The organism is Xanthomonas sp. WCS2018Noco2-27, from assembly GCF_031843525.1.
GTDB lineage: Bacteria > Pseudomonadota > Gammaproteobacteria > Xanthomonadales > Xanthomonadaceae > Xanthomonas.
This window is the reverse complement of the sequence record NZ_JAVTIK010000018.1, coordinates 1-56302: the sequence shown is the minus strand read 5'-3', so window position 1 is coordinate 56302 and position 56302 is coordinate 1. Positions and strand designations below refer to the sequence as shown.

The 56302-nt window shown below is 64.8% G+C and carries 53 protein-coding genes, 2 tRNA genes and 3 other RNA genes (1 of these 58 cut by a window edge); 29 read left to right on the top strand and 29 right to left on the bottom strand.

Annotated features, from left to right (window positions below; genetic code table 11):
- The 3 genes in view from RQH86_RS20720 to RQH86_RS20710 are tightly spaced (each overlapping or abutting the next) and all read right to left on the bottom strand, a layout consistent with a single transcriptional unit that may run on beyond the window.
- Window positions 1–352, bottom strand: the beginning of a protein-coding gene (locus tag RQH86_RS20720) for a monovalent cation/H+ antiporter subunit D (RefSeq protein ID WP_311239018.1). The gene continues 1193 nt to the left of window position 1, outside the view; 352 of the gene's 1545 nt are visible here — the first part of the coding sequence; its start codon is at window positions 350–352; its stop codon lies off the left edge, out of view.
- Complete coding sequence (locus RQH86_RS20715) at window positions 349–723, bottom strand: Na+/H+ antiporter subunit C (RefSeq protein ID WP_055853268.1); 375 nt, start codon at window positions 721–723, stop codon at window positions 349–351. Before RQH86_RS20715 ends, RQH86_RS20720 begins: the two co-directional genes overlap by 4 nt.
- Window positions 723–3551, bottom strand: coding sequence for a monovalent cation/H+ antiporter subunit A (locus RQH86_RS20710; protein ID WP_311239017.1), 2829 nt, complete (start codon window positions 3549–3551; stop codon window positions 723–725). The genes RQH86_RS20715 and RQH86_RS20710 overlap by 1 nt, the downstream gene beginning before the upstream one ends.
- Before the next feature lie 167 nt (window positions 3552–3718).
- Here RQH86_RS20710 and RQH86_RS20705 point away from each other — a divergent pair, with 167 nt between their 5' ends.
- On the top strand, window positions 3719–4621 hold the full coding sequence (locus RQH86_RS20705; RefSeq protein WP_311239016.1) for an NAD-dependent epimerase/dehydratase family protein: 903 nt from the start codon (window positions 3719–3721) through the stop codon (window positions 4619–4621).
- A gap of 89 nt (window positions 4622–4710) precedes the next feature.
- Here RQH86_RS20705 and RQH86_RS20700 read toward each other — a convergent pair.
- The 8 genes from RQH86_RS20700 to RQH86_RS20665 all read right to left on the bottom strand — a co-directional run bounded on the left by RQH86_RS20700 (window position 4711) and on the right by RQH86_RS20665 (window position 12813).
- Window positions 4711–4786: non-coding RNA, sX9 sRNA (locus RQH86_RS20700), on the bottom strand.
- A 119-nt stretch (window positions 4787–4905) separates the two neighbouring features.
- Entirely contained in the window at window positions 4906–5391 is a 486-nt protein-coding gene (locus tag RQH86_RS20695) for an Mpo1-like protein (protein ID WP_311239015.1), read from the bottom strand.
- 109 nt (window positions 5392–5500) lie between these two features.
- A complete protein-coding gene (locus RQH86_RS20690; RefSeq protein WP_055853261.1) occupies window positions 5501–7096 on the bottom strand; it encodes a M4 family metallopeptidase in 1596 nt (531 codons plus the stop codon).
- A 449-nt stretch (window positions 7097–7545) separates the two neighbouring features.
- On the bottom strand, window positions 7546–9282 hold the full coding sequence (locus RQH86_RS20685) for a peptidoglycan-binding protein (protein WP_115552764.1): 1737 nt from the start codon (window positions 9280–9282) through the stop codon (window positions 7546–7548).
- Window positions 9283–9401: 119 nt separating this feature from the next.
- Window positions 9402–9797 (bottom strand): hypothetical protein, encoded by a 396-nt coding sequence (locus RQH86_RS20680; protein ID WP_311239014.1) that lies wholly within the window; start codon window positions 9795–9797, stop codon window positions 9402–9404.
- Between the two features lie 315 nt (window positions 9798–10112).
- Window positions 10113–10613: a hypothetical protein gene (locus RQH86_RS20675; protein WP_311239013.1), complete on the bottom strand. Its 501-nt coding sequence runs from the start codon at window positions 10611–10613 to the stop codon at window positions 10113–10115.
- A 414-nt stretch (window positions 10614–11027) separates the two neighbouring features.
- Complete coding sequence (locus tag RQH86_RS20670) at window positions 11028–11693, bottom strand: hypothetical protein (protein ID WP_115526888.1); 666 nt, start codon at window positions 11691–11693, stop codon at window positions 11028–11030.
- Between the two features lie 193 nt (window positions 11694–11886).
- Window positions 11887–12813: a phosphoribosylaminoimidazolesuccinocarboxamide synthase gene (locus RQH86_RS20665; protein ID WP_311239012.1), complete on the bottom strand. Its 927-nt coding sequence runs from the start codon at window positions 12811–12813 to the stop codon at window positions 11887–11889.
- A 207-nt stretch (window positions 12814–13020) separates the two neighbouring features.
- Here RQH86_RS20665 and RQH86_RS20660 point away from each other — a divergent pair, with 207 nt between their 5' ends.
- Window positions 13021–13350: a DnaJ domain-containing protein gene (locus RQH86_RS20660; protein ID WP_055853254.1), complete on the top strand. Its 330-nt coding sequence runs from the start codon at window positions 13021–13023 to the stop codon at window positions 13348–13350.
- A gap of 119 nt (window positions 13351–13469) precedes the next feature.
- Here the strand turns inward: RQH86_RS20660 and RQH86_RS20655 are convergent, their stop codons facing one another.
- Entirely contained in the window at window positions 13470–14309 is an 840-nt protein-coding gene (locus tag RQH86_RS20655; protein ID WP_311239011.1) for an outer membrane beta-barrel protein, read from the bottom strand.
- 129 nt (window positions 14310–14438) lie between these two features.
- Between RQH86_RS20655 and rpe the strand changes: the two genes are divergently transcribed.
- Window positions 14439–15110: a ribulose-phosphate 3-epimerase gene (rpe, locus tag RQH86_RS20650; RefSeq protein WP_104614356.1), complete on the top strand. Its 672-nt coding sequence runs from the start codon at window positions 14439–14441 to the stop codon at window positions 15108–15110.
- Complete coding sequence (locus tag RQH86_RS20645; protein ID WP_055853250.1) at window positions 15107–15598, top strand: GNAT family N-acetyltransferase; 492 nt, start codon at window positions 15107–15109, stop codon at window positions 15596–15598. The genes rpe and RQH86_RS20645 overlap by 4 nt, the downstream gene beginning before the upstream one ends.
- Before the next feature lie 4 nt (window positions 15599–15602).
- Here RQH86_RS20645 and RQH86_RS20640 read toward each other — a convergent pair.
- Window positions 15603–15675: non-coding RNA, sX9 sRNA (locus RQH86_RS20640), on the bottom strand.
- A 288-nt stretch (window positions 15676–15963) separates the two neighbouring features.
- Between RQH86_RS20640 and yegS the strand changes: the two genes are divergently transcribed.
- From yegS to RQH86_RS20595, 9 genes are all read left to right on the top strand, one after another.
- Window positions 15964–16893 (top strand): lipid kinase YegS, encoded by a 930-nt coding sequence (gene yegS, locus RQH86_RS20635; RefSeq protein ID WP_055853249.1) that lies wholly within the window; start codon window positions 15964–15966, stop codon window positions 16891–16893.
- A gap of 619 nt (window positions 16894–17512) precedes the next feature.
- Window positions 17513–18988, top strand: coding sequence for an anthranilate synthase component I (gene trpE, locus RQH86_RS20630; protein WP_055853247.1), 1476 nt, complete (start codon window positions 17513–17515; stop codon window positions 18986–18988).
- The gene (locus RQH86_RS20625) at window positions 18988–20073 is read left to right on the top strand and encodes an aminotransferase class I/II-fold pyridoxal phosphate-dependent enzyme (RefSeq protein WP_311239010.1); all 1086 of its coding nucleotides are present in this window, start codon (window positions 18988–18990) and stop codon (window positions 20071–20073) included. The genes trpE and RQH86_RS20625 overlap by 1 nt, the downstream gene beginning before the upstream one ends.
- Window positions 20074–20086: 13 nt before the next feature.
- Window positions 20087–20842: an SIMPL domain-containing protein gene (locus RQH86_RS20620; protein WP_311239037.1), complete on the top strand. Its 756-nt coding sequence runs from the start codon at window positions 20087–20089 to the stop codon at window positions 20840–20842.
- 10 nt (window positions 20843–20852) lie between these two features.
- On the top strand, window positions 20853–21431 hold the full coding sequence (locus RQH86_RS20615) for an aminodeoxychorismate/anthranilate synthase component II (RefSeq protein ID WP_311239009.1): 579 nt from the start codon (window positions 20853–20855) through the stop codon (window positions 21429–21431).
- Window positions 21432–21633: 202 nt separating this feature from the next.
- Window positions 21634–22266: a flavin reductase family protein gene (locus RQH86_RS20610; protein WP_311239008.1), complete on the top strand. Its 633-nt coding sequence runs from the start codon at window positions 21634–21636 to the stop codon at window positions 22264–22266.
- A gap of 125 nt (window positions 22267–22391) precedes the next feature.
- Complete coding sequence (gene trpD / locus RQH86_RS20605) at window positions 22392–23429, top strand: anthranilate phosphoribosyltransferase (protein ID WP_115552772.1); 1038 nt, start codon at window positions 22392–22394, stop codon at window positions 23427–23429.
- A gap of 141 nt (window positions 23430–23570) precedes the next feature.
- Window positions 23571–24368, top strand: coding sequence for an indole-3-glycerol phosphate synthase TrpC (gene trpC, locus RQH86_RS20600; protein WP_311239007.1), 798 nt, complete (start codon window positions 23571–23573; stop codon window positions 24366–24368).
- The gene (locus tag RQH86_RS20595) at window positions 24361–25077 is read left to right on the top strand and encodes a haloacid dehalogenase-like hydrolase (RefSeq protein WP_055853237.1); all 717 of its coding nucleotides are present in this window, start codon (window positions 24361–24363) and stop codon (window positions 25075–25077) included. The genes trpC and RQH86_RS20595 overlap by 8 nt, the downstream gene beginning before the upstream one ends.
- Window positions 25078–25392: 315 nt before the next feature.
- Here the strand turns inward: RQH86_RS20595 and crp are convergent, their stop codons facing one another.
- Window positions 25393–26085 (bottom strand): cAMP-activated global transcriptional regulator CRP, encoded by a 693-nt coding sequence (crp, locus tag RQH86_RS20590; protein WP_055853235.1) that lies wholly within the window; start codon window positions 26083–26085, stop codon window positions 25393–25395.
- A 137-nt stretch (window positions 26086–26222) separates the two neighbouring features.
- Between crp and speD the strand changes: the two genes are divergently transcribed.
- Both speD and RQH86_RS20580 read left to right on the top strand, forming a co-directional pair.
- Window positions 26223–27017, top strand: a complete 795-nt coding sequence (gene speD / locus RQH86_RS20585) for an adenosylmethionine decarboxylase (protein WP_005990692.1) — start codon at window positions 26223–26225, stop codon at window positions 27015–27017.
- Window positions 27018–27181: 164 nt separating this feature from the next.
- Window positions 27182–27496, top strand: coding sequence for a multidrug efflux SMR transporter (locus RQH86_RS20580; protein ID WP_055853233.1), 315 nt, complete (start codon window positions 27182–27184; stop codon window positions 27494–27496).
- A gap of 572 nt (window positions 27497–28068) precedes the next feature.
- Here the strand turns inward: RQH86_RS20580 and coq7 are convergent.
- A complete protein-coding gene (coq7, locus tag RQH86_RS20575) occupies window positions 28069–28722 on the bottom strand; it encodes a 2-polyprenyl-3-methyl-6-methoxy-1,4-benzoquinone monooxygenase (RefSeq protein ID WP_115552774.1) in 654 nt (217 codons plus the stop codon).
- 181 nt (window positions 28723–28903) lie between these two features.
- Between coq7 and rplM the strand changes: the two genes are divergently transcribed.
- Entirely contained in the window at window positions 28904–29332 is a 429-nt protein-coding gene (gene rplM / locus RQH86_RS20570) for a 50S ribosomal protein L13 (protein ID WP_006451009.1), read from the top strand.
- Between the two features lie 2 nt (window positions 29333–29334).
- Entirely contained in the window at window positions 29335–29727 is a 393-nt protein-coding gene (gene rpsI, locus RQH86_RS20565) for a 30S ribosomal protein S9 (RefSeq protein WP_055853228.1), read from the top strand.
- A 482-nt stretch (window positions 29728–30209) separates the two neighbouring features.
- Here rpsI and RQH86_RS20560 read toward each other — a convergent pair.
- A tRNA-Gln gene (locus RQH86_RS20560) sits at window positions 30210–30283 on the bottom strand.
- Window positions 30284–30335: 52 nt separating this feature from the next.
- Window positions 30336–30412: transfer RNA gene (locus tag RQH86_RS20555), tRNA-Met, on the bottom strand.
- Window positions 30413–30530: 118 nt separating this feature from the next.
- Here RQH86_RS20555 and RQH86_RS20550 point away from each other — a divergent pair.
- The 3 genes from RQH86_RS20550 (at window position 30531) to bfr (ending at window position 32178) form a co-directional block, all read left to right on the top strand.
- Complete coding sequence (locus RQH86_RS20550; protein ID WP_055853227.1) at window positions 30531–31148, top strand: RNA pyrophosphohydrolase; 618 nt, start codon at window positions 30531–30533, stop codon at window positions 31146–31148.
- A gap of 80 nt (window positions 31149–31228) precedes the next feature.
- Window positions 31229–31438 (top strand): (2Fe-2S)-binding protein, encoded by a 210-nt coding sequence (locus tag RQH86_RS20545; RefSeq protein ID WP_115526897.1) that lies wholly within the window; start codon window positions 31229–31231, stop codon window positions 31436–31438.
- A 269-nt stretch (window positions 31439–31707) separates the two neighbouring features.
- Window positions 31708–32178: a bacterioferritin gene (gene bfr, locus RQH86_RS20540; RefSeq protein ID WP_055853222.1), complete on the top strand. Its 471-nt coding sequence runs from the start codon at window positions 31708–31710 to the stop codon at window positions 32176–32178.
- 632 nt (window positions 32179–32810) lie between these two features.
- Here bfr and RQH86_RS20535 read toward each other — a convergent pair.
- From RQH86_RS20535 to RQH86_RS20525, 3 genes are read right to left on the bottom strand one after another with little or no spacing between them, the layout of a single operon-like run.
- Window positions 32811–35069, bottom strand: a complete 2259-nt coding sequence (locus RQH86_RS20535; RefSeq protein WP_311239006.1) for an ATP-binding protein — start codon at window positions 35067–35069, stop codon at window positions 32811–32813.
- A 39-nt stretch (window positions 35070–35108) separates the two neighbouring features.
- Window positions 35109–37079: an EAL domain-containing protein gene (locus RQH86_RS20530; protein ID WP_311239005.1), complete on the bottom strand. Its 1971-nt coding sequence runs from the start codon at window positions 37077–37079 to the stop codon at window positions 35109–35111.
- 38 nt (window positions 37080–37117) lie between these two features.
- Window positions 37118–37744: a DUF4126 domain-containing protein gene (locus tag RQH86_RS20525; protein WP_311239004.1), complete on the bottom strand. Its 627-nt coding sequence runs from the start codon at window positions 37742–37744 to the stop codon at window positions 37118–37120.
- 128 nt (window positions 37745–37872) lie between these two features.
- On the opposite strand from RQH86_RS20525, the gene RQH86_RS20520 reads away from it, so the two are divergent.
- From RQH86_RS20520 to ampE, 5 genes are all read left to right on the top strand, one after another.
- A complete protein-coding gene (locus RQH86_RS20520) occupies window positions 37873–38610 on the top strand; it encodes a DUF6776 family protein (RefSeq protein WP_055853215.1) in 738 nt (245 codons plus the stop codon).
- 3 nt (window positions 38611–38613) lie between these two features.
- Window positions 38614–39063, top strand: coding sequence for a polymer-forming cytoskeletal protein (locus RQH86_RS20515; RefSeq protein ID WP_055853213.1), 450 nt, complete (start codon window positions 38614–38616; stop codon window positions 39061–39063).
- 80 nt (window positions 39064–39143) lie between these two features.
- On the top strand, window positions 39144–39530 hold the full coding sequence (erpA, locus tag RQH86_RS20510) for an iron-sulfur cluster insertion protein ErpA (protein WP_055853212.1): 387 nt from the start codon (window positions 39144–39146) through the stop codon (window positions 39528–39530).
- Window positions 39531–39848: 318 nt separating this feature from the next.
- Complete coding sequence (nudC, locus tag RQH86_RS20505) at window positions 39849–40748, top strand: NAD(+) diphosphatase (RefSeq protein ID WP_311239003.1); 900 nt, start codon at window positions 39849–39851, stop codon at window positions 40746–40748.
- A 136-nt stretch (window positions 40749–40884) separates the two neighbouring features.
- On the top strand, window positions 40885–41778 hold the full coding sequence (ampE, locus tag RQH86_RS20500) for a regulatory signaling modulator protein AmpE (protein WP_055853208.1): 894 nt from the start codon (window positions 40885–40887) through the stop codon (window positions 41776–41778).
- A gap of 217 nt (window positions 41779–41995) precedes the next feature.
- On the opposite strand, the gene RQH86_RS20495 is transcribed toward ampE, so the two are convergent.
- The 5 genes from RQH86_RS20495 to RQH86_RS20475 form a co-directional block, all read right to left on the bottom strand.
- The gene (locus RQH86_RS20495; RefSeq protein ID WP_311239002.1) at window positions 41996–42454 is read right to left on the bottom strand and encodes a DUF4240 domain-containing protein; all 459 of its coding nucleotides are present in this window, start codon (window positions 42452–42454) and stop codon (window positions 41996–41998) included.
- 384 nt (window positions 42455–42838) lie between these two features.
- A complete protein-coding gene (locus tag RQH86_RS20490) occupies window positions 42839–43249 on the bottom strand; it encodes a DUF2752 domain-containing protein (RefSeq protein ID WP_055853205.1) in 411 nt (136 codons plus the stop codon).
- Window positions 43249–43593, bottom strand: a complete 345-nt coding sequence (locus RQH86_RS20485) for a CD225/dispanin family protein (protein WP_311239001.1) — start codon at window positions 43591–43593, stop codon at window positions 43249–43251. The genes RQH86_RS20490 and RQH86_RS20485 overlap by 1 nt, the downstream gene beginning before the upstream one ends.
- 308 nt (window positions 43594–43901) lie before the next feature.
- The gene (locus RQH86_RS20480; protein WP_115552781.1) at window positions 43902–45824 is read right to left on the bottom strand and encodes an MFS transporter; all 1923 of its coding nucleotides are present in this window, start codon (window positions 45822–45824) and stop codon (window positions 43902–43904) included.
- Between the two features lie 66 nt (window positions 45825–45890).
- Window positions 45891–46793 (bottom strand): LysR family transcriptional regulator, encoded by a 903-nt coding sequence (locus RQH86_RS20475; protein ID WP_311239000.1) that lies wholly within the window; start codon window positions 46791–46793, stop codon window positions 45891–45893.
- Window positions 46794–46890: 97 nt separating this feature from the next.
- Here RQH86_RS20475 and RQH86_RS20470 point away from each other — a divergent pair, with 97 nt between their 5' ends.
- Together RQH86_RS20470 and RQH86_RS20465 are read left to right on the top strand one after the other, a co-directional pair.
- Entirely contained in the window at window positions 46891–48081 is a 1191-nt protein-coding gene (locus tag RQH86_RS20470; RefSeq protein ID WP_311238999.1) for an MFS transporter, read from the top strand.
- 61 nt (window positions 48082–48142) lie between these two features.
- Window positions 48143–48219, top strand: a non-coding RNA gene (locus RQH86_RS20465) — sX9 sRNA.
- Between the two features lie 166 nt (window positions 48220–48385).
- Here the strand turns inward: RQH86_RS20465 and yccS are convergent.
- The 4 genes from yccS to purH form a co-directional block, all read right to left on the bottom strand.
- On the bottom strand, window positions 48386–50599 hold the full coding sequence (gene yccS / locus RQH86_RS20460; RefSeq protein WP_311238998.1) for a YccS family putative transporter: 2214 nt from the start codon (window positions 50597–50599) through the stop codon (window positions 48386–48388).
- 315 nt (window positions 50600–50914) lie between these two features.
- Entirely contained in the window at window positions 50915–52210 is a 1296-nt protein-coding gene (purD, locus tag RQH86_RS20455; RefSeq protein ID WP_311238997.1) for a phosphoribosylamine--glycine ligase, read from the bottom strand.
- 34 nt (window positions 52211–52244) lie between these two features.
- Window positions 52245–53096, bottom strand: a complete 852-nt coding sequence (locus tag RQH86_RS20450) for a hypothetical protein (protein ID WP_311238996.1) — start codon at window positions 53094–53096, stop codon at window positions 52245–52247.
- A gap of 22 nt (window positions 53097–53118) precedes the next feature.
- Complete coding sequence (purH, locus tag RQH86_RS20445; RefSeq protein WP_311238995.1) at window positions 53119–54702, bottom strand: bifunctional phosphoribosylaminoimidazolecarboxamide formyltransferase/IMP cyclohydrolase; 1584 nt, start codon at window positions 54700–54702, stop codon at window positions 53119–53121.
- A gap of 75 nt (window positions 54703–54777) precedes the next feature.
- Between purH and RQH86_RS20440 the strand changes: the two genes are divergently transcribed.
- On the top strand, window positions 54778–55392 hold the full coding sequence (locus RQH86_RS20440; protein ID WP_311238994.1) for a CDP-alcohol phosphatidyltransferase family protein: 615 nt from the start codon (window positions 54778–54780) through the stop codon (window positions 55390–55392).
- Window positions 55393–55477: 85 nt separating this feature from the next.
- The coding region (locus RQH86_RS20435) for an alpha/beta hydrolase (protein WP_311260736.1) at window positions 55478–56302 on the top strand (825 nt) is incomplete at its 3' end.

The following is a 56302-nucleotide window of genomic DNA, read 5'->3' as shown; positions in this document are numbered from 1 at the left end:
GCTGGAACTGGAACAAGGCATGGAAGTGCGGCGCGCGCCGGTCCCAGCCGGCGCAGGCATGCAGCAGGCACGCCGCGCCCAGGATCAATGTCGTCAACAGCATCCAGGCAGACAGCCGGTCGCCCATCAGCACAATGCCGAGCCGCGCCGGCCAGTCGCCGAGCAGATAGACCAGCACGCCGCCATCGGCGGCACGTGCAAACAACGCGATCACCGCAGCCGCCAGCAAAACCATGCTCACCCATGCCACGCTGCGCTGCACCCGCGGCCCATAGCGGCGGTGCTCGACGAACAGCGATGCGGATGCACCCAGCATCGGAATCAGGATCGGCAGGATCAGCAGATGATTCATCGCCGCGCCTGCCGCGTGTCCATGCCGGTGGCGGCATCTTCATGCGCATCCACATGGTCGCTGCCGTTATCGCTGCGGCTGCGGATCGCCAGCACCAGGCTCACGGCCGTCATCGCAAACGCGATCACGATCGCGGTCAGCACCAACGCTTGCGGCAACGGGTCGGTGTAGTGCTGCAGGTCCACCGGCACGCCGTCGCGCAAGACCGGCGGCTGGCCGCTGCGCAGCCTCCCACCGGCGAAGATCAGCAGATTGGTCGCATACGACAGGAAGGTCATCCCCAGGATCACATCGAAGCTGCGCGCGCGCAGCAGCAGATAGATCGCCAATGCGGTGAGGACGCCGATCGCGCTTGCCATTGCCAATTCCATCAATGCTGCTCCGCGGTGCGTGTCGAACGTTGGGTGGGGTCGATTTCGCCGCGCTGCGAACTGCGCGTACGCGACGGTTTGATCGTGCCCATCATCGACAGCATCAACATCGCCGCACCGAACACCACCAGATACACACCGATATCGAAGCCCAGCGCGCTGGCAAGTTCCAGCTCGCCCAACAGCGGCAAGGGGATGTTGACGTGCCCGCTGCTCAAAAACGGCAAGCCAAAGAGCAGCGACCCGGCACCGCTGAGCAATGCGCACAACAGGCCGATGCCGATCAGCCGGATGTAGTCGAAGCCGAAGCGCGACTCCACCGATGCGGCGCCCTGTATCACGTACTGCATCAGCAACGGCACCGCCAGCACCAACCCGGCGATAAAGCCGCCGCCGGGCGCGTTGTGCCCGCGCAGGAACAGAAACAGCGACACCGTCAAGGTCAGCGGGAACATGATCTGCGCCAGATCCGCCGGTACCGGCAAGCGGATCGCCGGCCCCGGCATATTGCGTTCCGGTGCCATGCGCGAGCGTCGCAACAGCGCATGCACCACCAACCCGGCAATCGCGAACACGGTGATCTCACCAAAGGTGTCGAAACCGCGGAAATCCACCAGGATCACGTTGACCACGTTGCGGCCATACGCCTCGGGCAGTGCGCGTTGCAACAGTTCGCCGGCAACCGTGTGGCTGGATTGCGTCATCAAGGTGTACGACAACGCGGCCAGACTGGCGCCGCCCACGATCGCGATGCAGACATCGCGAATCTTGCGCAGCCGCGCGCGCTCGGGCAGCGAGCGTTCGGGCAGGTAGTTCATCGCCAGCAGCATCAGCACCAGCGTCACCATCTCCACCAGCAACTGCGTCAGTGCCAGATCCGGTGCGGACAGGAATACGAAAGTCAGGCTGACGGCCAGCCCGGTCCCGCCGAGCACCAGCACCGCCAGCAGGCGCTGCTTGTACAGGAACAGGCTACCCAGCGCACAGGCGATCAACAACAGCCACACCGTCCAGCCCAGCAACGGCATCGGCGTGGGCGCCGGCCAGGCCGGCAGTGTGCCGCCCTGCAGGAACGGCACCAGCGCCACCACCACCGCGCTCAGTACCAGCAACATCAGCATGCGCTGCAGATTGCCGTTGGTGACCGCATCGGTCATGCGGGCGGTGGCGGCAAACAGCGCACGCAGGTTCCAGTGGAACACCGCCTTGCCTGGCGAGCGGTTCTGCACGGCATACAGATCCAGCATGCGGCGGATCGCCATGTACAGCAGCGTGCCGCCGATCATGCCAGCGACGCTCATGGCCAGCGGCCAGTTGAAGCCATGCCACAGCGCCAGACTGTAATCGGGCAATCGGTCGCCAAGAATCGCGCTGGCACCGACGCGCAGCACCGGCGCCACCGTCCACGCCGGCACGATGCCGACTGCCAGGCAGATCAGCACCAGCACTTCCACCGGGATCTTCATCCAGCGCGGCGGCTCGTGCGGCGCGGTCTCCAGCGCGCGTGGGCCGTCGCCGAAGAACGTGTCGTGCACGAACCGCAGGCTGTAGGCCACGCCGAGCAGGCCGGCCAGCAACGCCGCGATACTCGCCAGAATGCGCATCAGCTGCGGCGCTTGCGTGTCCAGCGCCACCGCAAAGAACATTTCCTTGGACAGGAAGCCGTTGAGCAGCGGAATGCCGGCCATCGCCAGCGATGCGATGATCGCCAACGCACTGGTGAAGGGCATCAAGCGGCGCAGATTGCCCAACCTGCGCATGTCGCGCGTACCGGTTTCATGGTCGATGATGCCCGCGGCCATGAACAACGACGCCTTGAAGACGGCGTGGTTGAGGATGTGGAACACGCCCGCCACCACCGCCATCGGTGTCGACAGTCCGAACAGCATCGTGATCAGACCAAGATGCGAGATGGTGGAATACGCCAGCACGCCTTTGAGGTCGTGCTGGAAAATCGCGTACCACGCACCCAGCAAGAGCGTGATCGCGCCGATGCTGGTAACGGTGTAAAAAAACAGATCGGTGCCGGCCAGCGCAGGGTGCAGGCGCGCCAGCAAGAACACACCGGCCTTCACCATCGTGGCCGAATGCAGATATGCCGACACCGGGGTGGGCGCGGCCATCGCATGCGGCAACCAGAAGTGGAACGGAAACTGCGCGCTCTTGGTAAAGATGCCCAGCAGTACCAATCCCAATGCATACGGATACAGCGGGCTGGCGCGGATCACGTCGCCTGCGGCCAGCACCGCATCCAGCTGAAAACTGCCGACGATGCGGCCGAGCATCAGTACACCGCCCAGCAGTGCGAGCCCACCGCCGGCGGTCAGCACGAACGCCATGCGCGCGCCTTCGCGCGCATCCTTGCGGTGCGACCAGAACCCGATCAGCAGGAACGAACTGATGCTGGTGAGTTCCCAGAACACCATCAGCAACAGCAGATTGCCCGACAGCACCATGCCGAGCATCGCGCCCATAAACAGCAATAGATAGGCGAAGAAGCGCGACGCGCTATCGCGTGCGCTCAGGTAGTAGTGCGCATACATCACTACCAGCGCGCCGATGCCCAGCACCAGCAGCGCGAACATCCAGGCCAGCCCATCGAGCCGCAGCGAGAACATCAACCCGATCTGCGGCAACCACGCATGCTCGCTACGGATCACCTCGCCGCGCAGCACTGCCGGGGTCAAGCTGGCAAGCACCAGCAGGCCGGCCAACGGCGCAGCCGCGGCTAACCACGCAGTGAGCGAACGTGGCGCGCGCGCGAACAGCGCAGCGGCGGCGGCCATCACAAAGGGCAGCGCCAGCAGAATTTCCAGCGGAAAAGGCATGCAGGGAACACAAGATTCGCGAGCAGGCCAGAGAGTTTAACAAAACGTTGACTGACGCCCGTGTCAACGCCGGTGCCGTGCATACGAGGACTTACCCGCCAAACGGCAGGCGCATCGGCGTGAGGGACTCGGTATGCTGCTGTCATTCATCTCCGCGTAGTTTTCCTGTGACCGCTGCCCATCCCGCTCCGTCCACCGCTGTGTCTGCGCCGCGCGCCCTGGTGTTCGGCGGCAGCGGGCAGATTGGCGAGCGCCTGTTGACCCGGCTGTTGAGCCGCGGCTGGCAGGTAACGGCATGGTCGCGGCAGCCGCGCGCGGCGCGCTCCGGGTTGATCTGGCGGCAAGGCGATCTGGCCGTGCCGGCCGCCGCGGGCGAGGCGTTCGAGGTGATCTTCAGCTGCGGACCGCTGGACCACTTCGCCCGCTGGTATGCCGAAAACCCGGTCGCCGCGCCGCGCATCGTGGCGTTCGGTTCGACCAGCGTGGAGGTCAAGGAGCATTCGATCGATGCGGCCGAGCGCGACGTGGCGCAACGGCTGGCGCATGCCGAACAGGCATTGTTTTCTGCGGCCATGGCGCGCGGCGCCACCGCCACCGTACTGCGCCCGACCCTGGTCTACGGTGCCGGACGCGACAAGACACTCACCCAGATTGCCGGCCTGGCGCAGCGCACCGGCGCCTTCGTGCTGCCCGCCAATGCCACCGGTTTGCGTCAGCCAGTGCATGTGGACGATCTGGCCAGCGCGGCGCTGGCGGTGATCGGACAAGCGGCGACCCAGCAACGCAGCTACGCGGTGGGCGGCGGCGAAGTGCTGGCCTACACGCAGATGGTGGAGCGGGTGCTGGAGGCGCTGCCACGGCCGGCGCGGCTCTATCAGGTGCCACCAAGCTTGTTCGGGTTGGCGCTGACTGCAGCGCAACGCCTGGGCCGCCTGCGTGGCATGAACGCGGCGGCGCTGCAACGCATGCGCGACGATCTGGTGTTCGACCTGGAGCCGGCACGTCGCGATTTCGGCTATGCCCCGCGCGCGTTCCGCCCGCTGGCGGAAGAACTCGGTATTGGCGAGTAAGCGATTGCGCGCGCGTCCGGTCGCGGTGTTGAGCAGCGCATAACCAGTTCGACGCGCCGACAGCGCAGTGCTCACACGTGACTAAAAGCGGCTAATAAACGTAGCGAACAGTCGTCAGGTGGGTGCGGACGGCGCACTCAGAATCGGAAGGTGCGCGTGGCACATGCTGCATCGAGCATCGAACACCGGCCGCACCCGCCTGGCGGGGAGCCCAGTCGTTTTGTTAGCCGATCCAAACGGGATGACAGCTGCGTGGCCTTGCATCTGCCGGGCCAGCGCCGGACTCAGTATCGCCAACCCAACTGCCGATACACCTTGGCCAGCACCCAGATCGGCCCGATCAGCAGATAGGTCAGATCGGTCAAAAAGCTCGGCTTGCGGCCTTCGATCTTGTGGCCGACAAATTGCGCAATCCACGCCAGCACGAACACCGACAGCGCGGTGGCGAACAATCCAGTCAGCCCAACCCGGCCTTCGATCAACCGGCACAGGCAGCCGAAGAAAAAGAAGATGCCCAGCATGCCCAACCCGAGCGGGCGCGACAGGCGGTTGTAGTACGACCACGCTGCAAACATCGACAACGCCGCCCACACGCCGCTGCTGAACCAGGTGCCGCCCACCGGAATGCACCACAGCAGCCCCACCACCGACCACAGGATTGCCGGCACGGCCACCACGTGGATCAGCTGATTGGTGTCGTTGCGGTGATCATCGGAATAGCTGGCGAAATAGCGCTCGATCGGTCGCGCGGTCGCGGTGCGTTCGGTCATGTTCCCTCCCAGGAATGACTCCAAGCATACGCGTGCGAACGGCCGCAGTGGCGCTCTGCCGGCAACCGGGCCCCACCACGCCCCAATGGCGTGGGAGGCCCGGACTGCATCAGTTGACCGACACCGCACTCCAGGCGGCTGCAACCGCGCGGTACTGCGTGGAGGTGCCGCCATACAGATCGGTGGCTGCGCTCAACGTCGCCCGACGGGCTGCCGCGTAATTGGTGGAGGACGTCATGTAGACGGTGAGTGCGCGATACCAGATACGGCTGGCCGCGGCCCGGCCGATCGCCGTCAATGCGGTATTACCGTTGCAGACCAGCCCGGCCGGGGTCACGTTGTAGCTGGTGCCCGCACCGAAACCACTCGGCACTACCGCGCCTTCGGCCAACAAGTAGTAGAAGTGGTTGGCCACACCGGAGCTGTAATGCACGTTGAGCGAGCCGATGCCGCTGCGGTAGCAGTCCGGCGAATCGCCATCCAGGCTCGGCTTGAACATGTAGCGCAACGCCAGCGTCCCGCTGCTGTTGCCGGGGATGATTTTTTCGCCGATCAGGTAATTCCCCGGCTCGGCCGGATTGTTGGCGTAGTACTCCACCATGCTGCCCATGATGTCGGAGGTGGCCTCGTTCAATCCGCCCGATTCGCCGGAATACACCAGCCGTGCCGAGCGGCTGGTCACGCCGTGCGTCATCTCGTGGCCTGCCACATCCACCGACACCAGCGGTGTCAGGCTGCTGCCGTCGCCATCGCCGAAAGTCATGCAGAAGCAGTCGTCCGACCAGAATGCATTGTTGTAGCGGCTTCCGTAATGCACGCGGCTGCGCGCGCCTTTGCCGTCGTTGGCGATCCCGGTACGCGCGTGGGTGTTCTTGAAGTAATCCCAGGTCAGCGCCACGCCGAAGTGCGCGTCGGCAGCCACCGTGACTGCATCGCTGGTGGCGCCGTTGCCCCAGGTATTGTCGGCATCGGTGATCAAGGTGCCGTTGCCGGAGGTGGCATTGCGCAGGTTGTAAGTGGCACCGCCACCGCGGCTCAGATCGGTCAGCTCATACCCGCTGCTGCATCGCGTGGTCGACAGCGCCACGCTGCCCGCATACAGCGAGCGCCCGGTGCCGGCCGCGCTGGTGCCGCCTGCGCATGCGGTATGCACCGTATCCCAGGATTCGAGGATGCGTTGATCGGCCGCATCGACGATGTAATGCATTTCGGTCGGCGTCTGATCGGGTTTGATACCGCTATAGATCACCTCATACACCAATCGCGGTGCGCCTTGGCGCGCGTACAGCGCAAGGCTGGCGCGTGGCGCGGCAGCCTGCGGCACATCGAACTGCGCGCCAGCCACGCGCAATGCGGTGGCTGCATCGATGCCCGGCAGCAGGCTGGGACGTAGGTTGGTGTCCATGGTTTGACTCAACTGCCGCATCACCCCGCGCCGCGAATGCACCACCACATCGCCGCCGATGACCGGCAAGCCCTGATAGGTACGATCGAAGCGCACATGCTCGGTGCCATCGGCATCGACGATGCTGTCGCGTGCGATAAAGGTATCGGCCGGCGCACGATTGGCCAGCGCTGCGGCGTTGTTCCCCAGCAGGGACTGCGCACGCGATACCGCCGCAGTGGTGGATAAATCAGCAGCCGTAGCGACAGCAGAAAACGATAGCGCGCAGCAGATTGCCGCGCCCAGTACATGGAATTGCATGACGACTCTCTCCAGAAAACGTGCAATGCAAAGACCGGCGGCACCCCCCGACAGCCGGTCGCCGATGGCACCTCGGGTGCCGGCAGCTACGCTTGCACAGTCCCGAACTGGACAGTAGTAAAAATTACGGATGTATCGCGTTCTGTGCGCCCGGCCACTTTGCGCTGCGGACCGCATCGCAGAGATGTGCCTGTCCCATTGCGCGCAGAGCTCCCGCAGCCTTGCGTCCGCGCAATCTCTCTATCGTACTCAGCAGATTCCGTGGATTGATGCGCCGACATGCGGGTCGTGCGGCAGACGATCACGGTGAATGACGCGGCTGCATGAAGTCAGCAGTAAAAGGCGTGAGATCTCACTTCTACCCGACTGCATGAACCGTTGTGCAGGTAAAAGGCAGATACAAAAAAGCCGGCCATACAGGCCGGCCGGCTTTTTCGTGCGCTGCGAACTCAGCGGCCGCCGATGGCGACCTTTTGCTGCTCTTCGTGCGCCTGTTGCTGCTGCGACTGGCCAGCCAGCAACTGTGCGCTGGTCTGCTCCAACGGCGGGGCAGGCTGGTTCAGATCCACCGCCGCACGGAAGCCCGGCGTGGTCCCCATCACGAACGCCTTGCCGTCCTGCACCGTCACGCTTTGCAGTTTGTCTGCGCTGTCGATGCCGTTCTGCTTGGCCTGCAAAGTGACGTTGGCCGCGGTCTCGTTGGAGATCATGCTTGGCAGCTTGGTGCGAATCGCGTTGTGCAACGCATGGTCCGGATGCGATGCATCGTTGAGCGACGGACCCTTCGGCGCCGCAACCGGGGCGTCTGCCGCTTTGGCCGCAATCTGCGCTGCAGGCGCCGACAACGCCGTCCGCGTATCGCGGCCGACGACACCGTCCTGCTGCAGCCCATGCTGCTTCTGGAACGCCATCACCGCCTCGCGCGTGTTGTCGCCAAAGCGCCCATCCTCGGCAAGCCGATTGCCCTGCGCATCGCGTACACCAAGGCGATTGAGGTCCTGCTGTAGCTTGCCGACATCGCCGCTCTGCTCGCCGTGACGCAGCGTGCCATTGCCGGCCGGTGTGGCTGGCTGGGATTGACGAGCGCCGGACTCCTGCTGATGGCCCTGATTCCAGAACGTCTCAGGACTGGTCAGCTTGCCGTTGGCATCGCGCAGTTGGTAATGCACATGCTGTGCGTACTGGCTCTTACCATCAGGGCCGCGTCCACCCATCGTGCCGATGGCATCGCCCGCGGACAGTGTCTGACCTTCTTTTACCTTGAGTGCGTCCAGGTGCAGGATCTCGTGCGAGTTACCCTGTGCATCGCGAATCTTGACGGTGCCGTAGTTGCCGCCTGCGAAGGTGACGGTCCCGGAGATCGGCGCATGCACGGTCGGATGCTGCAAATTGCGGCCTGTCTGACCACCCTGGTAGTTGAAGTCGGTGCCGCCGTGCGGCCCGTGGCTACCGCGGTGCTCTCCATAATGACCAGTGATATGCGGATCGGTACGGCCTTGACCAGGCAGCATGCGTTCCATCGTTTGCTGAAAATTGCTGCGAGCGTCATGGCTGGGTTCGGCCTGGTGCATCGCTGGTGCCGGTGCCGGCCGGTCCACGGTGTTGCCCTGGGTCTGGGCAAGACGCTGTTCGACAAACTGGGTGTAGTTGTCCAAATGAGGGGCAATCTCGCGCCGCGACAGCGCAAGGCCACCATAATCCTTGCTAGGGCCATCGTGGTGATATTTGTAGATGTAATCCTCGCCCTGGCCGCGGCTGCGCGCAAGGTCGCGGTTATCGACAAAATGTTGCACCAACGCCTGCGACTGCGTTTGCACGTCGAAGCGGTTGGACGCGTTGACCCCGTAGTGCGCGCCAGTGCGGTCAATGAACTGACCCAGGCCCGAGGCAGACGTCGTGCCCGCAGCGGCATCGGGATTGAAGCCTGATTCAACGCGGGCGATGGCAAGAACGTAAGCGGTCTCGCGCGCGGAAAGCCCGGCATCCCGCGAGGAATCGATCAGGCTGTCGATCACTCTGGATTGGGTCTGTGGACTGGCATCGCCCCAGCGCCGGGACTCGCCGTGCAGCCGGCCATCGGTGCTATCGATGGGCTCGCGATAATGGCTCCAGGCTTTGATTCTGTCGCTGCTGTATCCAGCGCCGCGGGGCTGGACCATGTCGGTGTAGATCGTATCGTCGGTCATGATGTGCGTTCCTTTCTATGAGACAGATTCTTCCGTGTCGGGGGTGTTGCTCCATGTACTGCGTACTTCATTCGCCATGCACCAAATCCGTGACGGTGCATGCGCATCTCTTGTTCCAGTCAAGACTGGAACGGCAATAGCTCGGGGTGCTTCAACCCCAGCTGTTCAAGCATGTGTTCGTAGTCGTCGTTGTTCGGGCTCTGTTGGCCGTCCTGCTCGAGAAGCGGCGGGGTCGCGTGATTGAGCAGTTTCCCTGTGGCGTCGTAGAGGAAGAACCACTCGCAGAATTCGCAACCATAGGGCAGCTCGCCATACTGGACGACAGCGTAGGCGGTCCCCTTGCCATCTTCCGCACAGCCAATCCCGACGGGCGTGTACTCCGCCATCTCGGCAGGTGCCGGCAAGGTCTGGCGTTGGCCCTCGCGCTCCATGTCCACCCGCGTCCTGGTGGAAGTTGCGTCTTGTGAAGGCAGTGCGGTCAATTGCAGACGCATGCCGCGGCATTCCTTGATCATGTCGTTTTGTCCTGGTCGGACCGCTTCCGCTGAAACAGCAGGTTGGGGAGTGGGCGCCGCCGCCGCCGGCGCGCTTGGGGCACTCGTTGCGGACATCGGTTTGTCGCCGCAGGCGGACAAGCACAGCGTCGCAGCGAGCACAGGTAACAGAAACGTGTCACGTCGCATTGGTTGGCCTCCTTGGAGGTCTCATCAAAGTATCTCGCCCCTATGCCCAATCCATCGGAACGCCTGCCGGCGGCTTACGTAGCGTCGAAAGTCGCGTCAACGCGTCCGTCTGTAACGTCCGCCGCGTGGGTTCTACCGGCTGCCGAGTTACAGCGACTGGTCGTCCACCTTGACCAACGTCCAACACGGACGCTGAGCGAAATGGTAGACCTGCTGGTCGCCGGTGTTCGGTGTGCGGACCAGTACCTGGCGACCGCCAGCGTCCTCGGAGACGGCGACTTCGCGGCCGCCGTTGCGGACAGCGTCCAGGTTGGGGATGACCGGCCACTCGACCTTGGCAAGCGGGACCTCGCGCGTCACCGGTGCCGGCTCGGGCTGCGCCTCCGGGTCTAGCTGGACCATGGTGAGCGGATCGGCGGTAGCCTTCTCCTGCACAGCGATCTCTGCACTGAAGCGCTTCAAGAACGCGGAGAAGTCGGTATCCGGGCAGCTCGCTGCCGGTGCCGGTGCCGGCGCGGTGGCTGCGACGGTGGTCGCGGGCGTGGCGGCTGTCGGCGAGCCTGAGGCTGCCGGCGGCGCCTGTGCGGAGCAGGCCGCAAGCGCCAAGCTCAATACCAGAGCGGTCAGGTTAGTACGGTAACTAGCCAATGGGATCCTCCTGATCGTGTCGGGGCAGCGTGCGCGCGACGGGAGTCTATCGGCGGCCCGGTTGTAGTGTGTGAAGATTCTGCAGTCGGAGCGTCGGCGCTAGTGAAGAGGCTGCGCAACGCCGCGAGCACGCAGCCGTGGTTTCGAGGGATGCGGCCGTTCCGATATGGCACACAGGCTCCGCTGATCGAATCAGTGTGTCACCGGGACATCTGTCGGCGCACATGCGCATTGCGCTCCTCTCAGCATCCCCGATGTGCCCAACGTAACTTAGAGCGGCTGAAAGAACTCCTGTGCTTATCGCCAGGCGAGCGTGGCCGGTGCTCAGTGCAGCGTGTACCACGCGCATATTCCGGTTTTGAGCGCGGCGTCCACACCCGCCTGACGACGACTCTCTACGTTTTATAAACCGCCCTAAATCCCGTTAGAAAAAACGTCCAGCGCATCTGCATCGACCCAGCCCTGTGCACAGTCGCCCACATAGCGGCCCTGCGCAGCGGCCTGCGCAGCGGGCCGACAGGCCGCGCCGCCAGTTGGCTTCAAACGTTTGATCGGCCTGTCGCCATACGTTTCACACAGCGTCGCGTTCTTGCACGCAGCGACACTGCTCGCCGGGATTGCGATCACGTAGTAATAGCGCGGATTCTGCCCGGTGCGGGCGATGCCCTGGACGCAGACGAGTTGACCTTGCGTCAGGCGGGCAGTGGTAGTTGCGGTGCTGCCTGTGGCTGGCACGGTATCAAGTATGTCTGCGCCCGTTGCACGTGCGACGCCTGCGAAGAATCCTGTGTCACCGCACTCCGGTAGCAGCTCCACATCGTAAAAATCGCCTGCATCGATATTGCCTGCCGTGCAGCCTGTGCCGGAGAGTGGATTGGCACACGTCACGCCACTGGCCTTGATCACCGCTGCGAATGGCTGACCGACAGCAGTAACCGCTGCAGGTGCTGCAGGAAAGACGCGTGCTGCGGCCTGCGTAGCAATCGGCTCGCCAGCGCTGCATGCCATCGCTGCGAACAACAGCGCAGGCAGCACGACTCGAGACAATGGCGCGAGGCGATTAGTTGAAGAACGCGACATCGTCAAAACCTGGCTGCTGGGTGTGAAAACTGCTGAAACAGTTCGCTGGGAGAAGTCTCGCACATCATCAAATGCGCGCATTGCCCTGTTTCAGGCGCGCATTATCGATCGACGCGTTACCGGCATCTCCAGTGCCGACACCGATGATCGGCGACCGCAAAAAAAAAAGCCCCGCACTCGGGGCTTCAAGCCATCAATCAACCGAAATATTGGCCAGCCGCTGCAGCGCTTCGGCGTATTTGGCGCGTGTGCGGTCGATGACGTCGGTCGGCAGGCTCGGGCCCGGTGCGGTCTTGCCCCAGTCCAGCGTCTCCAGATAATCGCGCACAAACTGCTTGTCGTAGCTTGGCGGGCTGGTGCCCACTTCGTACTGATCGGCCGGCCAGTAGCGCGAAGAATCCGGGGTCAGCATCTCGTCCATGATGTACAGGCGGCCATCGGCGTCGGTGCCGAATTCGAACTTGGTGTCGGCCAGCAAAATGCCGCGTTCGGCGGCAAAATCCGCGGCAAAGCGGTAGATGCGCAAGGTGGCATCGCGGACGCGTTCGGCCAGTTCGGCGCCGACGGTCTTGACCATCGCATCGAAGTCGATGTTTTCGTCATGGTCGCCCACGGCGGCCTTGGTCGACGGGGTAAAGATCGGCTCGGGCAGTTTCTCGGCCTGGCGCAGGCCGTCGGGCAATTCGATGCCGCTGACCTTGCCGGTGCGCTGATAGTCCTTCCAGCCGCTGCCGATCAGATAGCCGCGCGCGATCGCTTCCACCGGCACCGGCTTGAGCTTGCGTGTGACCACCGCACGTTTGGCGTACAGCGCCGGGTCCACGCCCTCGGGCAGCACCTGCTCCACCGCGATGTTGACCAGGTGGTTGGGCATCAGGTGTTCGGTCTTGTGGAACCAGAAATTGGAGACCTGGCACAGCATCTCGCCCTTGCCGGGAATCGGGTCCGGCAACACCACATCGAACGCGGACAGGCGGTCGGTGGCCACCATCAATAGATAGTCGCCGGGCGGCGCGTTGGCGGGCAGGCGGTCGCGGGGAATATCGAAGACATCGCGGACCTTGCCACGATGACGCAACGGCAGGCCGGGCAGATCGGATTGCAACAGCGTGGTCGACACAGGCACTCCTAAGGACGTCGCTATGACGCTGTCCCCGGGACCCGGCGGGCCCGCGGGTGGGCAGCGGGCCGCGTAGTGTACGGCGCTTCGGCGCGCCCCGCTGGATTTATTGGCGGCTGCCGTGCACCGGTTGTGGACGGCCCGTCAGCCAGGCCGGGCGGGCGTTCGGGTAAGATCGCCAGCCCGCCTTGCCACCCCCGATTGCTCATGTCCTGGTACGGAAAATTGCTCGGCGCATTGGCCGGCGCCTTGCTGTTCCGCGGCGCGCCATTCGTGGGGCTGATGATCGGCCTGGCCATCGGGCACGCGGTGGATGCCGGCTGGTTCAAGCGGCGCGCGGAAAACCCGTACGAAGCCCTGGGACTGGAGCCGGACGCGACCACGGCCGAGATCGATCTGGCCTATCGCCGGCTGATGTCGCGCTATCACCCGGACAAGGTGATCAACGCTGAGCCGGAGGCGCGCCGCCAGGCAGAGAAAAAAGCCAGTCAGATCAACGCCGCGTACGACCGGATCCAGCGGCTGCGCAAGCGCTGAGTGGCAGAGGTGAACGCATTGCGCGTTCAACAGGTCGTAGCAAGCAGGGCCGCTGCCCATCCCAAATAGAAACAGCGCCACCCAGGCCTAGCCCAGGTGGCGCTGCCTTCAGCCCTGTATCAGAAGCGATACGTTGCCGTCAGCCGCACTGCATTGGTCGAAAAGTCGGTGTCGGTGCGACGCAGGTCGGTACCGGCCGGATTGACCCGCAGGAACGGGTTGGTGGCAGGCGCGGTGCCTGGCCCGACGCGCACGCGGGTGTCTTCGTCCTGCAGGCGGGTGAACAGATATTCCACGCCCACCGAGACATGGTCGCTCAAACGACGCTGTAGGCCCACGCCAGCCTGATAGCCGTCCGCGCTGTCGCCGCCGCTGCCGGTGAAGCTGTTGGCGGTGTTGCTGCTGGCAAAGCTGTGGTCGAACTCGCCGCGCGCCACGCCGGCGGTGAAGTACGCCAGGTAATCGCCCTGCGCGCCGAATGCATAGCCGATCCGGCCGCGCAGCGCGGCGGTGCGGTTGAGCTGGCGGGTGAAGGTGTACAGCGCAGGCGTGGTGCTGAAGGCGCTGACGCTGTCGCGGATGTCGTTGCGGGTGTACTCGGCCACCACGCCGTAGACCCAGTTGGCGGCCTGCCAGTCGTAGCCCAGCCGCGCACCGTATTCGGCGCCGCCCTTGTCCTTGCTGCAGCCGCTGGCCGGCGTGCGCCCGGCCGCCGCGCCGCCGCAGAAGCCCGGCGAGAACGCATCGGCGCCGGTGGCGGTGCTGACCTGATCGCCGTCGCGGCCATCCAGGTTGGTATCGAAGCCGAAACGGCCGCCGGACACGCCGGCAGGATCGGCACCGCCCACATTGGCGCCAATGGAGAAGCCGGACCAGTCGGCCGGGCCGGTTTGCGCCCAGGCGGACGGAGCGAGGGCCAGCAACACGATGGCGGCGGAGGCGAGCGGGGTGGTTTTCATGGAGTCTCCTCAAATCGGGCGCATTGCGCCAGTCAAGTGCATACGCAGTTGGGCCCGCCACGGATGCACGCCTTTCCTCGTCGGGCAGGGGTTGCGACAATGGGGTTTCCGTCTTCCTACGAGCTGCCCATGCAATCGACGGCGATCGCCCCGTCCATCCTGTCCGCCGATTTCGCCCGTCTTGGCGAAGAAGTGAACAACGTCCTCAAGGCTGGCGCCGACTGGGTGCACTTCGACGTGATGGACAACCATTACGTGCCCAATCTGACCATCGGCCCGATGGTGTGCCAGGCGCTGCGCAAGCACGGCATCACCGCGCCGATCGACGTGCACCTGATGGTCGAGCCGGTGGATCGCATCGTGCCGGACTTCGCCGAGGCTGGCGCCACCACCATCAGCTTCCATCCCGAAGCCAGCCGCCACGTGCACCGCACCATCCAGCTGATCAAATCGCACGGCTGCCAGGCCGGGCTGGTGCTCAATCCGGCCACCCCGGTGGATATTCTCGACTGGGTGCTGCCGGAGCTGGACTTGGTGCTGGTGATGTCGGTCAACCCCGGCTTCGGCGGGCAGGCATTTATTCCGTCGGCACTGGATAAATTGCGTGCCATCCGCAGCAAGATCGACGCGCTGGGCAAGCCGATCCGCCTGGAAATCGATGGCGGGGTCAAGGCCGACAATATCGGCGCGATTGCCGCCGCCGGCGCCGATACCTTCGTGGCCGGCTCGGCGATCTTCAATGCGCCCGACTATGCCGATGTGATCGCGCAGATGCGCGCAGCGGTGGATGCGGTGCGATGAGTGCGACCACGCTGCAGATTCGCAGCGCCACGCCCGATGACGTGCCGCTGCTGCATGCGTTGATCACCGCACTGGCGGTGTACGAGCGCGAGCCCGATGCGGTCAAGGCCAGCCCCGACGATCTGCGTGCCAGCCTGTTCGCCGAGGGCGCCACCGCACATGCGCTGATCTGCGAGCACGATGGCCAGGCACTGGGATTTGCGGTGTATTTTTTCAATTACTCGACCTGGCTGGGCCGCAACGGCCTGTATCTGGAAGACCTGTTCGTGCGCCCGGAAGCGCGCGGCAAGGGCGCCGGTCTGGCGCTGCTGCGGCATCTGGCGCAGCTGGCGGTGCAGCGTGGCTGCGGGCGCTTCGAATGGTCGGTGCTGGACTGGAATCAACCGGCAATCGACTTCTACCAAGCCGTCGGCGCCCGCCCGATGGACGGCTGGACGGTATACCGGCTCGATGGCGAGCGCCTAGCCGCATTTGCCGCAGGCGGTTAAGAGCGGCTGACAGATCGTCGCGAGCAGTCGACAGCTGGATGTGGACGGCGCAGTCAGAGCCGGAGTGTGCGCTTGGTCGGTGCCGTTCCGCGCAATGCCACGTCCGCCTGACGCTGAGCGCAGTCGTCTTGCTTAGCCGCTCCAAGCCCGGCATCGCACACAAAAGGAAGGCCGCTCCACCCGGAGCGGCCTTCAAGAAAATTGGAGGCTGATCCTGCCTCCGCCCGTCGTCCCTGCTATGGACTTCTACTCTCCGGGTCATCGATGACATGCCAATGACAGCCCGGTGGCATTACGTATTCACGATCTACCCAGTGGCGCGCTGCTAGCCTGCGTGCACCACTCTCACAGCATCGGCAGCGCGCATGGCCCCGTCCCACTGGCGTCTGATCCTCAACGGCAAGTCCACCGATAATCTGGACCTGCGTGAGGCGGTTGGGGAGTTGCGCAAACGCGGCGTCCGGCTCGAGGTACGCGTTACCTGGGAAGAGGGCGACGCCGAGCGCTATGTCGCCGAAGCGGTCGCCGATGGCGTGCACACGGTGGTGGCGGCCGGCGGCGATGGCACCTTGAGCGAGGTGGCCGCCGCGCTCGCGCACCACGACGGCGATGCCGCCAGCCTGCCATCGCTGGGCTTGGTCCCGTTGGGTACCGCCAATGATTTCGCCACGGCCGCCAACATCCCGATCGAGCCGCTCGATGCGCTGAGCCTGATTGCCGAGCGCCCCGCCCAAGCGATCGATCTGCTGCGCCTGGACACCCCACACGGCCCCCACTGGTGCGCGAATGTCGCCAGCGGCGGCTTCGGCACCCAGGTCACCGTGGAAACCGACGACGGCCTCAAAAAAATGCTCGGTGGCCTGGCCTACCTGATCACCGGCATGTCGCGGCTGGGCCGGATCGACCCAATCAGTGCCCGCTTTTCAGGTCCGGATTTCAGCTGGGAAGGCGAGTTCATCGCACTCGGTCTGGGCAACGGCCGCCAGGCCGGCGGTGGCCAGGCGCTGTGCCCGGAAGCGGTGATCGACGATGGCCTGCTCGACGTCACCATCGTGCCCGCGCTCAATGGCGAGGTCGCCGCCACGCTCGGCACCCTGGTCACCAGCGGCAAGCAGGCGGCGTTGGAACGCGTCGCCGTCCGCGCGCGCCTGCCATGGCTGGAAATCGTCTCGCATCAACCGCTCACGTTGAACCTGGATGGCGAACCGGAAACCTCGCTGCATTTCCATATCGACTGCGTCCCGGCGCGGCTGCGGATGCATTTGCCGGTGGATTGCCCGTTGCTGAGCGCGTGAGCGCGGTGATTGGGGAGTCGGGATTGGGAAGTCGAACGCAGGATTTGGAAAACCTGATCCTGCAGTGCGCACCGCTCAAAGCCCCTCTCCCCCCGGGAGAGGGGTTGGGGTGAGGGTCCCTGCGCCGGCACCGATGCCGACACTAGAGGCACCTCGCCCTGCGACGGCTCAGGGCAGTGGCTGCCAACAGCGCAACAGGCGCGCAACGACCTGCAGTGCGCGCCGCTCAGAGCCCCTCTCCCCCCGGGAGAGGGGTTGGGGTGAGGGTCCCTGCGCCAACACCGATGCCGACACCAGAGGTACCTTGCCCTGCGACGGCTAAGGGCAGTGGCTGCCAACAGTGCAACAGGCGCGCAACGACAGGCTCGCGTTGCCCGGAACGAGATACCAGTCCGAGTTGACAGACTCTGCCCGATAACACCCAAACCAACACAAAGCGCCTTCGCAATTCGCACCGCATTCGCCCGCGCACCTGCTGCCCTGAAGCGGCACTTGCGCTACAGTAGCCACGTGTGCCGCCTGACGACCCCACGCTCCTTCTCTTCCGCTCGCCGCTGGTGGCGATGGTGGCCCGTTGCCGTCGTCCGCCCCGCCACAGAGTCCCGGAAGGAAAGTCGTCTTGATCACTGCAGAGCAGTTCCAGCGCCAAGCCGCTGAAGGTCACACCCGTATCCCCGTTGTCCGCGAAGTGCTGTCCGACCTGGACACGCCGCTCTCGGTCTATCTGAAGCTCGCCGACGGCGCCTACACCTATCTGTTCGAATCGGTCGAAGGCGGTGAGCGCTTCGGTCGCTATTCCATCATCGGCCTGCCGGCGCGGCGCGTGTACAGCTTCCGCGGCCACACGCTGGAAGTCAGCGAACACGGCGAAGTCATCGACACCCGCGACGTCGCCGACCCCTTGGCCGAAGTCGACGCGCTGCGTGCCGAGCATTCGGTGCCGCAACTCGATGGCCTGCCCGGCTTCACCGGCGGGCTGGTGGGTTGGTTCGGCTTCGAATGCATCCAGTACATCGAGCCGCGCCTGGGCAGCGGCGACAAGCCCGACGAACTGGGCACGCCCGACATTCTGCTGATGCTCTCCGAAGAGCTGGCGGTGTTCGACAATCTCAAGGGCCGGCTGTATCTGATCGTGCATGCCGACCCGCGTCAGCCACAGGCGTATGTGCGCGCAAACCGCCGCCTGGACGAGCTGGCGCATCGCCTGCGTCAGGGCGGCGCCGGGTATCCGCAGGCGCAGATCTCCGATGCCATCGACGAATCGGATTTCCATTCCTCGTTCACCCGCGAGGAGTACCACGCAGTGGTGCGCAAGGCGCAGGAATACGTGCGCGCCGGCGATATCTTCCAGGTGGTGCCATCGCAGCGGTTGCGTGTGCCGTTCCGTGCGCGCCCGGTGGATGTGTATCGCGCGCTGCGTGCGCTCAATCCCTCGCCGTACATGTATTTTCTGGATGTCGGCGGCACCCAAGTCGTCGGCTCGTCGCCAGAAATCCTGGCGCGGCTGCGCGATGGCGTGGTCACCGTGCGCCCGATCGCCGGCACCCGCCCGCGTGGCGCAACGCCGGAGCTGGACAAGGCGCTGGAAGAAGAATTGCTGGCCGACCCGAAAGAGCGCGCCGAGCACGTGATGCTGATCGACCTGGGTCGCAACGATGTCGGTCGCGTTGCCGAACCGGGCACGGTCAAGGTGGGCGAGCAGTTCGTCATCGAACGCTATAGCCACGTCATGCATATCGTCAGCGAGGTCACCGGCACGCTCAAGGCCGGCCTCAATTACAGCGACGTGCTGCGCGCCACGTTCCCCGCAGGTACCGTCAGCGGCGCGCCGAAAATTCGCGCGCTGGAAATCATTCGCGAGCTGGAGCCGGTCAAGCGCAACGTCTACTCCGGTGCAGTCGGCTACATCGGCTGGCACGGCGATGCCGATACCGCCATCGCCATCCGCACCGCGGTCATCCAGGACGGCTATTTGTATGTGCAGGCCGGCGGCGGCGTGGTCTACGACTCCGACCCCGACCTGGAATGGCAGGAGACGATGAACAAGGGGCGCGCGCTGTTTCGCGCCGTCGCCCAGGCCGCAAAGGGGCTGTGATGGACCGGCAGGGCAGTGCGCCGCGCATCAGTTTTCGCAACGATTACAGCGAGGGCGCGCATCCACGCGTCTTGCAGGCGTTGGCGCGGGCCAGTGCTGAGCAGAACGGCGGCTATGGCACCGATCGGCATAGCGAACGTGCTGCGGCATTGATTCGCAACGCCATCGCGCAACCGCAGGCCGCCGTGCAGTTGCTGGTAGGCGGCACGCAGACCAACCTGATTGCGATCAGTGCGTTCTTGCGCCCGCATCAGGCAGTGATTGCGGTCGAAGCGGGGCATATCGCCACGCACGAAACCGGCGCCATCGAAGCGACCGGGCATAAGGTGCTCACGGTGCCGGCGCTGCACGACAAGCTGACACCGGCATTGATCGCGCCAGTGCTGGAGGTGCACAGCAACGAGCACATGGTGCAGCCGCGGCTGGTCTACATTTCCAATAGCACCGAAAGCGGCACCATCTATACGCGCGCCGAACTCGATGCACTGTCGCGCTTTTGTCGCGCACACGATCTGTTGCTGTATCTCGACGGCGCGCGGCTAGGTGCGGCACTCACCGCCAACGGCAACGATCTGGATCTGCCGACGATTGCCGCGCTCACCGATGCGTTCTATATCGGCGGCACCAAGAACGGTGCGCTGCTCGGCGAAGCCTTGGTCGTGATCCATCCTGCCTTGCAGGCCGATCTGCGCTATCTGATCAAACAACGCGGCGCGTTACTTGCCAAGGGCATGGTGCTCGGCGCGCAGTTCGCCACCTTGTTCGAAGATGGCTTGTTCTTCGCACTCGCCGCGCATGCCAACGCGATGGCGCAGCGCCTGCGCGCCGGCCTGCTGGCAGCGGGTGCGGAATTCACCAGCGACTCGCCAACCAATCAGCAGTTCATCGCCGTCACCGCGCAGCAGGCCGAGCAGATCGCGCAGCGCTACGACTTCGAACGCTGGGAAACGCGCGACGATGGGCGGCTGGTCATTCGCTTCGTGACCTCATGGGCGACCACGACCGATGCAGTCGATCGGTTGTGTGCGGATGTTGCTGTGCTTCTGCCACTTCCGGTGCAGCTGCCTTACCACTCTCAAGGATGAAACGATGAGAACGATGAAGCGAGTGACTAGTTGGATTTTCGCAAGCCTTCTCGCCCTGCCGTTGGTGGCGGCCGCCCAGATCAATACGCTACCGTCGCAACCACACCTACTGGTGAAGGGAGAGGCCAAGCGCGAGGTGATGCCCGATCGGTTCTCGCTGAGCGTCAACCTGCGCGCGGTCGATTTGCAGCCGGAAGCTGCCAGAAAGCGTGTCCAGGCATCGGCAGAGCACATCTTGACCGCGCTGAAGAGGCATCACGTGCTTAAGGACAGCATCGAAGCCTCATCGCTGCAGATCCAGCCTACCTATAAATACTCGCAGCAAGGCGAGCGTGATTTCGAGGGAACTGAGGTCAAGCGCGGTATCGGTGGCAGCTTTCAGTCGCTGGAGGATGTTCGCCAATTCCTGAGCGAAATAAAAACCAGTAGCGAGATGGAACTGTCTGGTATCAAGACCTCTTACAGCAAGGAAGATCAGCTGCGAGCGCAACTCAAGCGCCAAGCTGCCGAACAATCGCGTGCCTCTGCCGCCGAACTCGCGAAGGCGTATGGAGTCAGTCTTCGTGGCCTTTATACGATTTCCGATGTCGCGCCGAAATTTTCCTATGGAGTCGAAGCTGGCGATTGGCCGGTCCAGGTATCGCTAGTGTCCGGGCCGCCGTTGCCTCCAGCACCAGCTGCCGACGCTGGAGCTACCGTTGATTCGCTGGAGGCGGGTTCGCTCACGATTTCCGAAAACATCTATGCGGTCTTCCTGATCGCGCAATGAGTCCCTTGCCATGCTGCTGATGCTCGACAACTACGACAGCTTCACCTACAACCTCGTGCAGTACCTGCAGGCACTGGGCGCCGAGGTCACGGTGGTGCGCAACGATGCGATGAGCGTCGATCAGATCGCCGCGCTCAAGCCCGAGCGCATCGTGATCTCACCCGGCCCGTGCACGCCCAACGAGGCCGGTATCTCGTTGCAATTGATTGAGCAGCTTGGCCAGACCACGCCCATCCTTGGTGTGTGCCTGGGTCACCAGAGCATCGGCCAGGTGTATGGCGGCGATGTGATCCGCGCCGGCAACATCATGCATGGCAAGACCTCGCCGATCCGCCACGAGGGCAGGGGTGTGTTCGCCGGCCTGCCAGACAGTTACCAGGCCACGCGCTATCACTCGCTGGTGGTGGACAAGACCACCCTGCCGGATGCGCTGGAAGTCACCGCCTGGACCGAGAATCCGGATGGCTCGGTGGAAGAGATCATGGGCCTGCGCCACCGTCATTTCCCGGTGGAAGGCGTGCAATTCCATCCCGAGTCGATCCTGACCCAGCACGGTCATGCCCTGCTGAAAAACTTTCTGGAGCGGTGATCGCGATGGGCGCTACACCTGTTGCCGCTGGCGGTGCAGCTTGTCCGGGCAGCGAGACATCCGCGTGGCACTCCCGCGCCGGCACGCTTGCCTACGGCGCACTACGCAGTGGGTTGCTGACGGCTTCGCTGCCGCACACAGATAGCGAAGCCGGCGCTGAGCAAGGCCTGCACGCTGCGCAATTCGCCAAGGTCGCTTCACGATGAGCACGTCCAACGACAGCATGCATTTCTACGAACCGGCGCACGGCCACGGGCTGCCACACGACCCGTTCAATGCCATCGTCGGCCCGCGTCCGATCGGCTGGATCGGCTCGCGCAGCGCCGAGGGCATCGCCAATCTGGCGCCGTATAGCTTCTTCAACGCCTTCAACTACACCCCGCCGATCGTCGGCTTTGCCAGCATCGGCCGCAAGGACAGCTTGCGCAATATCGAAGCGACCGGTCAGTTCACCTGGAATCTGGCCACGCGCCCGCTCGCCGAAGCAATGAACGCGAGCGCGGCGATGGTGCCGTCGGACGTCGACGAGTTCGCGCTTGCCGGCTTGCAAATGGCGCCGTCGCGTTTGATCGATGCGCCGCGTGTGGCGGCAAGCCCGGTCAGTTTCGAATGTCGGTTGAGTCAACTGGTGCAGCTGCAAAGTGCAAGCGGTCAGGCCGTAGAAACCTGGCTGGTGCTTGGCGAAGTGGTGGGCGTGCATCTTGCGCACGCCGCGCTCGATAACGGCGTCTACGACCCGGCCAAGGTGCAGACCATTTTGCGTGCCGGTGGCCCGGTCGATTATTTCGAAGTGCAGCCGCAGGCGCGCTTCCAGATGCGTCGGCCCGGCCAATGACCGACTGACCGCATCGATTCGGTCCTGCGCACCTGGCTGCCTGTAGCAGCCCTGCGCAGCGATTCCTGCGCGACACACTGCAGGCCCTGCTTGCAGCCGTTTTCCTTCTGTCTATGGCCGTTCCCATGCCCATCACGCCCCAAGAAGCCCTGCAGCGCACCATCGAACATCGCGAAATCTTCCATGACGAAATGGTCGAATTGATGCGGCAGATCATGCGCGGCGAAGTCTCCGACATGATGGTCGCCGCCATCCTCACCGGGCTGCGGGTCAAGAAGGAAACCATCGGCGAGATTGCCGGCGCCGCTACCGTCATGCGCGAGTTCTCGCGCCGCGTAGAGGTGAGCGATCGCCAGCACATGGTCGACATCGTCGGCACCGGCGGCGATGGGTCGCATACGTTCAACATCTCTACCTGCGCAATGTTCGTGGCCGCCGCCGGCGGTGCCAGGGTGGCCAAGCACGGCAACCGCAGCGTTTCATCCAAATCCGGCAGCGCCGATGCGTTGGAAGCGCTGGGTGCAGTGATCGAATTGCAGCCCGAGCAGGTCGCCGCATCGCTGGCGCAGACCGGCATCGGTTTCATGTATGCGCCGGTGCATCACCCGGCCATGAAGGTGGTGGCGCCGGTGCGTCGCGAAATGGGCGTGCGCACCATCTTCAATATCCTGGGCCCGCTGACCAATCCGGCCGGTTCGCCCAACATCCTGATGGGCGTGTTCCATCCGGATCTGGTCGGCATCCAGGCGCGCGTGTTGCAAGAGTTGGGCGCCGAACGCGCCTTGGTGGTGTGGGGGCGCGACGGCATGGACGAACTCTCGCTCGGTGCCGGCACCCTGGTTGGCGAACTGCGCGACGGCCAGGTGCGCGAATACGAAGTGCATCCGGAAGATTTCGGCATTGCCATGTCGGCCAGCCGCAACCTCAAGGTGGCCGATGCCGCCGAGTCGCGCGCGATGCTGCTGCAGGTGCTGGAGAACGTGCCCGGCCCGGCGCTGGATATCGTTGCGCTCAACGCTGGCGCTGCGCTGTACGTCGCCGGCGTTGCCGACAGCATCGCCGAAGGCATCGTGCGCGCCCGCGCCGTGCTGGCCGATGGCTCGGCGCGCGCCAAATTGGACGCGTATGTCGCCTTTACGCGCCAGGTCGGCGCATCGCACTGACCATGCCTGGCGCTGCAACGCTTCGGCAATCATGCGGCGGCATCTTCACCCTTCCGCAGGCATGCTGCACAGGTTGGCGTGCAGCCGCGGCCCATTGCGGCCGTCTTGACCGATAATGCCCGCCCGCCAGGACCCGATACGATGAGCGATATCCTCAACACCATCCTTGCCCGCAAGGCCGACGAAGTCGCCGAGCGCAGTGCGCGCGTGCCGCTGGCCGAGCTGATCGCGCGCAGCGCAGACCTGCCGCTCACGCGCGGTTTCGCCGCGGCCATGCAGGCCAGCATTGCTGCCGGCGACCCGGCCGTGATCGCCGAAGTGAAGAAGGCCAGCCCATCCAAGGGCGTGATTCGCCCCGATTTCCACCCCGCCGACATCGCGGTCAGCTATGAATTTGGCGGCGCCAGTTGCCTGTCGGTGCTGACCGACGTGGATTTCTTCCAGGGCGCCGATGCCTACCTGCGCCAGGCGCGCGACGCCTGCACGCTGCCGGTCTTGCGCAAGGATTTCACCGTCGACCCCTATCAGGTCTACGAAGCGCGCGTGTTGGGCGCCGACTGCATTCTGTTGATCGTCTCGGCGCTGGAAGACGCGCAGCTGGTCGATCTGTCCGGATTGGCGATGCAGCTGGGCCTGGACGTGCTGGTGGAAGTGCACGACATCGACGAGCTCGAGCGCGCGGTGCAGGTGCCGGTGCCGCTGATCGGCATCAACAATCGCAATCTGCGCACTTTCGAGGTGTCGCTGCAGACCACGCTGGACATGCGCGCCGCGGTGCCGCGCGACCGCATCCTGGTCACCGAAAGCGGCATCGTCACCCATGCCGATGTCCAGCTGATGCGCGGCCATGGTGTGAACGCGTTTCTGGTCGGCGAGACCTTCATGCGCGCGCCCGAACCCGGCGAGTCGCTGCGTCAGCTATTCTTCGCGCATGACTGAGTCGTTTCCCGCACCGCGCGACGATGCGCCGTTGGTGGTCTTCGACTTCGACCACACCTTGTACGACGGCGACTCCGGCAGCCATCTGTTTGCCTGGTTGATCAAGCGCAATCCGTTACGTCTGCTGGTCGCGGTATTGGCCTCGCCGATTCTCGGACCCATGGTGGCGATGCTGCCCACCCGCCGCCGCGGGGTGTCCGGCTACGTCTGGATCGCCACGTTCGGCCTGCACCGTACGCGCGAGTTCAATCGCTTCATCGATGCCTACGTGCTCAAGCATGAAGCGCAGATCCGGCAGCGTCTGCTTCCGCATGCATTGAAAGTCTTCACCGACCACCGTGCCGCCGGCGATCGCGTGGTGGTCGCCACCGGCGCGCCGCCCGAGCTTGCGCGCGCGATTCTCGGTTTCGTCGCCCATCAGGACGTGCCGGTCATCGGCAGCCTGGTCGGGCCGCGGCTGGGCGCGGTCACTGCGCGGCGTCACTGCCACAACGAAGAAAAGATGCGCATGCTGCGCGAACGCGGCTACGCAGACATCGCCATCGCGTATTCGGACAGCACCGCAGATTTGCCGTTGTTGAAGGCTGCACGCGCGCCGGTGGTGGTCAATCCCAAGGCCAATCGCGAAGACCTGTTCCGTCAGGTGCTGCCCGCCGGTACGCCGATCCTCAACTGGGGTTGCCGCGACCGTGGTGGCAAGGCGCTCTGAGACAGGCGCAAGCCTCTATGTGGCGGATTGTGTGCAACTGACAAAGACATCGCCCAGTCCGGCTACCGGCCGCCCGCTTCGCAAATGGGTAGGCGGCACGCGATGAGGTTGCTGCAATCAACGGATCGTCAGGACTGTGATGCAGTCGCGATGCAGACCGTGCGGTCTGATCTGTTGAAAATACTCGTATAAGAGGTATCGCGCAAAACTGCAGTGTTACGGCGCGCCAAGCGAGCCCAAGAACACAGCAACATTGCCTAAATTCTGCCGTCTCGGCATGCAGCCAGTGCGCTGGGCACTGGCTGCATCGTGCGCTTAGCGCGTGCCGTACAGCACGACAGTCTTGCCGCGTGCATGCAGCAGACCATCGGCCTGCAGCTTCTTGAGCACACGTCCTGCCATCTCGCGCGAGCAACCGACCAGGCGTGCCAGCTCCTGTCGCGAGACACGCAGCTGCGTGCCCTGCGGATGGCTCATCGCTTCCGGCTCCTTGGACAGATCGTGCAAGGTGCGCACGATGCGGTCGGTCACATCCAGGAACGCCAGGCGGCTGGCTTTCCTTGTGGTGTCGAGCAGTCGTTTTGAAAGCTGAACGCCCAGCGCGTAAAGGATGCGGGGGGCATCCGGCGACAAACTGGTCTGAAACAGCTGCTGCAGGCGCTCGTAGCTGATCTCCGCCAACTCGCACTGGGTGCGGGTGCGCAGGATCACCTCGCGCGTATCGGATTCGATGAACAACCCCATCTCGCCAACGAACTCGCCGTTACCGAAGTAGCCCAGCACCAACTCACGATCGTCATCTTCCTCGGCAATGATGCTTACCGAGCCGCTGATGACGTAGTAGAGGGTGCCGGCCGGGTCTCCTGGCCGGAACACATCGGTCCGGGTCGGATAGCGCCTGCGGTGGCTGTGCGCAAGAAAACGCTCAATGGTGCCTGCGTCCAGCGCCAGCGAAGGGGAAGCGTTACGTACCGTCGTAGTGACAACCGTCGTGTTTCCTGGGCTCATGGTAGTTCCGCGTGTAATTCCTGAAGCTTAACGGCATGAGTCATGCAAGGTAAACCATTCTTAACATCGGCATTTCGTTGCTGGGATCTTTGGCTCATAATTGTTTCCTTTCCCGCCTTCCATAAGGACAGACCGACGTGGTCAAGCCGTTGCCTCGCCTGAGGCTACAGGGGTTCAACAACCTCACCAAGGCGTTGAGCTTCAACATCTACGACGTCTGTTACGCGCGTACTGAAGAGGAGCGTCAGCGCTACATCGAGTACATCGATGAGCAGTACGACGCCGATCGTCTGACGCAGATCCTGACCGATGTGGCCGAGATCATTGGCGCCAACATCCTCAATATCGCACGTCAGGACTACGATCCGCAGGGCGCATCGGTAACGATCCTGATTTCCGAAGAGCCGGTGATCGACAAGAAGCAGGCCGGCAAGGAGCTCATCTCCGACGCTGTTGTTGCTCATATGGACAAGAGCCATATCACTGTGCACACATACCCGGAGACGCATCCGCAGGAAGGCATCGCCACGTTCCGCGCCGACATCGACGTTGCCACCTGTGGCGTCATCTCGCCGCTGAAGGCGCTGAACTACCTGATCGAGAGTCTGGAATCGGACATCGTGATCATGGACTACCGCGTGCGCGGCTTTACGCGTGACGTGAAGGGTAAAAAGCACTACATCGATCACAAGATCAACTCGATCCAGCACTTTCTTGCCAAGAATGTGAAGTCGCGTTACGAGATGTTCGACGTCAACGTCTATCAGGAAAATATCTTCCACACGAAGATGCACCTGAAGGATTTCGATCTCGATCAATACCTGTTCGAAGAGCGTGCCAAGAACCTGTCGTTCAAGGAGCGCATGAAGATCGAAACGCTGCTCAAGCGCGAGATCGAAGAGCTGTTCCACGGGCGCAACCTGAGCGAGTAATCGCAAAGAACGACCGCTTGCGCGCCTGTTCGCAGGTGCGACAAAGACTCAAGGCGGGACGGCCCGCCACGCGATGACCTCGCGTTCCACAGCCGACGGCGGCCCAGTGTGCAGACACTGGGTCGCTTTTTTTTTGTCCGTTTTTTCTGTTGAGGAGTACTGCAATGCCCTGGATTTATCTCGTACTGGCCGGCCTGTTCGAAATCGGCTTCGCTCTGGGCCTGAAATACAGCGACGGCTTTACGCGACTGTGGCCAACCGTGCTGACGATCAGCTTGGCCGGCATCAGCCTGTGGTTTTTGACCCAGGCACTGAAGACCATTCCGGTCGGCACCGGCTACGCGATCTGGACAGGTATCGGCGCATTGGGCGTAACCATCGCCGGCATCGCCTTGTTTGGCGACAGCGCATCGTGGTCGCGTCTGGCCTGCATCGGGCTGATCGTTGCCGGTGTGATCGGCTTGAAGTTGGTCGGTTAGTCAGCCCCGCTAAGCGGGCCTGCCCCCCCCAAGGTTTGCTTCGTAAATCTTGGGCCCCGACTTTGTGGCTACCTATCCCCGCGCCCTCGGCCGTGGTCATGCCCGCTTCGCGGACCTGACGCCCAAGGTTGCTTCGCAAATCTTTGGGCCCCGACTCCGTGGCTGCCTATCCCCGCGCTTATCAGCGCGCCCCCTTAACAAAGGGGGCTTTGCCCCAGTTGGGTGCTGCGGGGCGTGCTGCGATGTTTTAGCAGGCGACGAGTCGCGTGTTGCGCTTTATGGCCTGCTTGCGCTGCGATTGCTGCTAGGGATTTCGACTCCGTCGCTGCTTCTTGCTGCTGGTTGGGCGCAGCCATGTTGTGCTGAGTGGGCACTGCTTTCGAAGTGGTTGTGTTGACGGCAGGCTGCGTTTTCGCAATCACTTTCGGCCCGCGTTGCAGTGGCGTTTCTTACTTTGCGGTGTGTGCGTCATTGCAGGCCGGAACCTGCCTGCCAACTGCCAACTGCCAACTGCCAACTGCAACCGGAAACCGGAAACCGGAAATTCCCAATCTCAATCCTAGTCCCCACTCCTAGAAGCGGTAAGCGACGGTCTTCATCAGCTTGGAGGCCAAAGCCATGGCGGTGGGGATGGGGGGCGGGAGGATGCGGGCGCCGGCTTGTTCGGCCTGGTCGGCGTGGCGGGCTTCGTCGATCTTCATCACGCGCAGGATCGCGCGGCTGCGTTGGTCGATCTCCGGCAGGGTTTCGAGATGTTCGTCCAGGTGAGCTTCTACCTGGCGCTCGGTCTCGACCACGAAGCCCAGGCTCCAGTCGTCGCCGCGCAGCCCGGCCAGGGCGCCCAGCGCGTAGCTGCCGGCATACCAGACCGGGTTGAGCAGGCTGGGGCGGCTGTCCAGTTCGTGCAGGCGATCCGCGCACCAGGACAGATGGTCGGTTTCTTCCTGCGCGGCTTCCAGCAGATGGTGCTGGGTGTGCGCGTCGCGGGCGACCGCAGCCTGGCCGAAGTACAGGCCTTGCGCGCACACTTCGCCGACATGGTTGATGCGCATCAGCCCGGCGGCATGGCGACGCTGGTGTGGTTGCAGCGCGACATCGGGGGTGTCGGCAGCGGGGTTGGGGCGCTCGGCGGGCGGGTTGCCGAAGACGGTCTCCAGCGCGCGCTGGGCTTCGACCAGCAGCCGATCGAGCGGGCTGTGCAGTCGGTTGGGGGAGGTCTGGGTCATGCGTCGATTCTGGCGCCCGGCCGATCCGCTGCCAACCGCCTTGACCCTGACGGACGCGCGACTTGCGCCGCTGCGGACTGCCGCGTACAATCCCGCCTCTTCTGTTTCGCCTTCACAACGCGTGGCAAAGTTCCAGCGGTCATCGCCGCTGCAATCCGCCCGACTACTCAAGAGCTTCCTCATGACTACGTTCACCGCCAAGTCCGAGACCGTCCAGCGCGACTGGTATCTCGTTGACGCCGCCGGCAAGACGCTTGGCCGTCTCTGCACCGAACTGGCTAGCCGCCTGCGCGGTAAGCACAAGCCGATCTATACCCCTCACGTCGATACTGGCGATTACCTCGTGGTGATCAATGCCGAAAAGATCGTGGTCACGGGCAACAAGCTGAAAGACAAGAAGTATCACCGCTTCACCGGCTACATCGGTAACTTGAAGACCGAGAGCCTGGAGCAGGCGCTGCAGCGCCACCCGGAGCGCGTGATCGAAATCGCCGTCAAGGGCATGTTGCCGAAGGGCCCCCTGGGCCGCACCATGTACCGCAAGCTCAAGGTGTATTCGGGTGCCGAGCATCCGCACGCCGCCCAGCAGCCGCAAGTTCTGGATATCTAATCATGGCTATCACGCAAAACTACGGCACTGGCCGCCGCAAGTCCTCCACCGCTCGCGTGTTCCTGCGCAAGGGTACCGGCAAGATCACTGTCAACGACCGTCCGCTGGATGAGTTCTTCGGCCGTGAGACGGCGCGCATGATCGTGCGTCAGCCGCTCGAGCTGACCAAGAACACGGAAAGCTTCGACATCCTGGTCACCGCCTCCGGCGGCGGCACCACCGGTCAGGCCGGTGCGATCCGTCTGGGCATCTCCCGTGCGCTGGTCGAGTACGACGAAACCCTGAAGTCCGAGCTGCGTAAGGCTGGCTTCATGACCCGTGACGCCCGTGAAGTCGAGCGTAAGAAGGTCGGTCTGCACAAGGCCCGTCGCGCGACCCAGTTCTCCAAGCGCTGATCCATCGCGTTTGCTGCGTCCCGGCTTGCTGGGACGACCGCTTCAAAAGCCCGGCATTGCCGGGCTTTTGTCGTTTTGCAGTGGTGCTGGCCGGAGGAATCCTTGTTGGTGTGCGCGGTAAGGCGACGGCTCTGATGGCGGCTCCCGGCGCACCGAGGTCATTGGCTGGCGCGCGGATCGGTGTTTTGGTGTGGCAGGGTCGTGAGTTGGTAACGGTCACATGCTGTGTGTCCACGTCCGTGCGCGCATGGAAAACGGTCGGTGACATTCCTGCGTGACAAGGCGGCGCTCCGGCGCGCGGCAGTTGTCCTATTTCGCTGAGATGTCGAAGGTTTGGGAGTTGCGTAGTTCCGGGGTAGGCAGTGGCCGGATGCAGGGCGCTGCCTCCGCGGGTGGGTCAAATGCTGTGTAGAGATTCGGGTCATCTGCCTGAGGCGCAGGCAACAAAAAAGGCCCGATCTTTCGATCGAACCTTCTGTGTTTGGCTGCCCCGGATGGATTCGAACCACCGATGCCTGAGTCAGAGTCAGGTGCCTTACCGCTTGGCGACGGGGCAATAAAAACATGTTGTCCCAGAGTATCGCATGCCTGTGCAGGCTTGAATACCGTGGTGGCTATGGGTGGACTCGAACCACCGACCCCAGCATTATGAGTGCTGTGCTCTAACCGGCTGAGCTACATAGCCTAGGGAGCCGGCAATTCTCGCGATGCGCCTGGGTGTTGTCAAGTATTTCGTTTTCAGCTTGTGAGCCGGGCGTCGCCGTGGCAGAGTCGGTCACAGTAGATTTTCAGGAGTCCGCATCGTGATCGATCCGGACGGCTTCCGGCCAAACGTTGGCATCGTGCTGATGCGGAAGGACGGTCAGGTGTTCTGGGCACGACGTGTGCGCAGGGACGGCTGGCAGTTCCCGCAAGGTGGCATGAACACCGATGAGACGCCCGTTGAAGCCATGTACCGCGAGTTGCGCGAAGAAACCGGGTTGTTGCCCGAGCATGTGGAATTGCTCGGCGCCACGCCTGGCTGGCTACGCTATCGCCTGCCGAGCCGGGCGGTGCGCCGCAATGAGCGACAGGTGTGTATCGGCCAGAAGCAGGTGTGGTTCCTGCTGCAGTTCACTGGCGACGAATCCCATCTCAAGCTCGACCATACCGATACCCCCGAATTCGACCATTGGCGCTGGGTGGACTTCTGGTATCCGGTCGAGCACGTGGTGATCTTCAAGCGTGGCGTCTATGCGCGTGCGCTGCGGCATTTGGCGCCGCTCGCGCAGACTTTGGCAGGCCCTGCGGCGGTCGGTGTGATGCCCGAGCGTGCGCTGGAAGCCTGGTTGCCCGGTAGCAGCGCAGCCGGCCACGACAGTCCGCGCAAGCGCCCACGCAAGCGTGGCGGGCCTCGGCAGGTGCGGATTAATAATGATTAACGTTTGGAATTGACACCTATTCTCGTTTGCGGTGCAATCAGCACCGGTCCTCTCCGGATCGCCAGCACCCGACCGATACCGTGTACGTCTGCATCTGTAATGGGGTCACCGACCACCAGATCCGCGAAGCGGCCGAGAACGGCTGCGCCAGCCTTGCCGAGTTGACCATGCGCACTGGTTGCGGATCCAATTGCGGCTCGTGCCTGGACATGGCGGCCGACCTGTTGAGGCAGGCGCACGCAACCCGTGCGCTGCCGCTTCCGTTGCTGGGTCTGGCAAGCGCTGCCTGAGTGGTGTGGGGCACGCTTGGGCTGCTTCCAGCATGTGACGCGGATCTGGCTGGGTTGGCGCCTCGATCAGCGGTTGGTATGCAAATCCTGTCTCACGCGGTGTACGGTTAGTCGCCAGGCTCTCACTCGTCCCCCAGTTGCTTTCCATGCGGCATGCGTGGCGTGGTAGCCGCCCTGTCGGCATCACGCAACTGATCACGATTCGCGTTCCTTCATGCGCCGCGCCAACGCGTTAAAGTGCGGCCGGCTCACTGTCTCGGAGACATCGCATGAAGGGCGATACCAAAGTCATCGAGTACCTCAACAAGGTGCTCTACAACGAACTCACTGCGATCAACCAGTACTTTCTGCATGCCAAGATGCTGAAAAACTGGGGCCTGAAAGAACTGGCCGAGCATGAGTACAAAGAATCCATCGACGAGATGAAGCATGCGGACAAGTTGTCCGACCGCATTCTGTTTCTCGAAGGGCTGCCTAATTTTCAGGCACTGGGCAAGCTGCGCATCGGCGAAAACCCGACCGAGATGTTCCGCTGCGACCTGACGCTGGAGCGCGAAGCGGTCGCGGTGTTGCGCGAAGCGGTCGCATATGCGGAAACCGTCAACGACTACGTGAGCCGCCAGTTGCTGGTGGACATCCTGGAGTCGGAAGAAGAGCACATCGACTGGCTGGAAACCCAGCTGGATCTGGTAGCGCGGATCGGCGAGCCGAATTACCTGCTGACCAAGCTGGACGACTGAGCGCGCGCTCAGCGCAGTGCTGTTCGGCGCAGTGTTGAGAGCAGCGCAGATGGTGGTTAGTGAGCGCGTGCCATGCTGGGGAGCATGCAAGCGCTGCGGGCGATGCGTGTGTGTTGTGCTGTAGCTGCTTGGCTGCTTGGCTGCATGTGGCTTCGCGCGCACGCTCACTCCAACCCCGCTCCGCGCCCCAGCCCGCGTTTGCGACGCGGGCGCTCCAAGGCGCGCGACCCGTGCCTTCTCGCCCCGGCGGGAGGGTGGCTTTATTTGACTCCCTTGTGCATCGCGTGAGTGTGCGTCGGGCGAGGGTTTGCCGCTGCTGCGTTGTTAGTGGATCAGCGCCTCTGCGGAACTTGAGACTGTCCAGTGCTGCTCAGGTAATGCTCCAGCGCTGCTCAAGTACCGCTGCAGATGCAGCGCAACGTTCGACGCCGATGACTGGTCAGCCTTGCGGTTGAGATGCAGGTATTGCTGTGCCGCCATGGCACGCGATCGGGCGTCTTGGATCGAGTGCTCAGTACCGTCACCCCGACTCCTCTCGCGAGGGGAGAGGGGCTCGACCCTTCTTTCGCTGCGGGATTGCTTTGACTGCAGTGCCTGGCCGGTTCTTGTCACCGGCTCACGAGCTGCGCGGCTTAGCCGGCTGCGCGGGTTGCGGCTTGCAGGCGGGCGACCTGGCCTAGCAGGGCCAGGCGGGCGCGGGCGTATTCGGCGATCACCAGGGCGACCATCACCGAGGGGCGTTCGATGGTGCCGGTGCGGGCGGCCAGTTCGATGCGCCGTGCGGCGTTGGACACGGCCTGGGCGCCGACGTTGGCGCTGGACGATTTAAGCGTGTGGGCCAGGTCGCGCAGCTGCATGCTGTCGCGGTTGGCGGCCGCTGCTTCCAGCTGTTCGATGATGCCTGGTGCATCGTCCAGGAACAGCTGCAGGATGGTGATGGTGTCCGCGCCGGCTACTTCGTACAGCTCGTCGATCACGCTGCTGTCCAGGATCGGAAGCGCACGTGCCTGGGCGCCCGCGCTGGCGCTTTCCGGATCGGCCGGGGCTGCGCCGTTGGTCTGGCTGGGCAACACCGGTTGGCGCGGCAGCCAGCGCTGCAGGCAGGCATCGAGTTGTTCGCGGGCGACCGGTTTGGAGAGGTAATCGTCCATGCCGGCGGCCAGGCAGCGTTCGCGGTCGCCAGCCATGGCGTTGGCGGTCATCGCCACGATCGGGATCGGGCGGCCGCCGCTTTCGGTTTCCATCGCGCGCCAGCGGCGGGTGGCGGCGTAGCCGTCCAGCACCGGCATCTGGCAATCCATGAAGACCATGTCGTAGCGCGTGGATTCCATGCTGCTCAGCGCGGCCTCGCCGTCGGTGGCGGTATCGGCTTCGAAGCCCAGCACCCCCAGCAGCTTCTGCGCGACCAGCAGGTTCACCGGGTTGTCCTCGACCAGCAGGATGCGCACTTCGCGCGCGTTGGCCATCGGTGGCGGCAGCGGCTCGGGGATCATCGACGCGGCCAGCGCATGCACGGGCTTGGCGTCCTGCGGCAGCACCAGCGTCCGCAGGATCTCGTCCGGACTCTGACGCGGTACCAGGGTGGCGTTGTCCTGCAGTTCGACCGGCACCGGCTCGTCGCCATAGAGCCAGATCAGCTTCGAGCCGCTGATGTCTTCCGGGCGAGCCAGTGCGCGATGCACGGCGCGCGCGCTGTAGCGCAGCGTGTCGTGGTCGGCGATGACGCAGCGGAAGCCCTCTCCATCGCTGTGGCGGCGCACGCGTTCCAGCGCTTCCTGGGTGGTTTCCATCAGCACGTGCGACACGCCCCAGCCGTCGAGCAGGCGCTTGAGCCGTTGCGTCAGGCGTGCGTCGGAGCTGATCACCATGACGCGTGCCGCATCGGCGCCGGTGCTCTGCTGCAGGTCGCCGATCACCTTGAGCAGCGGGATCTCGAACCAGAACGTGGCACCACGGCCGGGTTCGGATTCCACGCCGATGCGCCCGCCCATCAGGTCGATGATGCGCTTGCAGATCGCCAGGCCCAGCCCGGTGCCGCCGTACAGGCGGGTGGTGGAGGCGTCGGCCTGGGCGAAGGAGCGGAACAGGCGGGCCTGCTGATCCGGTGCGATGCCGATGCCGGTGTCGCGCACCTGGAAACGCAGCAGGTGCTGGGCGCGAGTTTCGCCCAGGCGGCGCAGCTGGATATCGATGCTGCCACGCTCGGTGAACTTGATCGCATTGCCGATCAGGTTGCCCAGCACCTGACGCAGGCGGATCGGGTCGCCGCGCACCAGCAGGCGCACCGACGGTTCGATGTCCAGGCCCAGGCGCAGCTGGCGGCTTTCGGCGGTGCGTTGCAGCAGCTGCACCACACCGTCGAGCAACTCGCGCAGGTTGAAGGTGGTGATCTCCAGTTCGAGCTTGTTCGCTTCGAGCTTGGAGTAGTCGAGGATGTCGTCGACGATGCGCAGCAGCTGCAGCGAGCTGCCGGTGGCGGTCTGCAGCATGTCGCGCTGGTCCAGGCTGAGCTGGCCGCTGGAGATGAGCTCCAGCATCGGAATGATGCCGTTGAGCGGGGTACGGATCTCGTGGCTCATGGTGGCCAGAAATTCACCCTTGGCCAACGTCGCGGCTTCGGCCGCTTGTTTGGCGCGCAGCAGTTCTTGTTCGAGTTCGCCGTGGCGTTGCAGTTCCTGTTGCAGGCGCTCGCGGGCCAGCTCCGCCTCGTCCAGGCGCTGCGACAACCGCTGCTGAGCGCGGGCGCTGCGCTGGGCGGCGACCGCTGCGCATAGGGCAGACACCACGGCCAGCGCCGCAGCGATGGCGGTGAGCGCGCGCCACGGCCCCTGGATGTCGCTCCACTGCAGGCCTGCGCCCACCGCTGCGGTGAGTGCGGTAACCGTGGCCAAAGCGCTCCAGGCGCGAAGGCCTCCCACCTGCGCTGTCATTTAGAGCACCGCGTTCGTGAAGTCGAAATCCAGTTCCTTGCCGACGGTCTGCACCAGGTTGCCCTGAATGAAATCCACGCCGCTCATCCACATCGCGGCGGCCGCCTGCGGATCTTCGATGCGCTGGCCGATGATCAACAGGCCACGCTGATGGGCGATGTCGATCACGCCGCGCAGCTCGTCGCGCACTGCGGCATTGCCATGCGCATCGGCAAAGCGGTTGGCCATGCGCACGAAACTCAGCGGCAGCTGGCTCAGTAGCGCATTGGCTTCATCGCCGGGTTCGAACTGGCTCAGGCAGAACTGCACGCCGGCCGGCATGAGCTTGGCGCAGAACTGCTGCACGGTGACCGCGTGGATCAGGGCATCGTCCAGACGCAGGTCCACGATCAGCGATTGCCCGGCCACGCCGCGTTCGACCAATGCCTTGAGTAGCCAGTCGGCGAAGGCATCGCGTGCCAGCGTGCGCGGCGATTGCGAGACGAACAGGCGCAGCGGCGGGCTGGCGTGCTGATACAGATGCAGCAAGCCCAGCGCGTGATCCATGACCTGCTGGTCCAGATCGGCGATGCGTCCGGCCGCTTCGGCGGCTGGGATCACCTGGCCGGCCGACAGCAGCGTGCCGTCGGCCTGACGCAGCCGCAGCAGCACCTGGTACTGCGCGGTGTCGCCGCCAGCCACCGCCACGATCGGCTGATAGGCCAGTTCGAGTTGACCTTCGACCAGGCGCAGTTGCTCCTGCTGTTCGGCCTGGCTTGGTGCCAGATAGGCCTGTACACCGTCGCTGCGCAGGCGTGCCTGCAGTGCGGTGCGCTCGACCGCTTCCAGCGCGCTGCCGGTGTCGTCAAAGCCCAGGCCCAGCGGAGCCACGCCGATGGCGCAGCGCACATGCACCGATTCTTCTTCGCGCACCGGGAAGGCGTTGGCGGAAAGACGCTCGCGGATATCCAGCGCGCGTTGTTCCAGGCTGGCTTCGTCCATCTCCACGGCCAGCAGCAGGAAGCTGTTGTCGTTCAGGCGCGCCAGCGGATACGGCTGGGCGGCAGTGGCCAGGCGATGCCCAGCCTGGGTCATCAGGCGTTCGTAGGCGGCGTAGCCGTAGCGTTCGCGCAGGCCGAGTGCGCTGGCGATCTCGATGAAGAACAGCCCGCCGGGCTGCTTGCGCTCCAGTGCATTGGCGAGCAGCTCCATCACGTGGCCGCGCGTGGGCAGGCCGGTTTCCGGGTTGCTGCGCACGCTGACCTGCTCGCCGGCCAGCTGCAGCGCCTGTTGGCGCGCACGGCGGATGCGGTTGGACACCGCGGCGATCAGATGGCGCGGGCGGATCGGCTTGGTGAGGAAATCATCGGCGCCGCTGTCGAGCACTTCGAACTGACGTTCCGGGTCCGGGTCGCCGGTGAGGAACACGATCGGCAGCAGCTGCTGCCCCGGCTGTTGGCGGATCAAGGTGGTCAGGCGGATGCCGTCCAGCTCGGGCATGTGCAGATCCATCAGGATCAGATCCGGGTGATAGTCCTGGATGGCCTGCGGCACGCTGGCGGCGGTCATTTCGACTTGCGCGTGCATGCCGGCGCCATGCAGCACGCTCTGTGCGAACAACGCCTGCGAGCGGTCGTCTTCGACGATCAGAACGCGATACGGCGCATCGGCCGCGACGTTGTCGCCGCCATCGCCATCGCCATTGACTGCGGACACCGCGGAGGACGGCGGCAACGCTGGTGCAACGCGCGTTGCGCCGGCGTTGGACACGGCACGCGCCGGTGCAATGGGTGTCGCATGGCTGGGAACGTTGGCGGCGGCGGGCGCGGGAATGATGGCCGCACTCACCGGCGCGCTGTCGTCGGCCGCGCTGGCAGCCTCGTCGGCCCAGCGACGCCAATAGTCGGCCGGCGGCGTCTCGGCGCGCAGCGGGCGATTACGCGTGGCGGTGTCGTCACGGGTGGTGAAAGGAACCGGATCTCGGGCGGCCATCGATACTCCCTGCAGTCGCGATGATTATGCGATGAACTTCACGATAGCGGGGAGCGGCGTGCAGCCGGCGTGCTTGAAGCGCGCATCGGCGCGACCAGCCGTCGCATGCCACGCCACAACAATCGCCACACCCACCACACCATCAGCGCGACCAGCACGCTGGACCCCACTGCCAGACTCAATGCCAACCAGGGGTGCGCCAAGGCCAGCGCCAGTGCAGTGGTGGCGATGGTGTCTTCGGCCAGCGATGCGACCCAGTTGCTGGCCGGCTCCGGCGAAGTGTTGAGCAGTGCGCGGGTGCCGGCCTTGAGCGTGTGGCTGGTCAACGCCACGCCAGCGCCGGCCGCCAACGCGCCCGCGCCCAGGTCGCCATCCGGCGATAGCGTGGCGGCGGCCAGAAACGCGCCAGCCGGCACCCGCGCCAGGGTCTGCAGCAGATCCCAGCCCGAATCCACGCCGGGGATCTTGTCGGCGAAGAATTCGGCCACCGCCAGCGCGCCGGACGTGCCCAGCACCCACAGCGATTGCGCCGGATGCAAGGCCGGCGGCAGCTCGATCCAGCCGAGCAGGCCGGCCAGGCCGACGCCGAACACGGTGAGGTAGACGCGGATGCCAGCCAGCCAGGCCAGCAGGATGCCGATCACGAACAGATGGGCTTCGCTCATGGCGTTGCTTCCTGCGAACAATGCGGAACTATCGGATAACCGCCGGCCCAGCGCCAGCGCGACGGCCGTCGAGGCTCTGGCACACTACGCCGCCGCCCACACCGCCGGCCCGTCCGGACCCGATACCCATGAGACCAGCCGCACGCGTTCAGATCGTCCAACGTGACTCCGGTGGTGGCCCTTCCAGCGGCCGCTGGCTGTGGATCGTGGTCGTCCTGCTCTGGCTCGCATCGCTGGGTGGTGTGTGGTGGATGGCCAGCCGCACCGCCGCGCCGCGTCTGGTCGAGGCCGAGGCTGCGCTGCAGCAGGCCCAGCGCAGCCAGGCCCAGCAGCGCCGGCTGATCGAACAATTACAGCAGCGCCAGGTCAATCTGGCGATGTCCGACAAGATCAGCCGCGTCGCCAATACCGAAGTGCAGGCCTCGCTGGCCGAGCGCGACGAGCAGATCGCTGCGCTGCGCGCCGATGTGGCCTTCTACGAGCGCCTGGTGGGCTCCACCGCGCAGCGCAAGGGGCTCAATGCGCACTCGGTGCAGTTCACCGCCGAGGCCGGCGGGACCTGGAATTACAGCGTGGTGCTGACCCAGAACCTCAACCGTGGCGCGATCAGCCAGGGCCAGCTGCGCTTTGCGGTGGAAGGCGTGCGCGCCGGCAAGCTGGTGACGGTGAGTTGGAACGAGCTGCACCAGAAGCCCGATGCCGCCGCCCAGCCGTATTCGTTCCGCTATTTCCAGCAGTTGGACGGCAGCGTGATCCTGCCGAAGGATTTCACTCCGCAACGTGTCAAAATCTCCCTGAGCGGCGATGGGGCGCCGGTCAACCAGACATTCGATTGGAAAGTCGCCGGCAATGGCGCGGGGGAATAGCTCATGTTCGGAAACAAGTCCAACCGTGGTGCGCAGACCGTGGTCGATACCTTGATCGGGCCGCAGGTGGTGATCCGCGGCGACCTGACCTTCAGCGGTGGCCTGTATGTGGAAGGCCGCATCCTGGGCAAAGTGATTGCCGAAGACGGCGCCAGCGCCATCCTGACCGTGGCCGAGCAGGGCAGCATCGAGGGCGAAGTGCGTGCGCCGGTGGTGATCATCAATGGTCAGCTGACCGGCGACGTGCATGCGGCCGAGCGGGTCGAACTGGCCGCCAATGCCCGAGTGCAGGGCAACGTGCACTACCAGGTGGTGGAAATGAGCGCTGGCGCGCAGCTCACCGGACGGTTGATCCATGCCGCCACGGCGGGCGCGACCGCCGCGCTGCCGGCTCCGGAAGGCAGCCGCACCGAGCCGGTCAAGGCGCTGCAGGCCGAAACCGCCGAGGCCTGAGCGGGCACGCGGCTGAAGCGCGAGCCTGTCGCTGGCACAACCGGCTTGAAGTGGGGCCGTCTGGCCCCCATGCTGACGCCATGAGTACGCTCGTTTCGCTTCCTACTGCCGCCCCGGCCCCGGACTATCAGTCCATCGACCGGCCGCTGAATTTTTCCGGAGCTGCCGCCGCCAAGGTGCGCGAGCTGATCCAGGAAGAGGGTAACGCCGAGCTGGCGTTGCGCGTGTATATCCAGGGAGGCGGGTGTTCCGGCTTCCAGTACGGTTTCGAGTTCGACGAGAACCGTGCCGAAGACGATCTGGCCGTGGCCACCGATGGCGTGACGCTGTTGGTCGACCCGCTGAGCTTGCAATACCTGATGGGCGCCGAGGTGGATTACACCGAAAGCCTGACCGGTGCGCAGTTCGTGATCCGCAACCCCAATGCCAAGACCACCTGCGGGTGCGGTAGCAGCTTCAGCGTCTGAGGGTGTTGGGCGGGCTGCAGTCTGACGCTGTCGTGATCGTTTGACGGCGCTCGTCTGCGCCGCCAATGGCGCTGTCGCACTTGGCTGACGCGTCCTGATCGAGCGCAGCGGGCAAGCCCTGTTGCGACGATCGATGCAGATGGCGCAAAACGCGTTTCGGCAGGTCCGCGTTGCGGATGCATGGCGTCTGCAGCGACAAACCGGTTGTAATCATCAGCGAACTGTCATGAGTGCGCGCGCATTGCATGCGCCTACGCTGCGGCGATCGTCATGCACTGCCGGTTGCGGGTGTCGCCAATTATCGGCAGGCTTGCGCCGATGTCCGAGTCTACTTTTCCGTTGTCCGGTTTTGCCTTCACTCACGCGCCGCTCGATCGTGGCGATGCGTTGCGTGACGATCCCGCTGCGTTGGTGCAACTGTGGCCGCAAGGCCACGTGCTGCTGATCGATGCCAAGGGCACCGCGCTGGCCGATGCGCAGGGACAACCGTTGCTGCTGCAGGGCTCCGCGCTTGCCGATAGCCCGGAGGCGGCGATCTTCCTGGGCGTGCGCGATGGCCAAGGCTGGTTCTGCTTGTCGGCCGACCCGCTCGACGTCAAGGCGCCGCAGCGTGTGGACCTGCGCCAGGCGGCGGCCGAGTGGCCGGCGGAGATCGCCACCGCGGTGTCGTATGCGCGGGCCATGCTGCACTGGCAATCGCGCACGCGCTTTTGCGGCGTGTGCGGCGGGGCGATCGTGTTCCGCCGCGCCGGCTTCATCGCGCATTGCACGCAGTGCCAGACCGAGCACTATCCGCGCGTGGACCCGGCGATCATTGTCGCGGTCAGCGACGGGCAGCGGCTGCTGTTGGGCCGCCAGGCCAGCTGGGCGCCGCGGCGTTATTCGGTGATTGCCGGATTCGTGGAGCCGGGCGAGTCGCTGGAACAGACGGTGGCGCGTGAGGTGCACGAAGAGACCCGGGTGCGGATCCAGCACTGCAGCTATGTCGGCGCGCAACCGTGGCCGTTCCCGGGTGCGCTGATGCTGGGCTTTACTGCGCATGCGGCGGCGAGCGAAGTGCCGCAGGTGACCGGTGAGCTGGAAGACGCGCGTTGGGTAAGTCATGCCGAGGTCGGCGCTGCGCTGGCCGGGCAAGGCGGCGAGGACGGGATTGGGCTGCCGCCTGCCATTTCGATTGCGCGCGCGCTGATCGAGCAGTGGTATCGCACGCATGGCTGAGGGCATCGCTTGCGCATGCACGCGGCTTGCGGCGAGCGCATGCGCGCCCATGCCCGGTGCGCACGGTGCCGGCGCGCGAAACGCGTTACGGGGCGGTTGTGCCCGCTCGGCTAGACTCGGCTGAGGAGGGACACCCATGTTCACCACCCTGGTTGCCGTCGTCGTCGCACTCACGCTGGGCCATCTGGTGCCGGCGCAGGTGGCCAGGCTGCGGCGTTTTGAATGGTTTGGTCATTGGCTGCGGCGGCTGGACAGTTATGCCGCCGGACGTGGCGCCTGGCAGGGCCGCTACGGGGTGCTGCTGGCGCTGTTGCCGGCCCTGTTTGTAGTGCTCGTGCTGCAGTGGCTGCTGGACGATGTCTGGCACGGGTTCCTGTCGCTGCTGTTCGGCGTGGCGGTGCTGGCCTGGACCTGGGGGCCGCGCGATCTGGATCGCGATGTCGAGGCGGTGATCGATGCCGACGAACCCGGGGCGCGGCGCGATGCGATCTCGCAGTTGCAGGCCGCCGGCGGCAGCGTGCACGAGGATGCGCCGTCGCTGGTCGAAGCGGTGGTGGTCAATGGCCTGCGGCGCTGGTTTGCGGTGCTGTGGTGGTTTCTGTTGCTGGGGCCATTCGGCGCGGTGTTGTATCGCCTGACCGCGCTGGCGGTGGAAAGCCCGCTGGCGGTGCTGCTGCCGCCGCGCAATCTTGCCGGCGCGCGCTGGCTGCTGGCGGTGCTGGAATGGCCGGTAGCGCAGCTGATCACTGTGTCGATGGCATTGGTCGGCAACTTCGACACGGTGTTCCGCGCGTGGCGGCAAGCGCATGGCAACCGCTGGTCGCTGGAGCCGCATTTTCTCGGTGCCGTTGCGCGTGCCAGTGTCAGTGCCGAGCTGCGCGAAGAAGCGCACGACTACACCGATTCGGGCCTGGTGCCGGTCTGGCGCCGGCTGCCGGAAGTGCGCGATGCAATGAGCCTGGTCTGGCGTGTGCTGCTGCTGTGGATGGTGGTGCTGGCGTTGTTGGTGATTGCGGGTTGGGTGCGGTGATACTGCGCGCCACACTAAAGTAGTTACGAGCGCAGTACTGCTTCTCGTTCTGGCACCAGGTTTCAATTCTTTCAGCGTAAGTTTTTGAATGCGGGTCCGGCGGTACGCCTTCCGGCACACGTTGCTGACGCGTTGAACGGGCGCTCATCGGCTCGTCCGCTATGGTTCGAGGCCCGAAGTAAACCGACACGCGAGACGTGTCGGCTTTGATGGGATGTTATGCGCCGGCCTCAGTCCAAAGATCGGGGTTGCTGCCCGACTCATAGCTAACAGTTGCCTCAAATGGCCAGTCTGATGGGTCTCTGCCGCTACCTGCTGCCCAGGCGTTTGGAGCGACGTAAAGTAGCGACTCGCACCATTGGTCAGCCGAGCGTTGCATTTCAGCCGGAGTCCTCTTTACGCGGGAATAATATTCTTCACCACAAGCGACCACATAGCATCTGGCATAGAGAAAACCATCATCGGACTGCCCGGAGTCGCCGGCATTTTCTGCGTACTTCTCTCCGTCAATGGCGAAAAGATGCTGCGAGAGATGCTCATGGAAAGCTTCGATGCTTGTAATCTCCATGGCAGTTAAGGCCGATGTGAGAGAGGCCAGAGCGCGATCCTCGTCTCCGTCCTTCAATGCAACACGATCAATAAGTTTCATGAGTTGCCAGAATTGGCTGTTTTCCATAACTTGCTCCATTGAGCGTCTGATTGCTGGTGCAATAGCGACCCGCGTCGCGAAGTGGTGTTGCTGTGACTGGTTTGCCAGTCGAGATACAGAGATTCCGGCTCTTCTGATCGAATAGATGAGTTCTAAGGCATGGGCGTGCTGCAATGCTTTTCACCAAAGCTAGTCGTAACGATCAAGGCGTTTCTTTGCAAGCACCTTTATTGTCGGTGGCGCTCGTTTCGTAGTGCTTGAAGTCATTACGGCCTACCCACTGCCCTAGTTATACGCGTTCACTTTCAACGAGAGGGTGGATAAAATTTTTCTCTGCGGATGCATTACGTACGATGTCGCGTAAGAAGCTCATCATCGATGAAGCACTGCCTCGTAACGTCTTTATTCCATCTAACCCGGTGCCAGCAGCGTAAACGGATACCACGGCAGATTTCGCGCAATCCAGTACGTGGGGAGTGCCCATAACCAGAATTTCGGTTCGGACATCACGCTCACCACCGGTGCGAACCAGCGGGCGCGCCAGCCGGCTTTCCAGGCGATCAGGCCGGGCAGGGTGAACAGGCCGAGCACGGCGGCTGGGTTCATGGCGAAGGCGCCAGGAAGATCGAAATGCACCAGCGCATACAACGCGCGGGTCATGCCGCAACCGGGGCAGTAGCAGCCGGTGACGGTTCGAAAAATGCAGGGCGGGAACGGGCTGTTGCTCGCGTTCGGGTCGAAGCGATAGAGCAGCGATACGCCAAAGGCGGCCACGCTGGTGGCCGCCCCCAGTCCAAGCCAATGGCGTGGACGCAGTTCCACTACTGCATGTGCTGCAGCTGCTGCATGTAATCCGAGTACCCCTGCATGCCGCCGGTGGCGACCATGCCGATGTTGACCAGCAGGCCGATCGCGGCCAGCACGCTGGTCACGATGCACCAGGTCTTGGCGGTGTTGGAGGCGCGACGCGCGCCGTCGATATCGCCCTGGTTGAGCAGGCCGTTGACCTTGGTGGAGAACACGATCGCCACGATGCCGGTGATCAGGGACGGGCAGCACAGGCAGAAGCCGAGCACGGTGGAGACGATCGCCCAGATCAGGTGATTGGGCACCGGGCCGGGCGCTGCGCTGGACGAGGGGTGGATCGGCGGTGGGATGGCACTCATGGTGAAGCTCCTTGGGTGGTAAACGACAACAAACGGATCGGGTGCGTGGGGAGGGTGATGACGGCCGCAGCGCGACGGATGGCAGCTTGCGTCGTGCCCGCAGGGCCGCGGTGCAGCGCTGCAACCGCAGGTCGCCGACAGGCGCGACGGCTGCCGGTTGCGGCAGATGCCTCAGACACGATGTTGCGCACGACGACTTCCCCCGGTACGACCTGCCGCGTCCGCTTGGCGAACGCGGCGGTAAAGCGTGCAGTGGCGCACAGGCTACTCGCGGTGCGCGACGGACGCAAAGCCCGCGCCGGTGCGGCTCACGGTTGGTCCTGGCGCAGTGCCCGGACCTGCTGTTCGAGCAACGCGGCGCTGGCCTGGTCGCCGGCAACGGCGGGGCCTGCAGCCACTTCGATCTGCGCACGCATCCGGCGCGGCACGCGCATGCGGCCCAGGCGGGTATCGCGGCGGCTCCACATGCTCGACCACATGCCACGCAGCGCCATCGGAATCACCGGCACCTTGCGGCGCTCCAGGATCTTTTCGACACCGGACTTGAACGCGGCAATCTCACCGTCCTTGGTCAACGCACCTTCCGGAAAGATGCACACCAGCTCGCCATCGGCCAGCGCGGCGTCGATGCGGTCGAACGCCTGCTGCATCAGTGCGGGGTCTTCGCGCGCGCCGGCGATCGGGATGGCCTTGGCGGTGCGGAAGATCCAGCGCATCACCGGGATGCGAAAGATCTTGTAGTACATGACAAAGCGCACCGGGCGCGGAATCACCGCCGACAGAATCAGCGCGTCCATGTAGCTGACGTGGTTGCACACCAGCAAGGCGGCGCCGTTGTCGGGCACGTGGGTGTCGATGTCGCGTGCGCGCAGCCGGTACAACACGCTCACCAGCACCCAGCTGAGAAAGCGCATCAGGAACTCGGGCACCAGGGTGAAGATCCACAGCGCCACCAGCGTATTGGCAATCGCCAGCGCCAGAAACACCTGCGGAATGCTCAGCCCCGGCATCGGAATGCGGTGGCCGAACAGCACCACCTGCGGCAGCTGCAGCGCAATGCCGATGACGGCGGCGGCTACGATGAAGAGCGAATTCTGGATGTTGAGCCCGGCGATCACGCGCGACAGTTCGGCCTTGGGCGTGCGGCTCTGGATCAGCGCGAACAACGGCACTACGAACAGACCGGTGAACAGGCCAATGCCGACCAGATCGATGATCAGTCTCACGCTGCCGGCCTGCTGCACGAACTGGCCGATCGACAGATCGCTCACCGGCGCGGCACCGGGGCGGGCGAAATACAGGTCCAGCAGGAACGCGCTGATGCCGAACGCACCCAGCGGCACCAGGCCGATTTCCACCGTGCGCCCGGACAGCCGTTCGCACAGCAGCGAGCCCACGCCGGTGCCGATCGAAAACAGCGCCAGCGCAAACACGTACAGGTCTTGCTGGCCGCCGAGATTGAGCTGCGCGTAGGTGGGCAGCTGCGCGGTGAGCACGGTGCCGACGAACCAGAACCACGACACGCCCAGCACCGAGTTGCGCACGGCCGGCGTGCGCCGGGTCAGGCGCATGATGGCGCGCGATTCGGGGATGGGGTTCCAGTTGATCTTCAGCTCCGGCGCGCCGGCATCGACCTTGGGCACCAGCCGCGCCACCAGGTTGCCGGTGACGGCGATGGCGATCACGGCGGTGGCTGCAGCGACCGGGCCATGGCTGCCGGCGATCTGGAAGATCAGCCCGCCGAAGATCATGCCGCACAGGATCGAGATTGAGGTGCCCATCTCGACCAGGCCATTGCCGCCGGTGAGTTCCTCGGGTTTGAGCACCGAGGGCAGGATCGAATACTTCACCGGCCCGAACAGCGTGGATTGCAGGCCGGTGCAGAACAGCGCGATCAGCAGGATCACCATGTTCTCGGTGATGAAGCCCACCGCGGCCAGTGACATGATGGCGATCTCCATCGTGGTGGTGATCACGATGAGCTTCTGCTTCTCCATTTTTTCGGCGATCTGGCCGGCCAGCGCGGAGAACAGGAAGTACGGCAGGATGAACAGCGCCGGCGCCAGATTGGTGTAGAGCGTGCGCTGCGCCGCATCGATGCCGAGATAAAACAGCAAGCCGATGATGGCCTGCCGATAGACGTTGTCGTTGAACGCGCCCAGCGCCTGGACAGCGAAGAACGGCAAGAAGCGGCGCTGCCTGAGCAGGGCGAACTGACTGTGACCGGACATGCAGTTTCCTTTGCGAACGCGCGCAGCCTAGCAGGCTTCCACGGTGCTGGTGGAGGGCCTGTGCGCTTAGCGCGACCGGCCAGGCGATGGCGCACGCGGCGCCGCTTGGGCACGCAGCAGCGCCACGAACGCGCGTGCGGCCGGGGTAGGGTCCGGCCGCCACACTGCGTAGGTCAAAAAGCGGAAGCGCTCCTTGAGCGCGACCGTCACCACCTCGCGCATGGCACTGGCCATGGTGTGCGGCACGATGCCCACGCCCAGGTCGGCGGCGACCAGTTCGCGCATCAGGTCGGCGTGAGTCACCTCGTATTGCTGGCGCTGCCGCAGCCCGGCCTGCTCGAAGGCCGCATCGATGATGCCGCGCACCCCGGCACCGGGGATCAGCCCGGCCATCGGTTCGTCCTCCAGCTCGGCCAGGGCCACCCGCTTGCGCGCGGCAAAGCGATGGCTGGGGGCGACGATCAAGGCGAGCGGTTCTTCGTGCAGGAGCAGGCGCTGCTCCGGTACCGCGACCTGCGGGCCGACGCCGACCAGGGCCACATCCAGCCGGCCTTCGCCCAGATCGTGCAGCAAGGCCTCGCTCATGGCGGTGCGCAGGTGCACGTCTACCCGCGCATGTGCGGTGCGGAACTGGCGCAGCAGCTGCGGCACCTGCACCGTACTCAGCGAGGAGATCTGCCCCAGTGTGAGCCGGCCGCGCACGGTGCCCAGTGCCTGGGCCATTTCTTCGTGCAGGCGTTCGGCCGCGCGCAGAGTTTCGCGTGCGTTGTGCAGAAAGACTTCGCCGGCCGCCGTGGGGCGTACCCGGCGGGTGCCGCGCTCGAACAGCCGCGCACCAAGCGTCTCTTCGATCTTGGCCACCTGATGGCTGAGCGCCGATTGCACCGTGTTGCAGCGGCGTGCGGCCGCGGTGAAGCCGCCTTCGTCGGCCACGGCCACGGCAAATTCCAGCTGGCGCAGGGTGAGCATGCGATCTCGAAACGCGATGGTGACGGTGAAAACAATACATTGGAAAGATGCATCGCCGCTGCCCACACTGCCTCCATTCCTTCCACAGGCCTCTGCCATGACCGTCGACCCCGCCGCCCATCCGCCATTGCCGCGCCGCCTGGTGCTGTTGATGGCCGCCGCCACCGGGCTGGCAGTGGCGAGTAATTACTACGCCCAGCCGCTGCTGGAAACGCTGGCGCAGACCTTCGGCATCCAGGTGCGCAGCGCCGGGGCGGTGGTGACCGCAGCGCAGCTGGCGTATGCGGCCGGGCTGCTGTTGCTGGTGCCATTGGGCGACCGGCTGGAGCGGCGCAGCCTGATCGTGGGCCTGTTCGTGCTCAGCGCACTGGGCCTGCTGATCAGTGCCAGCTCGCACAGCTTTGCGATGTTGCTGGTCGGCACCATTGTCACCGGCGCCAGTTCGGTGGCGGCGCAGATCCTGGTGCCGTTTGCGGCCACGCTGGCGGCACCGCACGAGCGGGGGCGGGTGATCGGCACGGTGATGAGCGGCTTGCTGCTGGGCATCCTGCTGGCGCGCACCGCTGCCGGACTGCTGGCCGGTGTGGGCGGCTGGCACACGGTGTACTGGATTGCCGCCGGCCTGCTGCTGATCACCGCCGCGCTGCTATGGCGCGGGCTGCCGCGGCATCCGGGCAATGCGCAGTTGTCGTATCCGCAGTTGGTGGGATCGGTGTTGACGCTGCTGCGCGACGATGCGGTGCTGCGCGCGCGCGCGGTGCTGGGTGGGCTGATCTTTGCCGGCTTCAGCATGTTCTGGACCACGCTGGCCTTTCTGTTGTCCGGTCCGAATTATGGTTACGGCACCGCGGTGATCGGGCTGTTCGGCTTGATCGGTGCGGCCGGTGCGTTGGCGGCCAATCGTTCCGGGCATTGGTCTGATCACGGCCATGGCGACCGCGTGAGTTGGGGTGGACTGGTGATGTTGCTGGTGTCGTGGGGGCTGCTGGCGTTTGCGCCGCACTCGATGGCGTTGTTGATCGTGGGCGTGTTGCTGTTGGATATCGCCGTGCAGGGCGTGCACATCGCCAATCAGAGCGTGATCTATCAACGCAATCCGGATGCGCGCAACCGCATCACCTCTGCCTACATCACCTGCTACTTCATCGGCGGCGCGCTGGGGTCGACCTTGAGCACCGCGGCGTACGCGCAGGCCGGCTGGAGCGGTGTGGTGATCGGCGGTGCGCTGTTGGCCGTGGCGGCGTTGGGCTGGGTGGGCTGGAGTGTGTCGCGCAATACCTGGAAGTAGCAGCGGCTAGCACAACGACTGCGCTCACGGTCAGGCGGGCGTCGCCGGAGCTCGGTGCGGTAGGTACTACCCATACATTCCGGTTCTGCGTGCGCCGTCCACACGCACCTGACGGCGGCTCGCTACGGTGTGTTAGTCGCTCCACGCACTGCCGATACGTAGTGACGCGTCCTCGCACGCTGCACGGATGCGCGCATCTGAAGAGCTTGGCTTTTGCGGTGTTGCGCGCAAGGGTTGCGCCAACGCCGCCGGGCTGAGCGGCGTGGTCGATACCGGCATCAGCCCGCACGGTCCTCGATCGCCGCTAGTGTTTGCTCACCGCCAGACGCCCCGCACCCTCGGCCGGTGCATCGGTCACCGCCACCGCAGCGGCGCGCAGCTTGGGCAGCAGGCGCAAGGTGAGTGCGAGTTGGTCGCGCACCAGACGCTGCTTGGGCGGCAGCTGCACGGCGTGCTGTTCCAGCGCATCGGCCATGGCCAGTTCTTCGGTTTCGTCATGCGCCGGCAGTGGGTGGCGTTGGCTCAAAGCGGTAGCGATGTCGCCAAGCGCGCGCTGCAGATAGTCGCCGGCCCGGGCGATGGTGGGGTCGTGTTCGCCATCGAGTGCAGCGCGGTGCGCGCCCAGCGCCGATAGATAGCCCAGCAAGGTATTGGACAGTGCGAGGAAGCGGAAACCCGCATCCAGATTGCGTCGAAAGCGACCCGGCTCGCGCAGCATGTTGGACAGCGCCACCGACAACGCCGCATCGGCGTTGTGCATGTCGCGGCGTGCGATGCGGTAGGGCAGATCGTCGCGCATGCCGCTCGCGTATTGCTCCAGCACCTGGGTGAGATAGCGCGCGCAGCTGGCCAGTACCGTGGCCATCACCTTGTTGAGGCGACGGCCCTGCCAGTCCGGCAGGATCAGGAACGAGGCCGCCGCGGCGATGGCGCAGCCGATCACGGTGTCGATCAGTCGCGGCCAGATCAACACGAAGCCATCGCCGAGCAGGTTGAAACAGAACAGCGCCATGACCGTGATGCCGGCGGTGGCCAGCATGTAGCGATCGGTGCGGGTAATGAAGAACACCAGCGCCGCGACCAGGGCCAGCAGCAGCTGTACTTCGGTGCCGGGGAACAGCTGCATCAACGCCCAGGTGGCGACCAGGCCGATCAAGGTACCGGCGATACGCTGCACCAGCCGCAGGCGTGTCGCACCGTAATTGGGCCGGCACACGAACGCGGTGGTGAGCAGGATCCAGTAGCCGTTGTCGGCATGGATGGATTGCATCACCGCATAGCCCGCGACCAGCGCGATGGCCATGCGCAGGCCATGCCGGAACAGCACCGAGCCGGGCGTGAGTTGCTGGCCGAGCCGCGCGGCCATTTCGCGCAAGGTGTGCGGGGAGGAATCGCGCAGGCGGGTGTCGAGGTTGTCGCTGGTGGAATCGGATTGCGCCGCTTCGGAGAGCTTGCGTTCGATGGTCTGCAGATTGGTGACCAGCAGTTCCAGCGCGCCGAGCAGGCGCGCCAGTGCGGGGTCGGCGCGCGCATGCAGATAATCCAGCGACTGGCGCAGGTCTTCGGTGGCCAGACGGCTGTTGTCGCCATAGTCGAACGGCTGCCGCAGCCGGATCGCCTCGCCCAACGCGGTGCAGGCCTTGCCCTGCAGCGCGAGCAGGCGCTGGCAGCGGTACAGCACATCGCTGTGGAAGAACGCATCGGTCAGCGCTTCGTAGGGATAGTGCGACGAACTGGCGCGTTCGTGGAATTCCTGCGCCATGTAATACAGCCGGAAATACAGGCCCGATTGCACGCCCGGCCGCCCCGAGCGCCCGAAGCGGCTGATGATCGCGGTCTTGGCGGCATTGAGTGCGCCGACGACCTTGGCGTTCTGTTCGGCCAGCGCCAGCCGGCGCGCATGCAGGTCGCTTTGCCGCACCGGTTCGAACAGGTCGGCCTTGCGCTTGAGATAGAGACCCAGCTCGAAGAACAACCGCGACAGCCGCTCGCGCACCGGGCGATTGGCGAACAGGATGGTCCACAGGATCGACAGCACGCCGTACCAGGTGGCGCCGATCAACAGCAACGCCGCGCCATGCCAGGCCACCAGCGGATCGTGGCTGCCGTGCTGGTCCATGCCGATCATGGCGTAGATCGACAACGCCACCGTGGCCTGCGCGATGGAGGCGTAGCGCTCGCCCAGTGCGCCCAGCAGCGTGAGCGAGAAGGTGGCCACCGCCATGCCGATCACGAACGGCAGCGGGTACGGGAACAGCAGCGTCACTGCCGCCGCCGCCGCGGCAAAGCACAGCAACGACAGCAGCACCGATTTGATGCGGCCCAACCAGTTGTCGTCGGTTTCGGCGATGGCGCTGGCGATGGTGCCCAGAAACAGCGCCGGGACTGCGGTGAGTTGCTGCCAGTGCCAGCACACGCCCATGGCCACCGCCAGCGCGATGAACACACGCAGCCCGTAGCTGGCCTTTTCATGGGCCCACAGGCGGCTGAGGCGAGATTCGAAGGAAGTGGTGGCCACGGTCTCTGATGGGCAAGCGTGCCCGCGCATTATTGCCGCAGGCACGCGCCACCGGTGTGGAGAGCGGCTAGTTCTTTGTCAGTAGCCGGCATGTGTGCGGACTGGAGCGGAGTGCGCGATTGCGCCGCCGCCCCTGCTGCACGGCCGTCTACCGCGCTTGGCGACCTTGCAACCTGTGGTTGCGAATTTGAACACCGCCTTGTCGGCGACCACCAGCGAGCTGTTGCTCTGTTCGGCCGACAACCAGCGGATGTCCGTGCTTGCCCCCATCCGCCCTTCGGGCACCTTCCCCCGCCGGCGGGGGAAGGACGCGGCTTAGCCCTGCGCGTCGCGCTCGCGGGCGATCGCACGCCAGCCGATATCGCTGCGCTGGAAGGCGTTGGGCCAGTGGATCGGCTGCAGGCCGGCATACGCGGTGCGCTGTGCTTCCAGCACGCTGTCGCCCAATGCGGCAACGCACAGCACGCGGCCACCGGCGCTGATCACCTCGCCTGCGGCATTCAATGCGGTGCCGGCATGGAAGACCTTAGCACTGGCCGGTACCTGGTCCAGGCCGGTGATGACCTCGCCGGTGACCGGGGTTTCCGGATAGGGCTTGGCGGCGATCACCACGCCCAGCGAGGGGCGCGGGTCCCACTGCGCCTGCGCACGGTCCAGCGTGCCATCGATGGCCGCTTCGAGCAGATCCACCAGATCCGACTGCAGTCGCAGCATCACCGGTTGGGTTTCCGGGTCGCCGAAGCGCACATTGAATTCGATCACCTTCGGCGCACCGTGCGCATCGATCATCAGCCCGGCATACAAGAATCCGGTAAACGGCACGCCGTCGGCGATCATGCCCTGCACGGTCGGCTCGACCACTTCGCGCATTACCCGTGCATGTACCTCGGGCGTCACCACCGGGGCTGGCGAGTACGCGCCCATGCCGCCGGTATTGGGGCCGGTGTCGCCATCGCCGACGCGCTTGTGGTCCTGGCTGGTAGCCATCGGCAAGGCGTGGGTGCCATCGACCACGGAGATGAAGCTGGCCTCTTCGCCATCGAGGAATTCTTCGATCACCACGCGCGCGCCGGCATCGCCGAATGCATTGCCCGAGAGCATGTCGCGCACCGCGTCTTCGGCCTCGCTCAGCGTCATCGCCACGATCACGCCCTTGCCGGCGGCCAGACCATCGGCCTTGACCACGATCGGCGCGCCTTTCTCGCGCACGTAGGCGAGTGCGGCGTCCACCTCGGTATGCACCGCGTAATACGCGGTGGGAATGCCGTGGCGGGCCAGGAAATCCTTGGCGAAGGCCTTGCTGCCTTCCAGCTGCGCGGCCTTGGCGGTGGGCCCGAAGATGCGCAGGCCTGCGGCGTGGAAGCGGTCGACCACGCCGAGCACCAACGGCACTTCCGGGCCCACCACGGTGAGCGCGACGGCTTCGTGCTGCGCCAGTGCGAGCAGGCCATCAAGGTCGTCGACCTTGATCGCGACATTGCGGCACTTGGCCTCGGTGGCGGTGCCGGCATTGCCTGGCGCCACGAGCACCTCGCTCACGCGCGCGGATTGCGCGATTTTCCAGGCCAGGGCGTGTTCGCGGCCGCCGGAGCCGATGACAAGGATTTTCAAGAGAACTGCTCGCTAGGACGGGGGAAAGGACGCGCTACTTGCAGCCTTCGCGCTGCAGAGCGTTGGGGAAGGGGTAGGTCCAGGTCTTGGGGTCGAGTGCGAACACATGCCTGGTGTCCAGCGTCTGCCCGCAATCGCTGCCGTGTTCGTGGATGCGCAGCGGCCAGATGCGTGCCTGTGCGTTGCTGCTGTCCACGTCCAGGGTGAAGTCCACATCGAACGCTTCGGCCATGCATTGCGCCTGGGTTTGATCCGGCTCGCGGGCCTGGTCGTCGCAGTCCAGCCCACCGCTGTTGTCGATATGCGCGCGCAGCGAGCCGGCGCCGACCAGCCCCTTGGGGCCGGGCACCACCAGATCCTGCGATTCCAGCATCAGGCCCTGGCCCATCCAGAAACTGTGCACGATGAAACCGTAAAAATCGCTGCCCAGCCGTAGCACGTCCACGCTGCCAGGATTGCCATCGCTGCCAAAGGTGTCGGACAGTTTTTCGGCCACCACCTTGAACGTGTCGCCGTCGCTGCGCAGCACGAAAAAGTCGATCAGACCGGGATTGCCGTGGCCGCCATCGCTGAGGCTGTGGCACACCGCCAGCAGCTGCTGCACCTGCTCGCCGACCACCACCGGCTGCTCGGCGCAGACCTGGCTGTCGGCCTTGAAGCCATCGGCCTCGCCGCTCCATTGCGCGGCCAGACCGGCCTTGGCGCCATAGCGCGTGCGCAAAAAACCGTCCAGGCGCTCGGTGCGGCTCAGCTGCGTGGTGGCGGCCGCAGCAGGGGTGGGCGCTGCTGCTGCGGCGGGCGCTGCTGCAGGCGCGGGATCCTGCTTGCATCCACCGAGCAAGCCGGCAGCAGCCACCAGGGCGGCGAGGGAGCGCAATCGGTACATGGACCTGTCCTTGTCGTTCGGCTCAGTGCCGGAAATGGCGTACGCCGGTGAACACCATCGCGATGCCGTGTTCGTCGGCGGCGGCGATCACTTCGCCATCGCGCATCGAGCCGCCCGGCTGGATCACTGCCTTGATACCGGCAGCAGCAGCGGCGTCGATGCCGTCGCGGAACGGGAAGAACGCATCCGATGCCATCACCGAGCCGGCCACTTCCAGCTTTGCTTCTTCGGCCTTGAGCGCGGCGATCTTGGCGCTGACCACGCGGCTCATCTGCCCGGCGCCCACACCGATGGTGCGGCTGTCCTTGGCGTAGACAATCGCGTTGGATTTGACGTACTTGGCCACGCGCCAAGCGAACAGCAGATCGCCCAGTTCCGCATCGCTGGGCGCGCGCTGGGTGACCACGCTCAATTCGCCCAGCGACATGCCGCGGTTATCGGCCGACTGCATCAGCAGGCCAGAGCCAATCCGCTTGGTGTCGTAGTTGTTGAGGCCGGCGCCGTGCGGAATCTTGAGCACGCGCACATTGGCCTTTTTGGTGGCGTATTCGAGCGCGCCGGCCTCGTAGTCGGGGGCAATCAGCACCTCGACGAACTGGCGATCCAAAATGGCCTTGGCGGTCGCCGCATCCAGGGTCTTGTTGAAGGCCAGGATGCCGCCGAACGCGCTGGTCGGGTCGGTGGCGTAGGCCAGCTCGTAGGCATCGCCGCAGGCCACGCCCACGGCTACGCCGCAGGGGTTGGCGTGCTTGACGATCACGCAGGCCGGCGCATCGAACTGACGCACGCATTCCCACGCCGCATCGGCATCGGCCAGGTTGTTGTAGCTCAGCTCCTTGCCCTGCAACTGCTGGAAGGTGGCCAAGGTGCCCGGCACCGGATACAGGTCGCGGTAGAACGCGCCGGACTGGTGCGGGTTTTCGCCGTAGCGCAGGTCCATGACCTTGATGAAGTTGGAATTGATCTGCGCCGGGAACGGGCTGCGCGTGGGGATGTTTTCCGCACTGTCGGCCACTGCCGAGAGATAGTTGCTGATCGCCGCGTCGTATTGCGCCACGCGGTTGAACGCAGCCACCGACAGCGCAAAGCGCTTGGCGGCCGACAGCTGGCCGTCGTTGGCGCCCAGCTCGGCGAGCAGGTCGGCGTACTGCGCCGGGTCGGTGGCCACCGCCACGCGGGCGAAATTCTTGGCTGCGCTGCGCAGCATCGCCGGCCCGCCGATGTCGATGTTTTCCACCGCGTCGGCCAGCGTGCAATCGGCCTTGGCGGTGACCGACTCGAACGGATACAGGTTTAGCACCAGCAGATCGATCGGCGCGATGCCGTGTTCGGCCATCACCGCTTCGTCGATGCCGGCGCGGCCGAGCAGGCCGCCGTGCACCAGCGGGTGCAGGGTCTTGACGCGGCCGTCCATCATTTCCGGGAAACCGGTCAGGTCGGCGACGTCCTTGACCGGCAGGCCGGCGTCGCGGATCGCCTTGGCGGTGCCGCCGGTGGACAGCAGCTCGACCTTGCGCGCCACCAGCGCGCGGGCCAGGTCGATCAGGCCGGTCTTGTCGGAAACGGAGAGCAGGGCCCGGCGCACGGGCAGGAAATCGGAGGCCATGAGTGAGGGAACAGTCGTTGCGGGGCAGCCGATATTGTAGGCTGCGCCAGCGCTCGAATGGACTCAACCACTGGTATGGCCTCGATCTATGCTTTGAAAGGACGCTTCCAGGACCTGCTGCGGCCCATGGTCGGCGCGCTGTACCGCGGCGGCATCACCGCCAACCAGGTGACGCTCATCGCCGCAGCGGTGTCGGTGATGGTGGCCGCGGTGGTCTACCGCGCCGGCGCCAGCTGGCCGCTGCTGTATCTGTTGCTGCCGCTGTGGATGCTGCTGCGCATGGCGCTCAATGCGGTGGATGGCATGTTGGCGCGCGAGTTCGGCCAGCAGTCGCGCCTGGGCGCCTACCTCAACGAGCTGTGCGATGTGGTGGCCGATGCGGCGCTGTACTTGAGCCTGCTCGGCGTGCCCGGCGTGGGCGCGCACTGGCTATGGATCTTTGCGCTGCTGGCGGCGCTGACCGAATACACCGGCGTGCTCGGGCTGATGGTCGGTGCCAGTCGCCGTTACGACGGGCCGATGGGCAAGAGCGACCGCGCCTTCGTGATCGGCGTGGTGGGGGTCGGCCTGGCCTGCGGGCTGCTGGGTGCGCGCGGCGTCACCTGGGTCGCCATTGCCTTGAGTCTTGCCTGCAGTGCCACGGTGTGGCGGCGGGTGCGCGCCGGGCTGGCCGAGGCAGCGGCGCGCTGATCGACATCGCGACGCGCCGTGCGCTGCCGCGTTTCATTCGCGCTGCACGGCCTTCACTCTTTCTCACTGATTTCAGGATGATCCGATGCGTGATGTCGTAGAGCGCGAATTCGCCAGTTTCGATGGTGCGCAGCTGTTTTATCGGCACTGGCCGGCGCAGCTGGCAGGTGCTGCACCCAAGGCGGTGGTGCTGCTGCATCGCGGGCATGAGCACTCCGGCCGGGTGATGCATCTGGCCGAAGAATTGAATCTGCCCGATGCGCAGTTCTTTGCCTGGGACGCACGCGGCAATGGCCGCTCGCCAGGCGTGCGCGGCGATGCACCGGGCTTCGATGCGCTGGTGCGCGATCTGGACAGCTTCATCGCGCATCTGGGCACCACGCACGGCATCGCGGTGCAGGACATCGCGGTGATCGCGCAGAGCGTGGGCGCGGTGGTCGCAGCCACCTGGGTGCACGATTACGCACCGCCGCTACGCGCGCTGGTGCTGGCCTCGCCGGCGTTCAAGGTCAAGTTGTACGTGCCGTTCGCACGTGCCGGGCTGGCGCTGATGCATGCGCTGCGCGGCAACTTCTTCGTCAACAGCTACGTCAAGCCGCAGTGGCTCACCCACGATGCGCAACGCGTGGAAAGCTATCGCACCGACCCGCTGATCACCCGTCCGATTTCGGTGCGCGTGCTGCTGGGTCTGTATGCAGCGGCCGACCGTGTGGTGGCCGATGCGCAGGCGATCACCGTGCCGACGCAACTGCTGGTGTCCGGCTCGGACTTTGTGGTGCATCGCGGCCCGCAGGATCGGTTTTACGAGAACCTGCGCTCGCCGATCAAGCAGCGGCATTGGCTGCCCGGTTTCTTCCACGACACCCTGGGCGAGCGCGACCGCGCGCTGGCCATCGCGCCCATTCGCAGC

What these genes read in the sequence shown, in the direction of transcription:
- RQH86_RS20715 (WP_055853268.1), bottom strand. Translation starts at nt 723, where the DNA reads ATGGAATTGGCAATGGCAAGCGCGATCGGCGTCCTCACCGCATTGGCG.
- RQH86_RS20710 (WP_311239017.1), bottom strand. Translation starts at nt 3,551, where the DNA reads ATGCCTTTTCCGCTGGAAATTCTGCTGGCGCTGCCCTTTGTGATGGCC.
- RQH86_RS20695 (WP_311239015.1), bottom strand. Translation starts at nt 5,391, where the DNA reads ATGACCGAACGCACCGCGACCGCGCGACCGATCGAGCGCTATTTCGCC.
- RQH86_RS20690 (WP_055853261.1), bottom strand. Translation starts at nt 7,096, where the DNA reads ATGCAATTCCATGTACTGGGCGCGGCAATCTGCTGCGCGCTATCGTTT.
- RQH86_RS20685 (WP_115552764.1), bottom strand. Translation starts at nt 9,282, where the DNA reads ATGACCGACGATACGATCTACACCGACATGGTCCAGCCCCGCGGCGCT.
- RQH86_RS20680 (WP_311239014.1), bottom strand. Translation starts at nt 9,797, where the DNA reads ATGATCAAGGAATGCCGCGGCATGCGTCTGCAATTGACCGCACTGCCT.
- RQH86_RS20670 (WP_115526888.1), bottom strand. Translation starts at nt 11,693, where the DNA reads ATGTCGCGTTCTTCAACTAATCGCCTCGCGCCATTGTCTCGAGTCGTG.
- RQH86_RS20660 (WP_055853254.1), top strand. Translation starts at nt 13,021, where the DNA reads ATGTCCTGGTACGGAAAATTGCTCGGCGCATTGGCCGGCGCCTTGCTG.
- RQH86_RS20655 (WP_311239011.1), bottom strand. Translation starts at nt 14,309, where the DNA reads ATGAAAACCACCCCGCTCGCCTCCGCCGCCATCGTGTTGCTGGCCCTC.
- rpe (WP_104614356.1), top strand. Translation starts at nt 14,439, where the DNA reads ATGCAATCGACGGCGATCGCCCCGTCCATCCTGTCCGCCGATTTCGCC.
- RQH86_RS20645 (WP_055853250.1), top strand. Translation starts at nt 15,107, where the DNA reads ATGAGTGCGACCACGCTGCAGATTCGCAGCGCCACGCCCGATGACGTG.
- yegS (WP_055853249.1), top strand. Translation starts at nt 15,964, where the DNA reads ATGGCCCCGTCCCACTGGCGTCTGATCCTCAACGGCAAGTCCACCGAT.
- RQH86_RS20625 (WP_311239010.1), top strand. Translation starts at nt 18,988, where the DNA reads ATGGACCGGCAGGGCAGTGCGCCGCGCATCAGTTTTCGCAACGATTAC.
- RQH86_RS20620 (WP_311239037.1), top strand. Translation starts at nt 20,087, where the DNA reads ATGAAGCGAGTGACTAGTTGGATTTTCGCAAGCCTTCTCGCCCTGCCG.
- RQH86_RS20615 (WP_311239009.1), top strand. Translation starts at nt 20,853, where the DNA reads ATGCTGCTGATGCTCGACAACTACGACAGCTTCACCTACAACCTCGTG.
- RQH86_RS20610 (WP_311239008.1), top strand. Translation starts at nt 21,634, where the DNA reads ATGAGCACGTCCAACGACAGCATGCATTTCTACGAACCGGCGCACGGC.
- trpD (WP_115552772.1), top strand. Translation starts at nt 22,392, where the DNA reads ATGCCCATCACGCCCCAAGAAGCCCTGCAGCGCACCATCGAACATCGC.
- trpC (WP_311239007.1), top strand. Translation starts at nt 23,571, where the DNA reads ATGAGCGATATCCTCAACACCATCCTTGCCCGCAAGGCCGACGAAGTC.
- RQH86_RS20595 (WP_055853237.1), top strand. Translation starts at nt 24,361, where the DNA reads ATGACTGAGTCGTTTCCCGCACCGCGCGACGATGCGCCGTTGGTGGTC.
- crp (WP_055853235.1), bottom strand. Translation starts at nt 26,085, where the DNA reads ATGAGCCCAGGAAACACGACGGTTGTCACTACGACGGTACGTAACGCT.
- RQH86_RS20580 (WP_055853233.1), top strand. Translation starts at nt 27,182, where the DNA reads ATGCCCTGGATTTATCTCGTACTGGCCGGCCTGTTCGAAATCGGCTTC.
- coq7 (WP_115552774.1), bottom strand. Translation starts at nt 28,722, where the DNA reads ATGACCCAGACCTCCCCCAACCGACTGCACAGCCCGCTCGATCGGCTG.
- rplM (WP_006451009.1), top strand. Translation starts at nt 28,904, where the DNA reads ATGACTACGTTCACCGCCAAGTCCGAGACCGTCCAGCGCGACTGGTAT.
- rpsI (WP_055853228.1), top strand. Translation starts at nt 29,335, where the DNA reads ATGGCTATCACGCAAAACTACGGCACTGGCCGCCGCAAGTCCTCCACC.
- bfr (WP_055853222.1), top strand. Translation starts at nt 31,708, where the DNA reads ATGAAGGGCGATACCAAAGTCATCGAGTACCTCAACAAGGTGCTCTAC.
- RQH86_RS20530 (WP_311239005.1), bottom strand. Translation starts at nt 37,079, where the DNA reads ATGGCCGCCCGAGATCCGGTTCCTTTCACCACCCGTGACGACACCGCC.
- RQH86_RS20525 (WP_311239004.1), bottom strand. Translation starts at nt 37,744, where the DNA reads ATGAGCGAAGCCCATCTGTTCGTGATCGGCATCCTGCTGGCCTGGCTG.
- RQH86_RS20520 (WP_055853215.1), top strand. Translation starts at nt 37,873, where the DNA reads ATGAGACCAGCCGCACGCGTTCAGATCGTCCAACGTGACTCCGGTGGT.
- RQH86_RS20515 (WP_055853213.1), top strand. Translation starts at nt 38,614, where the DNA reads ATGTTCGGAAACAAGTCCAACCGTGGTGCGCAGACCGTGGTCGATACC.
- erpA (WP_055853212.1), top strand. Translation starts at nt 39,144, where the DNA reads ATGAGTACGCTCGTTTCGCTTCCTACTGCCGCCCCGGCCCCGGACTAT.
- nudC (WP_311239003.1), top strand. Translation starts at nt 39,849, where the DNA reads ATGTCCGAGTCTACTTTTCCGTTGTCCGGTTTTGCCTTCACTCACGCG.
- ampE (WP_055853208.1), top strand. Translation starts at nt 40,885, where the DNA reads ATGTTCACCACCCTGGTTGCCGTCGTCGTCGCACTCACGCTGGGCCAT.
- RQH86_RS20495 (WP_311239002.1), bottom strand. Translation starts at nt 42,454, where the DNA reads ATGGAAAACAGCCAATTCTGGCAACTCATGAAACTTATTGATCGTGTT.
- RQH86_RS20485 (WP_311239001.1), bottom strand. Translation starts at nt 43,593, where the DNA reads ATGAGTGCCATCCCACCGCCGATCCACCCCTCGTCCAGCGCAGCGCCC.
- RQH86_RS20480 (WP_115552781.1), bottom strand. Translation starts at nt 45,824, where the DNA reads ATGTCCGGTCACAGTCAGTTCGCCCTGCTCAGGCAGCGCCGCTTCTTG.
- RQH86_RS20475 (WP_311239000.1), bottom strand. Translation starts at nt 46,793, where the DNA reads ATGCTCACCCTGCGCCAGCTGGAATTTGCCGTGGCCGTGGCCGACGAA.
- RQH86_RS20470 (WP_311238999.1), top strand. Translation starts at nt 46,891, where the DNA reads ATGACCGTCGACCCCGCCGCCCATCCGCCATTGCCGCGCCGCCTGGTG.
- RQH86_RS20450 (WP_311238996.1), bottom strand. Translation starts at nt 53,096, where the DNA reads ATGTACCGATTGCGCTCCCTCGCCGCCCTGGTGGCTGCTGCCGGCTTG.
- purH (WP_311238995.1), bottom strand. Translation starts at nt 54,702, where the DNA reads ATGGCCTCCGATTTCCTGCCCGTGCGCCGGGCCCTGCTCTCCGTTTCC.
- RQH86_RS20440 (WP_311238994.1), top strand. Translation starts at nt 54,778, where the DNA reads ATGGCCTCGATCTATGCTTTGAAAGGACGCTTCCAGGACCTGCTGCGG.